This window comes from Desulfocurvibacter africanus subsp. africanus DSM 2603, from assembly GCF_000422545.1.
GTDB classification, from domain to species: Bacteria; Desulfobacterota; Desulfovibrionia; order Desulfovibrionales; family Desulfovibrionaceae; genus Desulfocurvibacter; species Desulfocurvibacter africanus.
In genome coordinates this window covers 1-55,568 of sequence record NZ_KE383874.1, presented here as the reverse complement: position 1 = coordinate 55,568, position 55,568 = coordinate 1, and the positions used below count along the sequence as shown (strand labels likewise).

Genomic DNA, 55,568 nt, shown 5'->3' with positions numbered 1-55,568 from the left:
CTCATCTAGGTCGCCCCTCATGCAGGGGCGTGGATTGAAACCAGACTCCGGCCACCGAAGTCCTGTATGGGGGCAGGTCGCCCCTCGTGCAGGGGCGTGAATTGAGACTCTCCCTACAGCGGCCGGCTTGCCGAATGCCTCGCGTGCCTCTCCTTTTCATGCCGGCCATCCGCTTCAGTTCCCGCTGGTTCGAGAAAGCCTGCGCAGATCCTGCCCCTGAACCGAACCCCTGGCTGTTGCCCCTCCTTTCCTATCTGGTATCCTGCTCCTGGACCCTCCAAATCAGCGGAGGTCGGTCATGAGGGATGAAGGGGATGCCAGCAAGGACAGACGCATCGAGGAACTCGAGGCAAAACTCACCGCATATGAGCGGTGCGAGGAGGAGCGCAGACAGTCTGGCCGGGGATGGTGGGGGGAAAGCTACGAGGAGGGTGTGCAGCTTCTCCAGGACATCATGGAGTTCATCCCGCAAGGCCTGATCATCGCCAAAGGCCCCGAGGCCAGTATCCGGAATATCAGCCGTTACGGCCAGGAGATCCTCGACCAGCCGCTGCGGGACGTGCAGGGCCGTCCCCGCGATGGAGGGCTGCAGACATGGAGGATGCTCCATGCGGATGGCGTCACGCCCGTGGCTGCGGAGGACCAGCCTCTCGCGCGCTCGATCGCCAGAGGAGAACTGGTCGCCGAGGAGGAGTATGTCATTCTGCGCCCGGACGGAGGGAAGGTGCCGATCGCCTGCAACTCCGGGCCGATCCGCGATGAAAGCGGCAGCATAACCGGAGGGGTGCTCTCCTGGATCAATGTGGCCAAGAGCCAGAAACTGCTGGAGGAGCTGCGGGAAAGTGAGGCGCGATTCAAGGCCACGTTCGACCAGGCCGCGGTCGGAATGGCGCAGACTTCCCCCGGCAATCGCTTCCTGCGGGCCAATGCGAAGTATTGTCAGATGCTCGGCTACACTTTCGACGAGCTTGCCAGGATCTCGCTCGAGGACATCGTCCTGCCTGAGGACCGGCCTAAGGCACGGCTGCTGGTCGGGCAGCTGCTTGCCGGGATCATTTCTTCAATCTCGCTGGAGTGGCGCTGCCTGCGCAAGGACGGATCGATCATCTGGACCGAGGTCACCTCCTCCCTGGTGCGGAAATACTCCGGAGAGCCCGATTACATTATCCACGCCAAGCTGGACATCTCGGTGCGCAAGAAGGCCGAGGCGGAGCTTTTCAAAAGCGTGCAGGAATACAGGGCCCTGGCGGAGAACTCGCCCGACCTCATCGTCAGGATCAACAGGTGGCTTCGCTACCTGTATGTCAATCCGGCCTTTGAAGCGTTCAGCGGCCATCCCGCTTCCGAGTGCATCGGCAAGTCCGTCGAAGCGTGCTGCCTGCCTGAACTAACCGAAAAGATCGAGGAAGTGGTTGCACGGGTATTTTCCACCCATCAGGCGGAGAGTCTGGATTTCGCGTTGCGCAAGCCCCCGGAGGATGCGCGGCATTTCCAGGCCAGCGTCGTACTGGAGAGCGGCCAGGAAGGGCTGGAGGAGTCTGTCCTGATTCTTTCCCGGGACATCACGGAACTCAAGCGGCTGGAGGCGGAATCGAAGCGGGCCATGGAAGCCGCCGAGCAGGCCAACCGGGCCAAGAGCGAGTTTCTGGCCAACATGAGCCACGAGATCAGGACGCCCTTGAACGGGGTCATGGGCATGCTCGATCTGGCGCTCATGAATAATCCGGATCCCCCTGTGCGCAACTATCTGGAAATGGGCAAGCAGTCGGCCGGCCATCTGCTGCATATCGTCAACGATATCCTTGACCTGGCCAGGATCGAGGCGGGCAGGATCGAGATAGAGACGCGTGAGTTCGATGTGCGCATGTCGCTCGAGGCGCTCTTCAGGACCATGGCACTGGAGGCGGAGAAAAAAGGCCTCCGGTTTTCGGCCGTCATCGCTCCGGACATCCCGTCCCGCCTGATTGGGGACGAGGGACGCCTGATCCAGGTCTTCACCAACCTCATCGGGAATGCGATCAAGTTCACCACCAGGGGCGAGATCAGCGTCAAGGTGACGCTGGCACGACCTGCGGATATCGGCATGCAGGAGGCTTGCCCGCATACCGATGCCATCTGCCTGTTCTCTTCCATCAGCGATACCGGCATCGGCATCCCGGCGGATCAGCTCGAAAAGGTCTTCGAGAGCTTCGCCCAGGTCAGGGGAGACTTGCATCTGCAGCATTTCGGCACAGGGCTGGGCCTGCCCATCAGCCGGCAGCTTGTGGAACTGATGGATGGAAAAATCTGGAGCGAGAGCGAACTCGGCAAGGGCAGCACGTTCTATTTCACGGTGACGCTGCAGGAAGCGCCGAATGCGCAACCGGAAACCAGGCCCCCCAGGCGGAAGTCGGAAAAGCCCAGGAAAGTTCCCCTGATGATCCTGCTGGCCGAGGATAACCCGATCAACAGGCTGCTGGCCGAGTCGCTTCTCACGCAGCGCGGCCACACGGTAAAGGCCGTCGAGAACGGACAGGAAGCGATCGAGGCGCTTGCACGGGAGCCCTTCGATGCGGTGTTCATGGACGTGCAGATGCCGGTGATGAGTGGTGAGGAGGCAACGCGCAGGATCAGGGACGGCGAACTGCCCGGTGTCGATGCCGCCATTCCCGTCATCGCCCTGACCGCCCATGCCTTGAAAGGCGATCGGGAGCGGTTTCTGGCTAAGGGCATGGACGACTACCTGGCCAAACCAATCGACCTGGAACAGCTGGATCAAGCTCTGGAACGGGTTGCGGCGAAGAGGGAGAGCCTGCAGGACAGGTAATCAGTGCTTTCAGCATCTGCTAGAGCAGATTGCTTTTAAGACGCCCGCTCCGGCGTTGACGGCGCAAGTGAATTGCGCCTACGCCGAAGCTAGCGGCAAGCCATGTCGGCGCATGGCTTGCAGAGCATTTTCAAAAGCAAAATGCTCTAGTGCTCGACTTCAGCATGATTCAAGCTCGTCCGGAGGGACGACATGGTTCGAGGCATACCATTCGCCCTGGTCGCTATCTTCACTGCCTGGCCGGTACCGGCTTGGGCTGTACAGCCCCATGGCGGAGCGGAGGGGCTTTACGTCCACCAGTTGGGCCACATTCTCTTCTTCGCGGCGGTAGTCAAGCTATGGCTGCTGCTGAGAGCCAGATTCCGAGCCGCGAGCCGGCCTTGGCGCAGGATGCGTTGGTCCGCGGCGCTCTTCGCGCTCTGGAACGTCGTGGCCTTCACTTCCCACTTCTTTGAGGTTCAAGTCGCCACGGCCGTGGACCGCGGCCAAGTCCCGCCGGTTTGGAGTGCGCCAGGTGACGCTTCACTTCTGAGTTATCTCATCTATATAAGCTCGCTGGACAATCTCATCCTTGTGCCGGCGATGCTCTACTTCTACCTGGGCTTGCGTGGCTTGCTTGGAGAACGCCCATGATCCTGGGGATGCCGTTGAACCTCGTGCTGGTGGTGGACTTCCTGGGTTCCGGGGTGCTGGTTATCCTGGGCGGAGCCTCGGTGGCAATAACCTTGCGCCTGGCTGCGCGAGAACCTGAAAACCCTCGCTGGTCGTACATGGGTGTCTTGGCTCTGGCCCTGGCTGCTTTCGCCCTGAGCCGGGCCCTGGGGCACATGGGCAAGGCCGTGCTTCTGGCCATGGGTCGGACCGATCTGTGGCAGGAGTTGACCCCGTACAGTGGGGCCCTGAACACCGCGACGTTTATCATCATCGCCGCAGTGTCGTTTCTCTATGGGAAAGTAGAGGAAAATGTGGATTTGCTTCGCAGCTATTCGCAACGCTTGGAACATTCCTACACCGCCCTCAAGGATACCTATCGCGACCTGCAGCTGCAGCATCAACGGATGCTGATCCTGGAGCGCAAGGCCGTGGTCAGCCGGATCGTTACCGCTCTGGCCCATGAGACCCGCAACCCGCTTTCCAGCATCGCCGGCTTCGCGCGCATCCTACGCCGGGAATGCGGAGACCAGGAGCGACCCTGCCAGCGGCTGGACATCATCCTGGACGAATGCTCCCGGCTGGAACGGTTGGTGGACGGCATCCTCAAAACCCGGCACGAGGCTCCACTACATTTTGCTCAAGTCCTGGCCTCGGATATCCTGGACGACACCCTGCGGCTCAGCCGGACCGCTGCCGGCTCTCGTGGGGTGACCTTGCGCCTCGAGCCTGGTCCTCCCGGACTGGACCTGCGCGCCGACCGTGAGAGCCTGGCCATGGCACTGACGGAACTGGCGCTCAACGCCATAGAGGCGAGTCCTCGGGGAGCGGAAGTGACGCTTGGGGCGGAAGACGCAGAGAGTATGGTTCGTTTCCAGGTACAAGACCGCGGGCCCGGCATTCCCCAAGAAGTCCTCCCCAAGTTGTTCGATGGGACGTATAGCACGAAGCCCTTGGCTTCGGGGCTGGGGCTATCCTTCGTGCGCGACATCGCCGGCCTGCATGGCGGAAGGGCCGCCTGCAGCTCCCCGCCCGGCCAGGGGACGACCTGCACCCTGAGCCTGCCCAAGGTCGACGCCGAACGCGCAGGGCGCCAGGCTGAACAGGCCCACGCAGATTGCTTTTGAAATGGGGGTCCAGGGGAATCATTTCCCTGGTGGGAGGGTCTGGGAGGGCAAAGCCCTGCCCAGTTTTGCCAACTCTTATGCAAAAAGCTCTTAGGGCAGCAGGCGCAGGCCGTATTTCTCGCTGAGCAGGCCCTGGAAGGAGGCCACGAGCTTCAGGCACTGGCGCAGGCGGTCGCGCTCCAGGGCCGACAGCCCGCGCGGGTCGATGGCGTTGTCGGGAGGCAGCCCGGCGCGCAGCCGCTCGATCTGGCCGCGCACGCGCAGGGCCTGGATATGCTCGTAGGCCTCGCACAGGTCGCGGCACAGGGTCTCGGGCAGCACTCCGGCCTCGGCCAGCCGGTCCAGACGGTCGAAGGTCGAGGTCTCGGCGATGCCGTGCTCCAGGGCCAGGGTCTTGGCGCCCTGCATGATGGGGAACAGGCCGCCCTTCTTCACGTCGAGCCGCCCGTGGGCCGAGCCGCCGCGCTCCACCTGCAGGCCGCCGAAGAAGCCGAGCGGCGGGTCGAAGCGCAGGGCCTCGCGCGCCAGATAGCGCAGCAGCACCGGGGCGTCCGCCAGCTTGCGCACGAGGTGCGCGCGCAACCCTTCGGTCAGGGCCGCGTCGCCCAGGATATGCCGGGCGTCGGCCAGCAGCGAGAGCTTGAGCACGGCCTCGGCGTCGGCCTTGAGCACCAGGCGGTCGATTTCGGCCCGCCAGCGGGACAGCGGCATCCTCCAGGCCGGGTTGTCGGCCATGATGCCCTTGCTGCAGCGCGGCAGCCCGGCTTCGGCCAGGATCGCCACGAGCCGCCCGGCGAATTCGCCGGCGGCCTTCACTCCCGCCTCGCCGGAGCCGTCCGGCACGATCATGGCGTTGTCCTGGTCCGTGGCCAGGAATTGCTCGCGGCGGCCTTCGCTGCCCAGCGCGCACAGGGCTGCCTGCTGCCCGGAGCCGTCTCCGGCCAGGACCGCGGCGCGCAGGAGCACGCGGTCCGCGATGAGCGCCGTGAGCCGGCCGACCTTCTCCATGGCCAAGCCTTCGGCCACGGCGCGTGCGACCATGGCCGTCAGCCGCTCCATGACCGCGGCCAGGGCCGCCGGGGTTTCGGCCTTATCTATGAGCCTGGCCGTGTGCACGGGGTTGTCGCCGCCCGAGGTGAGCAGGTCGCGCTCCTCCACGATGGCCCGGGGCCGCCCGTCCTCGCCCGTGAGCACGAGGCGGCGGATGTTCTTCTGCACCATGGCCGCGAAGGCTTCCACCAGAAGCCTGCTCCTGTCCATGGTGACCAGCGGGCTGCTCGCGAAATCCCGAGCCGGCCTGCTTCCGGCGTTCTGGGCCACCGCCCGCACCACGTCGCGCTCGGTGAGGATGCCCAGGCTTCCCTCGCCCAGGTCGAGCAGGCAGGACGCGGCACCGGCCTCGGCCAGGCGGCCGGCCGCCTCGGCCAGGCTCAGGCCGGGCCCGAGCGTGAGCGGGGCGCGCAGCTCCAGGTCGGCCAGGCGGCGACCCAAGAGTGGGTCCGCGGGCATGACCGCGCGGCGTTCGGCAAGCTCCAGGGCGAAGCGCAGCCGCGCCGCCCGCCAGGCGAAGTGCTCGGCGGCCTCGGGCAGGGCCAGCAGGCCGGCGAAGGTCTGCGCAGGCAGGGCCGCCACGCTGCCGTCCTCCAGGGCCTGGGCGGACAGGGGCGGCAGCTCCTCCCCGGACAGATGGGCCTCGAAGCCGAGCACGTCGCCGGGCACGGCCAGGTCCACGGCCTGGTCCTCGCACAGGATCTCGAACAGCCCGGACACGACCACGTGTACCTGTCGATCCTCGCGGGCCGGGGATGGCAGCCGCCCGCCAGCCGGGATGTGCCGGATGGCCGCCCGCGCTGCGGCCTCCCGCCGGATGTCCGGGGGGAGGTCGCTGAACGGGGAGACCCGTTCCAGGAAGGTGAGCAGGGCCTCGCTCATTCGGCGCCGACCGACAGGTAGTTGCGCACCTTGAGCATGGCGAACTTCTTCTCGGCTTCTTCCTCGGGCCGCAGCAGCGAGCCGAGCCAGCCGGCCAGGAAGGCCGCCGGCATGGAGATGAGCGCCGGGTTCTTCCAGGCGAAGATGGCGCTCGGGTTGCCGAGCACGTCCACCCAGACGGTGGGCGAGAGGATGATGAGCGTCGTGGCGGTCAGCGCGCCCGTGGCGATGGACAGGGTGGCCCCGAAGGTGCTGAAGCGCTGCCACAGGATGGACATGAGCAGGGCCGGGAAGTTGGCGCTGGCGGCGATGGCGAAGGCCAGACCGACCATGAAGGCCACGTTCTGGCCCTTGAAGGCTATGCCCAGGCCGATGGCCAGGACGCCCAGGGCCAGGGTGGCCCGCTTGGCGACCTTGATCTCCTGCGTCTCCGTGGCCCGGCCGGCGGCGAACACGTTCACGTAGAGGTCGTGGGCGAAGGTCGTGGCCCCGGCCAGGGTCAGCCCGGCGACCACGGCCAGGATGGTGGCGAAGGCCACGGCGGCGATGAAGCCCAGGAAGACCGTGCCGCCGGTGGCTTCGGCCAGGAGCAGGGCAGCCATGTTTCCGCCCTTGTCGATGCGGGTGATGATGTCCTGGCCCACGAGGACCATGGCCCCGAAGCCGATGATGAAGGTCAGTATGTAGAAGTAGCCGATGAGGCCCGTGGCGTAGAAGACCGACTTGCGCGCGGCCTTGGCGTCGGGGACGGTGTAGAAGCGCATGAGGATGTGCGGCAGCCCGGCGGTGCCGAACATGAGCGCGATGCCCAGGGACACGGCGTCCAGGGGATTGGCCACCAGGCCTCCGGGGGCCAGGACGCCGTCTCCGTAGCGCGCGGCGGCCGCGGAGAACATCCTGCCCGGGTTGAAGCCGAAGTGGGCCAGGACGAGGAAAACCATGACCGTGGCGCCGCTGAGCAGGAGCACGGCCTTGATGATCTGCACCCAGGTCGTGGCGAGCATGCCGCCGAAGAGCACGTAGGCGATCATGATGGCCCCGACGATGATCACGGCCAGCTCGTAGGGCAGCCCGAACATGAGCTTGACGAGCGATCCCGAGCCGACCATCTGGGCGATGAGGTAGAAGGCCACGGTGGTCAGGGAACCCACGGACGCGGCGATGCGCACCGGTTTCTGGCGCAGGCGGTAGGCCACCACGTCGGCGAAGGTGTACTTGCCCAGGTTGCGCAGGGGCTCGGCGATGAGGAAGAGCACGATGGGCCAGCCCACCAGGAAGCCGATGGAGTAGATGAGTCCGTCATAGCCCTTGAGCGACACGAGCCCGGCGATGCCCAGGAAGGACGCGGCGGACATGTAGTCGCCGGCCAGGGCCAGGCCGTTCTGGAAGCCGGTCACGCTGCGGCCCGCGGCGTAGAAATCCGAGGCGGTCTTGCTCCGTTTGGCAGCAAAGTAGGTGATGACCAGGGTCAAGGCCACGAAGGCGAAGAAAAGCGTGATGGACAGGGCGTTGGGCTGTCCGATGGTGGTGCTGAAAGGTTGCATGGCTACTCCTGTTCCTCGGCGAGTATTTCGCTGACGGCCTTGTCATAGGATGTGTTGGCCCAGACCACATAGATGCCGGTCAGGACCCAGGCGGCCAGGATGACCCCCAGGCCCACCAGGATGCCCAGGGTCATGTGCGCGCCGATTTTGGCCATGAGCAGCTGCTTGCCGAAGGCCAGGACAAGCACGAAGCCGAAGTAGATGGCCAGGATCGCGGCGGTCAGGATCAGGGAGATGGTCCACTTGCGCCGGACGAGTTCCAGGAATTTGGCCTTTTGGAGCACGTTGGTTACGGAGATCATGGCTGCCTCCTCGCGCGGTCGGTTGCGGTCGGCGATGCCCAGGCGGGCACCACGACACCTGTTTGCCATGTGAAATATTTTATGTGCAGCGTTTTTCGGTGGATGGCGCATGCGGGTGCATCAGCGGCAAATGGCGAGAGGGGAGGGCCGGTCGACCGTTTGGCGGCGAGTTTACGCCGTTCGGCGTGCAGCGGACGGTTCGTCTGGGGCAGATTGCATTTGAAATGGGGGGTCCAGGGGAATCATTTCCCTGGTGGGAGGGTCTGGGAGGGCAAAGCCCTGCCCAGTTTCTGCCAGCTCTTGCGCAAGATGCCCTAAAGCTCAGGCAGCCATGAATTTGGCCCAAAGCGTGCGTGATCTCGGCCCGTCGAATTCGCAGAAGTAAACCTTCTGCCAGGTTCCAAGCTGCACCTGGCCGCCTTCGATGATCAACGTCTGACTGCAGCCGAACAGGCTCGACTTGATATGCGCGTCGGAGTTGCCCTCGGAATGGCGGTAGTCGCCCTGATGGGGAACAATCTTACGCAAATTAACGATGATATCGCGAACCACATCCGGATCAGCTCCTTCGTTCACTGTCACTGCCCCAGTGGTATGCGGGCAGTAGAGCAGCAGCAGGCCGCTCGACCAGCGATTGGCCAGAATCAGGCTGCGGACCTCGCCGGTAATATCCAGCATCTCCTCTCGATTGCGGGTGCGGATCTGCAGAGTTTCCATGAGCGCCTCTTTTGCGGGTATTGCCTGCCGCCCCCGTTGGGATCGTCCCTCTTTGCTGACGCGCTCTACGCGGGCCGCTGACAGGTCTCGCTGAGTATCTGCCGCATGTCCTGGCGGAATTTGGCAGTGAACTGGGCCGCCGAGCGGCCGTCGGACATGACCATGTCCAGCTGGCGCGTGTGCATGATCACATAACCGAGCACCACGAGCCGTTCCTCCATGTCGCATTGGGACAGCCCCTCCACGCGCGCGAAGCAGTTATCCTCGCGTACTTCACAGCGGAATCCGTACTCTTCCAGGAAATTGGCGATGAAGCGCACGCGTTGCACCTTGCGCTCGAAGTTGGCTGCGCCGCCCTTGAAGGAGAAGCTCGCGTAGTTTTCCTGAGCCCGCTCGCTGGCCAGGGCTTCCACGGTGCAGAAGTGGAAGCCGAAGCGCGACTGGAGGTTGGTGAAGTGCTTGGAGACCATGAAGTAATTGCGCGCCGAGTAGGCCGATTCCGATGCAGGGTCCAGGTTGGGGTTGGCCGAGGCCTCCAGCAGCACGGACATGAAGCCGCGCGCGTTGATGGGTGGGGGGCCGGCCCACTCCTTGGCCACCATGCCCTTCCACAGGGCCAGCATGGGCACGGAGACTATCTCCGAAAGCTTGATGAGCTTGCCCGGCACATCGTGGGCAAAGCCGTCGTCCAGGTTGATGACCCAGAACTGCATGGGTACGCCGACCCAGAGCTGTTTGGCCGCGCGTTCGGAAAAATTGTGCTCGGTGCCGAAGCGAAACATCTCCACCACGGCTTTCTCGTGGCAGAAGCGTGTGATGTCGTGCAGGGTTTGACAGTTTTCGGCCCGGAAGGACGGCGCGTCGGGGTCCAGCAGCGTAAGCGGGACGATATGGCCGACTACCTCGCGCAGGATGTCGTGCACCGGCGTTCCGGCCATGAAGGCGCGAGCCGGCTCGGTCCTGGCCACGGAACGCTGGCGCTCGCCGGCAAAGACCTTGCGCGCCGTGGCGTCCACGGTGACCGTCATTCCATCCTGCAGCAGCTTGGTGGCCTCAGGCACATTGAACAGGGCAGGGACCCCGAATTCGCGGGCCACATTGGCCAGATGTCCGGCCAGGCTGCCGCTCTCGGTCACCACGGCCGCGGCTCTGGGCAACAGTGCGGCCCAGCGCGGCAGGGCCTGGGCCACGACGAGCACGGCGCGATCGGGAAAGCGCAGGGCGTCCATGCCGCCGCGCGCCACGAATACCGGTCCGATGCCTCCGCCAAGGCTTGCGGCCACCCCGCCGGCCAGGAGCACTTCGTGGCCCTCGTCATCCGCTTCCGCCATGGGCGCAGGTGCGGCTTCGGTCAGGCGCAGAGGCCGGCATTGCAGGAGCACCAGTCTGCCGTCGCGTTCCAGGGCCCATTCCATGTCCTGGGGACCGCCGTAAAATTCTTCAAGACGCACGGCCATGGCCGCCAGCTCCAGGAGCTTGTCGTCGGGGATGGACTGCAGCCCGGCCTCGCCGTCGGTGAGTTCTTCCCTGCACAGGCCTTCGTCCGGGAAACACACGTACTTTTGGCTCTTGCTGGGGATGTCGCGCGAGCGCACGCGCAGGGGATCGCGGGCCACGGTGAGTGTGTCCACCGGAGCCACACCGTCCACCACGGCTCTGGGCAGGCCCCAGACCGAGTTGACGTGCACGGCGTTGTCGGTCAGGTCCAGCGGGTTGCAGGAGTAGGCCACGCCGCCGGAGACGGCGTCTATCATGCGCATACAGCCCACGCACATGGCTACATCCTCGTCCGGGATGCCTTTGTTCAGCCGGTAGGCCATGGCCTGGGGCGTATACTTGCCGGCAATGACTTCCTTGTAGGCCGAAATGAGGTTGTTTTCGCCCACATTGAGCAGGGAACGGTATTGGCCCGCAAAGGACGCTCCAAGGGCATCCTCGCCCAAGGCGCTGGAGCGCATGGCGACGTGGCTTGGTCCGTGGCGTTGTTTGAGCTCCGCGAATGCGTCAAGGATGGCCTGTTCGACTATGGCCGGCACCGGGGCTTTCATTATGAGCTGCTGCACTTCGGCAGAAAGGGCAAAAATCTCGTCCAGACGGCTGGCGTGGGCCCGTTGGATGCGGCGGTCAATTTCGGCTTGCAGGTCGCTCTCGGCCATGAAAGCGGCATAGGCCGCGGCGGTGATGGCGAAGCCGTGCGGAATGGGCAGCTCGAGTTTGCGGCCGGCCTCGGCCAGGGAAGCCATCTTGGCGCCGATGAGGTCGGCGTGCTCGCGGCCGGCTTTGGACAGGGACAGCACCAGCTCGCCCTGGTCCGCCGGTTGCGCGGTCCGCCGAAGCTCCAAGGCTAGGTTCACAGCCACCTGGATACGCTGATAGCTCGCGTGCAGAGCATCATACTTGCCCGGCGCAAGGTTGTTCATGCTCTGGATCATGCGATAGACCTGGGCGGCCACGCGCGTGACGCGCGAGCGCACGAAGCGCATGCCGAAGGGACGCGTGCCCGAGAGCACGGATTCCAGCTCGGCCATGACTTCCAGGGCATTGTTGTTGGCCGTGAGCAGAAGCTTGAAATGATGATAGCGGGCCCGGAAGTCGTCGCGCAGTTCCTCGGCCGAAACCTGCGGCTCCTCGGGTTCCCTGCGGAGCAGGTCGCGGATGTAGGATATCAGGCCCATTCTATCCTGCCGGTCATGGGATAACTATAAGGCGGGGATGCCCGACGGGCTAGGCCTTGCCTTCTTGACCCAGGGCCTGAAGCTTCTCTTTTTCACGGGCGATGCGTCGCTCGGCCAGCCGTTTGCGATTAAGGGCGTCCTCTATCTTGTAGCGCAGATCGTCCATGTCGGCGGGCTTCATGAGGTAGTCGAAGGCCCCGAGTTCCATGCCGTTGATGGCCACGTCCAGGCTGGCGTGGCCCGTGAGCAGGACCACCTCCACCAGGGGATAGCGCTCCTTGATCTTGCGCAGGCAGTCGATACCGTCCATGCCCGGCATCTTGACGTCCAGCACCACCACATCGACGGGGTGGTCCTCCAGGTAGTCCAGGGCCGTGCCGCCGCTGTAGCGGGCAGCGGCATCCATGCCGCGCTTGCCAAGCCGCTTGACCAGCGTATCGGCGAAATCCGCCTCGTCGTCCACCAAGAGCACCTTGCACTGACCTTCCATGAACCGCCTCCTTGCTCGCAGGATTTGCCGGCCGCCCGAGGCGTACATCGGGCGGCCGGCAACGCTTTTCGGACTGCTAGGCTTCTTTCTTGGCGCCCTTCTTCATGACCAGGCCCATGCCTTCGCACAGGAAGAATATAGCGTATCCCCACCATAGCGTATAGGCCACGTAGAAGACCAGGGAGAAGGTCAGGATTCCCCAGTTGGAGGCGGCGCTGATGGGCTTGATGCCGTAGTAGTTGTAGGCCACCTCGATGCCCTTGTTCTTCACCTTGCCCAGCACGGCGGCGGGGGCGAAGTTCGATTGGAGCTTGAGGTCCTTGTCCATGGCTCCGTAGATAAGCCACCAAGTGTACATGGCCGAGCGTTCGGGAATGCCGTAGCGGGCCTGCACCTCATCGCCCTTGTTGAAGAACATGGCATCGGCGTCGCGCAGGGAGGAAGCCATCATCTGGCCCAGGTCACCCTGGACCTGCATCTTGCCGTCGAGATCCTGCACGCTCATGCCGGAGCTGGTCAGCAAGGTCTTGGCGTACTGGTTGAGGTTCTCGCCGCCCAGCGTGAAGCTCACGTCCACGTTCGTGCCCTGCTGGGACTCGGCGGCCTTGAGCATTTCGGGCATATAGTAGGACGAATCCTTGGAGATGCGGTTGAACAGCCGGTCCGAGGCCTGGAAGGCGTTCTCGCCATGCTCGAACAGCGGCATGAACATGGCGAACATGATGCCCGCGAAGACAATGGCCATGAACAGGCCCAGGGTGAAGTGCTTCTTGTCGGCTATAAGCATGACTGGCCTCCCGTATTAGGCGCCCTGTCTGAGGGTCTTGAGGTTGCCGAAGAACTTGCTGATGACGAAGAATCCGAAGATGGCCACCACCAGGAAGAAGCTCCAGTTGCCCACCATCTTGAGCATCGACACCGTGCCCTTGGACAGGTGGATGTATTCCATGTCCGTGAGCGTGCCGGGAAGGGCGAACAGGCGGTTGATGAAGCCGGCCAGGATGGCCGTGGCGTAGAACCCGCGGATGTAGATGCCCTTGACCACCTTGGTGGTCAGCGCGCCGAGCTGGATGCCAAGCAGCGAGCCGATGAGCATGCCCATGGCCAGGGTGTAGAAGATGAAGCCGTAAATTGCGTACTGCGTGATGGAGGCATAGCCGGCGGTGAAGATGATCTGCAGGATGTCCGTGCCCACGGTGGTGAAGGAGGACACGCCGAGCACGTACACGAATATGGGGAAGGTCAGGAAACCGCCGCCCACGCCCATGATGGCGGCCATGAAGCCCACGATGGCGCCGCAGATGGCCACGTACAGGGCCGGAATCCGCTTGCCGCCGGGAACCAGGTCCTCATCGAAGGTGATGTAAGGCGGGATCTTGGAGGCCTGCAGCGTCGCGGGCAGGCCTTTCTTGCCGGACGCGGCCTCTGTGCCGTGCTTGCTGGCGCCGTGGTGTGCGCCGACATCCTCTCCGCTCTTGCGCAGCTTGAGGAAGTCGAACAGGGAATAGAAGCCCAGGAAGCCCAGCAGCACGACGTAGACCACGCTGATGAAGGCATCGGAAAGAATAGGGTTGAACTCGTACAAGGCGCGGTTGATGAGGCCGCCGCCCGTGACGCCCACACCAGAACCCACCAGGAACCAGATGGCCAAGGCCACGGAGACGTTGCCGAGTTTCTTGTGCACGGCCGTGCCCATGATGGCCTTGGCGAAGATGTGGAACAAGTCCGTGCCCACGGCCAGGATTCCCTTGATGCCAGCGCTCATGAGCGCCGGAGTGATGATGAATCCGCCGCCGGCTCCGATACAGCCGGTGATGAGGCCGGCGCACAGGCCGATAACAATGGACACGGCAAAGGTCGTGCCGTCATAGAAAGCCGGCATGTAGGCATGCTTGCCGCCGACCATATCCGGCAGGCTGTCCGTGGCGAAGGCTACGGACAGAAGCACGGCCGGAATGGTCAGAATGGCCAGGATGAAAAGGCGCTTCTTGCTGCCCGTGATGATCCTTGCGTTTTCGATCTCCCAGCGGGCATGAGCCCTGGCTCCTTCGAGCAGGACCGCGTTCAGTGTCCTCAGTGCTTTCATTGCCAACCTCGCATTCGTTTTCGTTACAAAATACCTATCCGCTATGCGTTTCCGCTTTGTCCCCGTGTTCACGCTCATCTGCGCATCGCTCCAGCCTCGTTGGCCTTGCGGATGAGTTCGTCCAGATCGCAGGGCTTCATGAGGTAATCGAAAGCGCCGAGTTTCATGCCTTGAATGGCGCTTTCCACAGTGGCATGCCCCGTGAGCATGATGACCTCCACCAGCGGATGGCGATGCTTGATGAGTTCCAGGGCCTGCATGCCGTCCATGCCCGGCATCTTTACATCCAGGACGACCACCTCCGGGCTTTCGCCCGCAGCCAGGCGCTCCAGGGCCTCGTCCCCGCTCAAGGCTCTGCTGACCTTGATGCCGCGACGCGTGAGACGCTTGGCCAGGGCATCAATGAAAGGGGATTCGTCGTCCACGAGCATGATCCTGAGACCGTTTTCGGGCATACGGGCCGTGTCGCTCATGCCTTCCTCCTGCCACTGCCATGGGCAAGCACTCTGCGCACCGCGGCCTTGAGGTCCTCGGTACTGCCGCTTTTTTCCACCACGGCCGAGGCCAGCCGCAGGGTGCCTGCTTCCAGGGCTTCCTCGGACGAGAAAGCGTGCACCACCACGGGCACGTAAGGGGCGTTGCGCTTGAGCTGTTCCAGGAGCGCGGCCCCATCCTGGCCGGCCTGAGAGGGCAGGTTCAGATCCATGACCACGCAGTCCACTCCGTTGCCCACGGCCCGGGCTATTTCGCTCCAGCCCGAAGCTGACAGGACCCGGAAGCCCTCGCGTTCCAACTCGCGGCACAAGAGCCGCCGGACGCGGGGATTGCGGTCTGTGACAAGGATGCGCCATGGGATGCTCGGCTTCACGGTTTTGCTCCTACCCCCTTTGTGAAACTCCTAACGCAAGGGGGGTGCCACAATCCGGCAATCCACATGAGATAATTCTTCCAGTTCGGGAAAGGACTTATGATGGTGGGGCAGGCTAAGCAGGTGAACTCGGACCGCTTGAGGTGTCCGTTTTTTTTACATTCTGTAAAAAGACGCCGGGAGACTTTGGTGGAATAGACGGCTGGCGATGTCAGGCCTGTCCAATGCCAGATCAAGGCCTGATCGGGCTACCTGACGTGAAGGTTACGCAAGGGCCTGGATTAACTTCCCGTAATCCTTGGTCCATGTTCATTTAATCCGCGGATTCTAGGGTGCACATCAACGCAGATCGGGAAACCCCAGCGACCCGTTCCTCGACACCCCTCCTCAGCCTGGGCTGGCCTACCAGCCCAGGAAAACAACACCTCAGCCTCTCCCCTCCCCATATAGTGGTTCGGGCCTCGGCCCGGACCACTTTTTCATTGGCCTTGCTCCTGGAGGTGCGGAATGGCTGAGCCTGAGGGCTAGCGCCGTGCTGCCGCTGCCTTGCAGGTGATTCGGGACGAGTTGCTCGGGAAGGGCGGAAAGGGCGGACAGGGCCAGGAGGGAAGGGGGGAGAAGGGGTTGCCCATGAGAATGGGGCCGGGGAATTATTCCCTTGCGAATGTCCACGTGCCCTCCATTTGAGCAGACTTTTTTCAAGACGCCCGCGCAGGCATAGGCGCAAGTGAATTGCGCCTGCGTGACAGCAAGCCCTGTGCAGAGCATTTTCAAAAACAGAATGCTTTAAATGGGCCAGGCTTCGGCTGCCAGGGCATCGGAAAACGACCCGGCGATCCTGGGCCGGTTCGTGCCTGCATTTTGGGCATTGACGCTGCCAGCTTTTGCGGCTATCGATTTTCCAGAAATATTCTGTAACCTTTAGCTCGGAATCTCCATGCGGCTCAGCACTACGACCAACCACTTCGCCTCTCTCGGCCTAGCCGGCCTAGTAGTCGTAGTACGCGTAGTCGTAGGCGTCGTAGTAGACGCTAACGCGCCGTTTGCGGGAGAGCAGGGCTAGGCACAGAACCACCAGAGCATCCACAACCCCCGTCGGCGCAAGCGCCGGCGGGGGTTTTCCGTTTCAAGGGCTCCCCAGGCGCAAGCCGGAGGCAACGCAAAGGAGAGAGCCCATGTGCGCAATGATCAGGATGACCGGCGCGGAGATCATCGTCCGACTGTTGGAGCGCCAGGGCGTGGCCGTCGTGGCCGGCATCCCCGGCGGAGCGAATCTGCCTTTGTACGACGCCCTGTCGCGCAGCCCCATCCGCCACGTGCTGGCCCGCCATGAACAGGGCGCGGGCTTCATCGCCCAAGGCATGGCCCGAACAACGGGCCGCCCGGCCGTGTGTCTGGCCACTTCCGGCCCCGGCGCCACCAACCTGCTCACGGCCATTGCCGACGCCAAGCTCGATTCCGTGCCGCTGGTGTGCATCACCGGCCAGGTGCCGCGCGGACTCCTGGGCACCGACGCCTTCCAGGAAGTGGACACCTACGGCCTGGCCATGCCCATCACCAAGCACGCCTGGCTGGCGCGCTCGGCCTCCGAGTTGCTCACGATCATTCCCGAGGCCTTCCGGCTGGCCTCATCCGGGCGAGCTGGCCCGGTGCTCGTCGACGTGCCCAAGGATGTGCAGCAGGAGTACGCCGAGTTCGACCAGTGGCCTGAGCCCGGACTGCCCGAGCTGGTCGCGGGTCCCGACATCCAGGTCCTGGAGCGCGCCGCCGCGCTGCTGGACAGCGCACGCAGGCCGGCCATGATCCTGGGCGGCGGGGTTATCGCCTCGGGCGCTTCGGAGCTGGCCGTGCGGCTCGCCGAGCGCTGCGCCATGCCCACGGCCATGACGCTCATGGGTCTGGGGGCCATGCCAGCCGGCCATCCTCAGTACCTGGGCATGCTGGGCATGCATGGCATGCGCTGCACCAACACGATCCTGCACGAGTGCGACCTGCTGCTGGCCGTGGGCATGCGCTTCGACGACCGGGCCACGGGTGTGGCCAGCCGCTTCTGTCCCGAAGCCGAGATCATCCACATCGACATCGACGCAAGCGAAATCGGCAAGATCAAGTCGGCCAGCGTGGGCCTTGCCACGGATGCGGCCCAGGCTCTGGAAGCCCTGCTGGGCATGACGCGGAAGCGGCCGCGCGTGGGCTGGCAGCACCGTGTGCGCCAGATTCGCCAGGCTGACGCCGCCTTGGATGAACTCAACACGGACTTGCGCACTCCGCGCGGCATCCTGGCTAACCTGGCTGCGCAGCTTCCCGAGGATGCCATCATCGTCACCGACGTTGGCCAGCACCAGATGTGGACGGCCATGCACTATCCCTTCCGCCGGCCGCGCACCCTGTTGACCTCGGGCGGCCTGGGCACCATGGGCTTCGGCCTGCCCACGGCCATCGGCGCTGCCCTGGCCAAACCCGACGCCAGGATCGTGCTCGTGACCGGCGACGGCAGTCTGCAGATGAACCTGCAGGAGCTGGCCACGGCGGCCGAAGAGGGCGCGAACATCACCATCGTGCTCATGGATAACGGCAGCCTGGGCCTGGTGCACCAGCAGCAGGACCTTTTCTTCGGCCGCAGGCACTACGCCTCCACCTTCCGCCACGGCGTGGATTTCTGTCAGGTGGCTCGGGGCTTCGGCATGCGCGCGGCCAACCTGCACGAGGCCCGCGATCCGCATGCGGCCATGTCCCGCGCCCTGTGCGGCTCGGGGCCATGCCTCATACGCGCGCGCGTGGACGCGTCCGACCACGTGCTGCCCATGGTGCCGCCAGGAGCGTCCAACACCGAAACCATCGTGCCGCAACCCCGCATGAAGGAGGAAGCCCATGTCCGCGCCTGCGCATGATGCCCCAGATACCCCTGATACCCATAATGCCAAGAACGCTGGGGATTCGATGACTGTGGATTCTTACAGGGCTGCGAACCGGCAGAGCGGACAGGAAGGGGAGGGGACTGAGCCCAGCGGTCAGGCCGGAGCAGCGGGGATATCACCGGCGCTGTCGGAACCGATCGGCCAGGGTAAGGCCGTGCTGGAGTTGCGCGTGGCCGGCCACTCCGGCTCGTTGCCCCAGGTCTGCGGCCTGTTGGCGCGCAGGGCCTTCCCGGTGGAGGCCATGCTGTGTCTGCCTGCCTCCGGCGGCTGGCAGAGCATCTGGCTGCTGGTGCCCGAGGACGGACGGCTCGGGCAGCTCATGCGTCAGGTCGGCAAACTCGGGGATGTGCTGGACGTGAACAGGCGGGACGGCCTGGGGCCGTTCGAAACACTCATGGCGCCATAGGCCTTGTTCAGGCGGCCCAGCGCCTTGCCCTTGCGCGCAGGCGCCGGAGCTGCATGAGATTGGAGCCCACGACGGCAAGGTAGGCCAGTACGAGCAGGGCCAGGGCCACGCGGGCATCCGTATCTTGCGAGGAGCCGAGGATTCCGGCCCCGCCCATGGCGATTGCCATTTTGGGCATCCACCAGGGCAGCCAGGACAACCGCCAGGATGAACTCAGGCGCATGCACAGGCGCATGATCGGGTTCAGCTCGCGGCCGCCGGCGGCCAGTATGGCGTTGGTGGTCAGGATGTCCGGAACCTGCAGGAGTACGAGCAGTGCGGCGAGTGTCCAGTTGAGCATGGAGCCTCATACCTCGCGTCCCGGCACATGGAAAGCACTCCGGAGCGGGTTTAAGCCGCGCCTTGCCCGCCGCGCAACCTAGAGCATTTTGCTTTTGAAAATGCTCTGCAAGCCATGCGTCGGCATGGCTTGCCGCTAGCTTCGGCGTAGGCGCAATTCACTTGCGCCGCGGGCGCCGGAGCGGGCGTCTTAAAAGCAATCTGCTCTAATCTGAAACTGTCCGATAAGGACAATCGCGACAGAAGCGCGTCTATCCCTGTCGCGATTGGTTCGGGGCGTGCGGAGCTCTCTTCAATTTACCTTGAAACAAGTTTTTTGGCCTCTTGCACATGAGCCGGAAAGGCTTTGTCTTCACCGGATTCCCATGGCGCCCTTGATGGAAAGTCGCCGGAACCACCAAGTTCGCTCGCAAATTGCCCTAAAGTTTCGCCTCGATCCAGCCGATCTCATGGCTAGAGGGTCGAGGAATGCGTATCGAGTTTTCCTGTTCGCCTTACGCCATGGGCAGCCTCCGGGGCTTGGATGAGCGAGCCGTCGTGGGCCGTTGCGGGAGGATTGCCGCCGCCGGGAACGCCGAAGCGGGCGAACCCGAGGCGGAGGGCCCCGGAGGCCATGCCCGGCGCGTGGAGGATCTTGCTCTGGATCAATACCGCCCCGGCCGCATGGCTTTGACCTTGGAGCTGTTGGAGCAGGCCTCGGCGGCCGTATTCATGGAACTAGTCGCCCCAAGCAGGCCGCAGCCCGGCGATAATCTGGACCGGCGGGTCTGAGCAGCCGCCTGGACCCGTGGCTCTGGGCAGCCGGTTAACGGCGTACGGAGGCCAAGGCTGTTTGCGTAAGACCTGGGCTGGGCATGGCCCTAAATGACCCCGCCCACCAGGGCTATTTCATATGGAGAGCGGCCCCTGGTTTCACGGACCCGAATAGTTTATGCGCAGTGTTATTATAGCCCGGTACAAAACGGGCTGCGCGGGCCAAGATGGCTCGGCGGATGCAGAGCATCCAATTCAAAAAGGCCCGGAGAGATCCGGGCCTTTGTCATGCTTGCCGGGCAAGGCTCGCCATATCCGGCCTACTTGATGCCGAGAGTCTTCGAATTTTCCCACAGGCCGTGGATGTTGCAGTAGGAGGTTGCCAGCAGGGTGCCGGGCTTGCTCGTCTTGAAAGAGCAGGTCACGCCGTGGTGCGTGTACACACTGCTGGTGTCCGGGCCCTCGGTGGATGCTCCATGGGCCGAGAAGAAGAATCCGCCGATCTCGTAAGGGAACTTGCCCCCTTCAGGCTTGAAGTACAGCTTGATCCAAGCGATGTGGTGAGCCGTGGTGTTGGGATGGGAGATCTCCTTGCCGATGGTCACCTTCACGTCGAACATCTGGTCGGCGGCCACGCTGTCGGGGCATTCGATCACGGGCACATGCTTCTCGTTCTTCCAATCAGCAGTCTGGTACAGTTCTCCGGCCTTCATTTTGTCCTCCTTGGGGAAGGTTTTCGTTAGCTGAAACAGGGTGATCCTCGCCTGAGTGTGTGCCCATTTTTCAGCACAGGGTCAATAGCCTTATCCAGCCGTCCCCAGGGCTTGCCGTGCGTTCATGTCGGACTGTCACCGACATGAAAATCAGACAAAAGCTGAATGCCCAACATTAGAAAAGAGATAGATTGGTGTATGCAGAGCGGCTTCGGCCGTCCAGGTTCGGCGGATCCTGGGATTCAATCAAATATGGAGGAGGAGTCAACAGCGGTGGCGGGAACATGCACCTATCTACGCACATGCCCTTTCTATAAGTCCTTTGGCTCGGACAAGAGCCGTTCCGTCCAGGCCATGGTCAAGGCCTACTGCCTTAACGGGGAGCGCACGAGCGAATGCTGGCGCCTCAAGTATTGCAGCAGGTTCGGGGATCAGCCTTCCCTGTTCATCACACCTCTGGGGAACGCCTTCCCGGCCCTCTCATCCGGCATTGAATGGCTTCGGGCGGGATCATAACCCTCACACCGACGGCGTTAAGGAGTGAGTCATGGCAGTAGTCAAGACCATCGAGATCATCGCCCAATCGGAGAAGGGCTTTGAGGATGCGGTGCGCACGGCCGTGTCCGAAGTGGCCAAGTCGGTCCGCAACATCGTGTCTGTATGGATAAAGGAATTCGAGGCCAAGGTGGAGAATAACCAGGTGACCGTGTTCCGGGTCACGACCAAGATCTCCTTCATGGTCGAGAAGTAGCGCTCCGCTCACGCTTCCCTCCAGCCAGGCCTTTCCGTTAAGAAACGGCCGGAGATGGAAACTCCGGTCGCTTCCCGCCCAGCCTGACGGTCTCGGCCGTCAGGCTTGTTCGTCCTGGGCTTCATTCTCCAGGCTGCGCAGGTAACGGAAGATCTGCCGCGCGGATTTGGCAGGCCGGTCCAGCTCCTTTTCGGAGATGGCCTTGTTGGCTGTTTCACGAAGGCCCGGAATGTCGGCCTGGGGAAAGGCTTGGCGGATTTCGTCGAGCACGCTCTCGTCGCCTTCCAGCAGCGCGTCGCGCCAGCGCTCCAGGCGTTTGAATACCTGGATTTCACCTTCCTGGTCGGCGTCAGTCGCGGCGAAGTGCTCCTGCAGCGGAGCTGTATCGATTTCGCGCATGAGCCGGCCGATGTACTGGAGCTGGCGGCGGTAGGAGTCGTTCTTCGCACCGCGCAGCTTGCGGGCCATGACGGCGGCCTGCACGATCACGCTGTCGAGTCCGAGGGACTCCAGTTTTGTCTGCGGCAGGTCCACCAGGCGCTCGCCCAGATCCTGGAGCGCGTTCATTTCACGCTTCTTCTGGGAACGCGACTTGAGTTCCTGCAGATAGTTGCCATGCCGTTTCATTGTCATGCGGTCTCCTTTGCGACGTTGCGGACAAGGCCGTGACCTTGCTTGCACCGATCGCAATCGGGGGAATAAGGGTCCGCCGGGGCCTGGTCAAGCTCGGCGGCGCAAAAGGCCAATATATGCCTGCCGCCTGTGCATCGGGCAACGCTTGGATTGTGTTGTCCCGGCAACTGTGCGGAGCCCAGCATGAAGCTTGGCCTGAAGCCTGGCTGATCGCTTAGAGCATTTTGCTTTTGAAAATGCTCTGCAAGCCATGCGTCGGCATGGCTTTCCGCTAGCTTCGGCGTAGGCGCAATTCACTTGCGCCGTCAACGCCGGAGCGGGCGTCTTAAAAGCAATCTGCTCTAGTATGACCGGCAACGGCATGGCCGCGGCTTTTCTTTCCGTGGCCCATGCGGTAGGCAGAGGGCCTGAGCCGGGCACTTCTCACCGGGCGGGTGCGGCGCCATATTCCGTCAGCTAAAATATCGAGGAGCGCAGTATGAGCGTCATTGTCGATCTGTCTCTTTTTCCCGTAGGCAAGGGCGAGAGCGTGGCCGAATACGTGGCCCGCGCGGTGAAGATCATCCGCGACAGCGGCCTGCCCCATCGCTTAGGCCCAATGGGCACGGCCATCGAGGGCGAGTACGACGAGATCATGGCCGTGGTGGGCCGCTGCTTCAAGGCTTTGCAGGCTGACTGCGACAGGGTCTACATGACCCTCAAGGTGGACGGCCGCGCGGGGCGTTCCGGTGGGCTGGAGCAGAAGGTCGGCGATGTGGAGAAAAGGTTAGTCGGCTAGCCGCCGTTCATTTTCGCCTCCGGCAAGCCTGCTTGCATACATATTGCTAATGTAATTCGAGGAAGACCGCATGAGCCGCTCTTTCGATCTGAGCGTATACCTTGTCACGGATCGGCCCCTGTGCCAGGGCCGCGACCTGTTGGATATCGTGGGCCAAGCCGTGCGCGGCGGGGTCAGCATGGTCCAGTTGCGCGAGAAGATGGCCGATACCCGCGAGTTCGTGGAGCTGGCCCGGGCCCTCAAGGCCATGCTGGCGCCACAAGGCGTTCCGCTGCTCATTAACGACCGGGTCGATGTAGCTCTGGCTGCGGGTGCGGACGGTGTGCACGTAGGGCAGGGCGACATGCATGTGCTGGATGTGCGGCGCATTCTTGGGCCACGGGCCATCCTGGGGCTGTCCACGGATACACTGGAGCAGATTCTTGAGGCCGAGGGGCTGCCGGTGGACTACTACGGAGTCGGCCCTGTGTTCCCGACCTCGACCAAGACGGACTTCTGTCACCAGCCGTGGGGCATCGAGGGACTGCGCCGTTTACGCCCGCGCATCAGTCGGCCCATGGTAGGCATCGGCGGGGTGGACGTCGGCAATGCTGCTCGGATCGTATCTGCCGGAGCCGAAGGGGTGGCCGTGGTTTCGGCCATCTGTTCCGCTCCCTCGCCGAAAGATGCCGCTCGTGCCTTGGCCAAGGCCGTGGCGGTTGGCCGTGGGTCATGAGATGGCTTCTAGTCCAAAAATCCCTGCATGAACTCCAAGACCCTCCCCATCTCCTCGGCCAGTCGCGCGTATTGGCAGCTTGCCTCCTGGGGGTCCGCCGCTTTGGCGGCCTTTTCCAAGGCCGCGGCGTGATCCCTGGCCCCATACGCGCCCATGGTTGCCGTGGCGCCCTTGATGGAGTGGGCCAGAAAGCGCAGGATTTCCATATCTCCCGCCTCCAGGGCCTTCTTGGTTTTCTCCAGACGCAAGGGCTCTTCACGTACGAAAACTTCGAACATGCGCCTGAGAAAGTCCTTTCGGGAAGACAGCATCTTGCCGAACCACTCAAGGTCGATGGCAGGACCGTTTTGTTCCTGAGTCGACGATACGGTCACAGGAGGAGGGGGAGAGCCAGCGACAATCTTCTTGCTCGGAAACAGGGTGGTCATGATCCCGAAGAGTTTACGGAAATCTACGGGCTTAGTAAGGTAATCGGTCATGCCCGCCTGTATGAAGCGTTCCCTGTCGCCCTTGATGGCATGGGCTGTGAGGGCAATGATGGGAACGTCGTGATCCAGAACTGCGGAACTCGGGTCACGAATAGTCCGAGTGGCCTCAACTCCGTCCATGACAGGCATCTGGATATCCATGAGCACGATATCGAAGCGCTGTCGCGCGAGGATATCCACGGCCTCCTGGCCGTTTTCCGCCACTATGACGCTGTGTCCCTCGGCCAAAAGCATCTCCCTGGTAAAAAGCTGGTTTACCTTGTTATCCTCTACGAGCAGGACGCTTAGGGCTTCAGGTCCAGAATCGGGTGAATCAAGTTGCGTGGCTTTTTTCTGTCTAGCGCGTGGCACGCTGGCGCGGGTAAAGGGCAGGGTAATCCGAAAGATGCTGCCGACGTTCTTCTGACTCTCCAAATCGAGGCTGCCGCCCATGAGTTGGACCAAGTTGTGAACGAGGCCCAGGGTCAGGCTGGCGCCGGTGTTCGGAATGATTTGACAGTCATGCTCCGGAGATAAGCCTGCTAGGAATTGCCCCTGGAACTCCTTAGACAGACCGATTCCCGTGTCCTGCACGCAGAACCGCACACGCACCATGCCGTTTGCGGCAGATTGGCCCTGCGTGTCCATCGCTTCTGCCTTGACTGAGATTTCGCCCTGCTGGGTAAATGTTACCGCGTTCATGAGCAGGTTATTAAATATCTGGATCAGGCGGCCTGGATCGCCTTCCAGGTATTCCGGAATATGAGGATCGAAGCGGCAGGAGAAGGCCAGACCCTTTTCCCGGCACAAATTCGCGATGACCTCCATTGAAGGAGCAAGCGTTTCACGCAACTGCAGAGGCCTGTTGTCCAGTTTCAGATTGCCGGCTTCGCTGTGTGAAAGGTCGACAATGTCGTTGAGAGTGGACAGAAGTGATTGCGCGGACTGCTTTATTGTCTCAATGTGCCGGCGTACAGCTGGAGAATCCGTCTTTGTCAGAGCAAGATCGGCCATGCCGATGATGCCGCTCATGGGCGTACGTATATCGTGGCTCACCATAGTAAGAAAATTCCTCTGAGTCTGGACGGAAATCTTCCCCTGGGTCAACGTTTCCGATGGGGTATTTCCCGTGCTCTTATGCGCGGAGGCAGTTGCGCGTAGCCTTTTTTCCATCTTACAGAGCATTTCAATATCGCTATGCAAACGGTCCATATCCAACCGATCTAAAGAATAGCTGGCAACGAAGGGCCAAGCCGTGGCGGGCGCTTCCGAGTTGCCGCTGTGCAGCAGAATGGTCGGCACTTCCAGCTTTTTAGCTAAATAGTCTTGGATGCATTCGGTCATGGCGTTGTGGCCCTCACCAAGGTGGAGCAAAACGCAGCTAACATTTTGAGTGCTATCGAGCGATAGCCCATCAAGGTTGTTGACGACGAATACGTCCAATAAATTATTCGCCAGGTAAATCCTGATATCCTCGATGGCAGGATGGCCACCAAGGAGCAGGACCCTGGTCTGGGCCGCGGTAGTAATAGTTAATCCCCTTCTTGCGGGAGGCCGGGGGGGCGACCTCCAGATTGGCAAAATCGCCCCCTTATAGTTCGCCACGGCCACAGGGGCAAGGCCGATGTGCGCCGTGGTTGGAAATCGGTCACCCATTGAAGGCTTGTTCTTCGATCCTGGTGGAACTTCAACTTAAAAACACTGATTTTTTTAGTCGAGCATTCGGAAAAACGTGGCTAGCCTTTGACGTTGATCACGGGCCTGACCTTGGCCACCGGCCGGGCCAAGCCTGCATGCTGAGTGACCTCGATAACCATGTGCACGTCCTTGTAAGCCCCGGGAGCCTCCTCGGCGACTCCCTTGAAGGACGGAGTGCGTACGAGGATTCCCTGGCGTTTGAGGCTGCCGACCACTTCACGGCCCTGGAAGCGGCGTTTGGCCTCGCCGCGGCTCATAAGTCTGCCGGCTCCGTGGCAGGCCGAGGACAAGGACTTGCCCTCGCTGCCGGCCATACCGGCCAGGATGTACGATGCAGTACCCATGCTGCCGCCCACGAGCACTGGCTGGCCGACCTTGGAAAATTCCGCCGGCAGCGCAGGGTGCCCCGGCGGCAAAGCCCGCGTGGCGCCCTTGCGGTGCACATACAGCCGGCGAGACACGGGACCCACGCGATGCTCTTCTTCCCTGCATGTGTTGTGGGCAACGTCATACAGCAAAGGCAGGGCCACGGACTTCCGGAAAACCCGCTCAAAGGCCTCGCGGACAAGATGCGTCAGGATCTGGCGGTTGGCCAGGGCGCAGTTGATGCCCGCGCGCATTGCGCCCAGATAGCGACGGCCCAACTCCGAACGAATAGGTGCGCAGGCCAGATCACGGTGCGGCAGGGTGATCTTATGCTTAGGCGCCTCGGCGAGCATGAGCTTTGAGTAATCAGTGGCAACCTGATGCCCCAAACCGCGCGAGCCGCAGTGAATGGCCACGAGCACGTCGCCCAAGCGCAGGCCGAAGGCGTCAGCCGCAGCGGCATCGATAATGTCCTCCACGACCTGGATTTCCAGATAATGGTTGCCTGAACCCAAGGTTCCCATCTCGTCGCGCTGGCGCTTGCGAGCCTCGGCTGAAACCAGCTCCGGCTCGGCTCCTGGCGCAGTGCCGTGGTCTTCGATGTGCGCCAGGTCATCACCGCGCCCCCAGCCACGCCCCACAGCCCAAGCAGCGCCACGGGCCAGCATGGCGTCCGTCTCGTCGTCGTTCAGGCGGATGGCTCCCGTGCTGCCCACGCCTGCAGGGATGGTCGCGAACAAGGCATCGGCCAAAGTTTCCTGATGGGGCAGCAGATCGTCTATGTGCATGCCCGAGAGCAGTACACGCACTCCACAGGCAATGTCGTAACCCACACCACCGGCCGAGATCACCCCGCCACGATCAGGGTCCATGGCCGCAACGCCGCCGATCGGAAAGCCGAAGCCCGTGTGGGCGTCGGGCATGGCATAGACCGTGCCCGTCACGCCGGGCAGCGAGGCCACTCCGGCAAGCTGTATGAGCACGTCTTCTTCCATGTCCCGCAGCAAGGGCTCGGAGGCGTAGATCACACCGGGCACGCGCATGGAGCCGGTAGGCTGTAGTCGCCATTCCCAAGGTGAAATACGTTCGAGAGTGTCCGGGCGCATAAGTCCTCCGCAATAAGCTCACAAGATAAGCTCTGGCGTGAGGAAAGGGAAGGCTGGGCGTGGAGAGTGGAGAAAGGAATAATGCCAAGAAGTCAGGCGGGCGGCCGGGCCACCCGCCTGAAAAATCTAGCTTTACATGCTGTAGAGCTTCTGGCTGGGAATGATGGTGATGTTGTTGGCCTGCAGGAGTTCGATGGCCTGCTCGGTGCGGTCAAAGCGGAAGATAATAGTGGCGTTGGTGCCGCTTTGCTGCACGAAGGCGTACATGTATTCGACATTGATCCCGTTTTTGCCGAAAAGCTCCAGCAGCTCATGCAATCCGCCCGGTCTGTCCGGCACCGCCACGGCCACGACCGAGGTGCGGCCCACGGTGAAGCCTTTTTCCTTGAGCACTTGGCGGGCTTTCTCGAAGTCCGAGACGATGAGCCGCAGAATGCCGAAGTCGGAAGTATCGGCCAGGGACAGAGCTCTGATATTGATGCCCGCATCGGAAAGGCTCTTGGTCACCTCGGCCAATCGGCCGGCCCGATTCTCCAGGAAGATGGACAACTGGTCCGCTTTCATGGTCAGCCTCGCTTGTGTCGCGTATCGCGGCTAGATGTTCCGCTGGTCGATGATGCGTTTAGCCTTGCCTTCGGAGCGTTGGATGGATTTTGGCTCCACGAGCTTGATCTTGGCCGTGACGCCTAGGAACTCTTTGATGTTTTTTTGTATCTTGGCTTCCAGCCTTTGTAAATTCTTGATCTCATCCGAGAAGAGCTTCTCGTTGACCTCCACGTTGATCTCCAGCATGTCCAATGCGCCTTCGCGGCGTATTACGAGCTGATAGTGCGGCGCCAAGCCTTCTGTTTCCAGCAGGATTGACTCGATCTGGGAGGGGAAGACGTTCACTCCGCGGATGATGAGCATGTCGTCGGAGCGGCCCTTGACGCGGCGCATGCGCGCGAAGGTCCTGCCGCAGCGGCAGGGCACGCAGTCGAGGGAGGTGATGTCGCGCGTGCGGTAGCGCAGCAGCGGCTGGGCCTCCTTGGTCAACGTGGTCAGCACGAGCTCGCCAGTGGAGCCGGGAGGAAGCTGCTCACCCGTGTCCGGATCGATGATCTCGGCCAGGAAATGATCTTCTTGGATATGTAGGCCGCTCTGGGCTTCCACGCATTCGATGGCCACGCCGGGACCCATGATCTCGGACAAGCCATAGATGTCGATGGCCTTGATCTGCAGCTTGGATTCGATCTCTTTGCGCATTTCCTCGGTCCAAGGCTCGGCGCCGAAGATGCCAACCTTGAGCGGCAGGCTCGCGAAATCAATGCCGGCCTCCTGCGCAGCCTCAAAGAGATACAGGGCATAAGAGGGCGTGCAGCAGATCACGGTGGCGCCGAAATCCTTGAGCAACATGACTTGGCGCTTGGTGCTGCCACCCGAGATGGGCACGATGGTCGCGCCCAGGCGTTCCGCTCCGTAATGTGCGCCCAGACCTCCGGTGAACAGGCCGTAGCCGTAAGCATTATGCACGATGTCTTGGCTGGTTGCTCCGGCGGCCATGAACGAGCGGGCCATGAGCTGAGCCCAGTTGTCCACGTCCCTGGCAGTGTAGCCGACCACGGTGGCCCTGCCCGTGGTGCCCGAGGAAGCATGGATGCGCACCACGTTTTCCTTGGGCACGGCGAACAGCCCGAAGGGATAGTTGTTGCGCAGATCTTGCTTCTCGGTAAAGGGCAGCAGGCGTACGTCCGAAAGCTTGCGGATGTCGGCGGGCTTGACGCCGGATTCGTCGAGTTTGTTCCGGTAGAAGGGCACGTTGGCGTAGGTGCGCTCCACAAGGTATTTGAGACGCCTAAGCTGCAAGGCTTCCAAATCCTCGCGCGGGAGGGTCTCCTTGTCGACGTCGAAGATCATTCGACTCCTCCTGACAAAGGCTGGTGATTCGTGTTTGGCAAAATGGCCTACAGGGAACGCTCGACAGGCCGGCGATTCACGGCAGCACGGTAACGTGCCGGAGCAATTTTTTGTGCCCGAGAGGCTGAGGGACAGTCAAGTTTTTTCCCGAAATCCAGACAGCTTGGCGCGATATTGCAGTTGCGGGCAACTATCAGTTATGGCGCGGCCATTGCGAGGTGGCGGGGAATGCATTATTGTTTTGCGTTCGATACTTATGATCCCACGCGAGGCGCCCAATCGTCCGGCGGCAGCCGGATCGCCGGAGGCGAAAACCGGATTGGCGACGCGCCCACAAGGAGTTCCATGCAGAAGGTTAAGGAATTACACAGGACTATTTCCACCACAGACAAGGCCAAAACCGTGGCCACGTGGCTGCGCGACAAGAAGGCCATCGATATAATCGCCCTCGATGTTCGCGGCATAAGCCCCATCACCGAAAGCTTGGTAGTGGCCACGGCCTCCAGCGTGCGCCATGCTCAAGGTTTGGCTAACCACATCCTGGACAAGGTGAGCGAGGAAAAGCTCGAATACCTGGGCATGGAGGGTTCCCAGCAAGGAAGCTGGATCCTCATCGACCTGAATGATGTGCTTGTGCACATCTTTCAGACAGACAACCGCCAGTTCTATAACATCGAGGGCCTCTGGTCCGAAGGCACTCCCATAGAGCTTCCCTTCCATGCAGACGATTAAGCCAACCATTTTGCTCATCCTGGATGGCTGGGGTTGCGCCGAAAAGGGACCGGGCAATGCCGTGTGCATGGCCGGAACCCCAACGCTGGATAGGCTGCGCGCAACATACCCGTCCACGCTGCTGGCCTGCTCGGGTCGGGCAGTTGGCCTGCCTGACGGGTTCATGGGCAATTCCGAGGTCGGGCACATGAATATCGGTGCGGGACGCGTGATATATCAGGACATGACCCGCATCGACGTGGCCATCGAGGATGGCAGCTTCTTCGAGAACCCGGCGTTGACGCAGGCCGCGCATTTGGCCAAGACGAGCGGAGGCCGGCTGCACCTGATGGGTCTGGTCTCGGACGGCGGCGTACACAGTCACGAGAAGCACATCTTCGCCTTGCTTGAGCTGGCCAAGCGTCAGGGGCTGGACAATGTGCTCGTGCATGCGTTCCTGGACGGCCGCGACACGCCGCCGACCAGTGGCGCGGGCTATCTTCGCCATCTCATGGCGAAGATGAAAGAAATCGGTATTGGGCGCGTCGCTTCAGTCATCGGCCGCTATTGGGCCATGGACCGCGACAAGCGCTGGGAACGCAACGAACTGGCCTATGATGCCCTGACCTTGGGGCAAGGCCAGAAGATTGTGGACCCGGTTGCGGCCATCGAGGAAGCCTATGCCGCGGGGGAAAACGACGAGTTCGTGAAGCCGCGCGTGGTGGTTGATGCCAATGGCGCGCCTCTTGGAACTTTGCAGGACGGCGATGTCGTCATCTTTTTCAACTTCCGTGCCGATCGTGCCCGGCAGATCACGCGAGCTCTCCATGACGCGGAGTTCAAGGGGTTTGCGCGCAAGAGTTGGCCCAAGCTGGCCATGCTGGCGACCATGACCGAGTATGACTCGGATTTCCCTCTGCCCGCGGCTTACCCTCCCCAATCAGTGGACAAGTCCCTGGGCCAAATAGTCTCCGAGGCGGACTTGAAGCAACTCCGGCTAGCCGAAACCGAAAAATACGCCCATGTGACCTATTTTTTGAGTTGCGGCCGGGAAGAGCCTTTTCCTGGCGAAGATCGCGTCCTGGTGCCATCTCCACGAGACGTGGCCACTTATGACCTGAAGCCGGAGATGAGCGTGCGTCAGGTCACGGATATTCTGCTGGCCAAATGGCGCGACTACGATCTTACTGTCTGCAACTTGGCCAACTTGGATATGGTGGGCCATACAGGCATTATCCCGGCGGCCATGGAAGCGGCCAAAGCCGTGGACGAGTGCGTGGCGCGCATAGTCGAAGCGGTTCTGGCCTCTGGCGGCCGCATCTGCATAACCGCGGACCATGGCAATGCCGAGGAGATGCTTGACGAGAAGGGCGGCAAGCAGACTGCGCACAGCAAGAACCCGGTACCATTCGTTTACATCGAGCAGGGCGTGGAGCTTGCATTGGACAATGTTGCCCTGCGCCAGGGCGGCATCCTTGGCGACATCGCGCCCACGCTGCTCATGCTAATGGGCTTGCCCATCCCGGTGCAGATGACCGGCGCACCGCTCATAATTGTCAACGAAGGTGCAGGTCATGCAAAGTAGCAACCGCCCGCTTAACCCGGTCAAGCCAGTGAACATGGAGATTATCTTTCTTTATCCATGCCCCTACTGTGGCCGGGAAGTTCCGCTTATCTCGCCCACTTCCCCGGCCATGGCTCAATGCGACGTTTGCCGCAAGACCTTCCCCATTGTGCCCGTGGACGCGCGCACCATTCAGTACCTCAAGCTCGTAACCGCCAACGGCCAAGCGAGCATTGATCCGGACTTCCTGTAAGATCATCTTATCTGTCATCCCGAAGTAGTTGATGCTACTTCGGGATGATTCGGCTGGAGGGAGCGCTATTCCCTCCGGCCCCTCACCCTTGGCGGCGTGGGTGTTGACAATCCACCGTTTGCCCAGCGCACCATACGCTATAGAGCATTTTGCTTTTGAAAATGCTCTGCAAGCCATGCGTCGGCATGGCTTGCCGCCCCGCAGGCGTAGGCGGAATGTAATTCCGCCGTCAACGCCGAAGGGAGCGTCTGAAATGCAAAATGCTTTATGAAGTAGAAGCGAGGGCATGCATGGAGTCAGTCAGTTTTTCCGCCAAGCCATTGAGGTGCTCCACGTGCGCCACAGCCCTGCGCATTGCCGCAAGCGTATCTTCGGTCGCATGGTCTATCCCCACCATGGCCCTGTTGATCTGTTCGCTTGCGGACGACTGTTCTTCGGCTGCCGTGGCGATGGATTGAACCTGGATCGAAGAGGTTTCCGTGTAGTCGACGATGGCCTGCAAAGAGATGCCTGACTCTTTTGCATGGACCGTGGTTTCCTCGATGGCTTGAACTGCCTTGTCCACACTGTGCATGTTCTCGCGGGTGCCTTGCTGAATTCCGCTGATGGCTTGGCCCACCTCTTTGGTGGCGTTCATGGTCTTCTCCGCGAGTTTTCTCACCTCATCAGCCACGACAGCGAAGCCGCGCCCGGCATCGCCGGCCCTGGCAGCCTCGATGGCGGCGTTCAAGGCCAACAGATTGGTCTGATCGGCGATATCGGAGATGACTTCCAGGATTGCGCCAATGGACTCCGACTGCTTGCCGAGGGCCGACATGCTTTCCTTCAGGTTCATTGCTTGGGCCTGAACCGCCTGTATCGATGCAACAACCTGCTTGACGACTTCCTCACCTTCAAAGGCCTGATCCTTGGCCTTGGCTGAATTCCCAGCCGCCTCGGAGGCGTTCCTGGCTACTTCCAGAACCGTGGCGTTCATTTGCTCCATGGCCGTAACTGTTTCGTTAACGCGATCCTTCTGTTCGTCCATGCCTTTGTTTACGCCCGCGATGTCTTCGCCAAGGCTAACACCGGTCAATGACAGTTCTTTCGAGATTTCTTCGAATGTCCGGACAGCCTCCATTATCTGTTGGTTCATCCGGGTCATTCCCTGTTCTTTTTCAACTACGCGAGTGAAGTCGAAGACCGAGGTGAAGCCGCCGATGAGCACGCCGTTCGGATCGAATATCGGCGAAGAGGCCACGGAGATCCATTTTTTAATCCCTTTGCGAGAGGTCACCTCACCCTTGGCGCTATGGCGCTCCCGCGTGCGGATGGCCTTTTCCGTGACTGTTTCCCTGCGCTCCCCATAGAAGAAGACCGAGAAATCCTCACCGTAGTGGCTTTCGGGGGAGCCGCCGGCGTCAATCAGATCAACCATCGGTTTGTTCAGCCAGGTAATCTTACCGTTGGGACTAATGAAAGCCATAGGTGTAGGGATGTTATCAAGCATACTCGTCATGAAGGCGAGCTTGTTGCTGAGGGTGTTGGCCACTTTTTGTAGAGCGAAAGCAAGTTCGTTCAGCTCCAAAATAAATTTGCCTTCAATGGAGCCCGTGAGATTTCCGTCTGCAATCTGGCGAGCATATGCGACTATTATTTGCAGAGGCCGCACAAATTGACGGAACGCACAGATAGCACAACTCGAAGCCACTCCAATAATGAAGAGACTGAGTATGAGCATTGGCGTTTGCCCAATGGAAAGGAAAGCAAGTATTATTGATGAGATAATGATAAGTGCAAACATTGCCGCAAATCTGATCTTCATATCTCCCTCGCCTTAAGGAAAGTCCCAAGTACTTTGTCTAAGTGCTTACTAGAGTAGTTTGTTTGCACTCATAATACCAAAAAATATTTTTTGATAGATGGAAATATTGACACACAGTAAACTAGAAAATGGGTCAATGTGACTCAGTGCTGTTTTTTTTCCTGGTTTAGAATTGTGATAACGCGTTATTGGATTGTTTAGGATTTGCATTAAGTCTTTAAAGTTAAAATCTTATGCATTTCTACTTAGCGTGGCAAAAAGTCGCCTGGGGTTTCAGAACTTGACACCCCACTCGCATGGACTTGTGGCGCGCCGTGCCTATGGAGAAGGGGGGCGGGGTTGTCGGAAGGTTTTACGTGTTTTGGTATCGGCTGATTTCGGCTACACGCGCAATTCCCCATCAAGGCCATCTTCCCGGGAAATCAGGCTTATGTCTCAAGCAAAGTTGAGGCTCCGAGCAGCGCTTGCCATCACGGCGCATTCGGGTAGAGTGCCCCGGCCGAACACGGGCCATATCTTTCTTGACCATCTTTAGAGCAAATTGCTTTTAAGACGCCCGCTCCGGCGTTGACGGCGCAAGTGAATTGCGCCTACGCCTACGCGGTGGCAAGCCATGTCGACGCATGGCTTGCAGAGCATTTTCAAAAGTAAAATGCTCTAAATACTGATTATTCCATGTCGTTACGGATACTTCCGTGCGCATGCATGAACAGGAGGATACATATGAGTGACGCATGTAAAAGCTGCGGCAAGAGCGGAAGTTGCTCCTCCCAGAAGGAGGGCAAGGACTGCGGAGAGAAGGCGAAAAGCCCCGAGGATCTTAAGCTGGCCGAGAATCTCGGCCGGATCAAGAACAAGATTGTGGTCATGTCAGGCAAGGGCGGCGTAGGCAAATCCACGGTAGCCGTGAACATTGCTCTCGCCTTGGCCCTGGCCGGCAAGAAAGTCGGCTTGTTGGATGTGGACGTACACGGACCTAGCATTCCCCGGCTCTTGAGCCTTTCCGGCCAGCAGGCCCATATCGAGAAGGATTATATCGAGCCTATACCCTGGAGCAAGAATCTGTGGGTCATGTCTCTCGGTTTCCTTCTGCCTGACCCCAATGAGGCGGTCATCTGGCGCGGTCCAGTAAAAATGGGCCTCATCCGTCAGTTTCTGCAGAACGTTGCCTGGGGTGAATTGGATTTCCTGATCGTGGATTGCCCTCCGGGCACGGGCGACGAACCGCTCACGGTCATGCAGCTCCTGGGCAAGGAAGCCAAGTCGGTCATCGTCACCACCCCGCAGATGCTGGCCATCGACGATGTGCGTCGGTCCATCACCTTCTGCAAGCGCACCGGCAACCAGCTCCTGGGTGTGGTGGAGAACATGAGCGGTTTTGTTTGCCCGGATTGCGGCAAGCGTCACGAGATCTTCAAATCCGGTGCCGGCGAGCAGATGGCCATGGACATGGGTGTGCCGTTCCTCGGCCGCATTCCGGTGGACCCGGAATTGGCCCGCGCCGGTGACGAAGGCTTCGCCTACATCAAGGTCTATCCCGACAGCGAAACTTCCAAGATCATGCGCGAGATCGTCCAGCCCATGCTCGACATGCTGCCCGTGACTGCCTAAGTCTTGGTACTGGCGCCACACAGGCGTCAGCAATAACACTTTGGATAATAGCGTAAGTGCCGCAAGAAGGCCCTCCAGATTCCTGGAGGGCCTTCTTGCTTATGGTGGCTTATGAGACGAAGCGAGCATCCTCGCCATCGACCACGTCCACAGGGTGCCCTTGGCAACCCTCCGGAAATACCAATAGTTTATAATACTGTCGTTTCAGCTCTGCTTGAGTTGCTCTAAAAGTTCAAATCCCATATTGTGTAAGTTGGGAAGCTCGATGGAGGGAATAGTCCAAAATCAACGGATTAGGAGACATGCCATGGCGGAAGCATCTCGTGAGAAAGTCCATTCCATTCAGGATTTCACACGGTCTGAAAAACCACGTCAGGACGACATGGAGGATATCAAGCGCAAAAGCGAAAAGGACATGGGCAAAGTAGCTATCTTTATTTCTATCCTGTCAGTCCTATTGCTCGTAATTTTCTTTTTTGGTCTTAACCAAAATATCACTGGTCTGAATCAGGAAGTTCAAAACCTTGGTGCATTACGTCAAGATGTTGCGACGCTTGCTACGCAGTTTGGCGATATTCAACAGACTGTTGGGAGTGTCCAGGAGAACGTCGGCTCTTTGGAGAACAGATTTGTTGAGTTGGAGAAACTGCCAGCTCAGACCAGAAACATGATTCTTATGAACGATCTGAATGCCATGAACCAGCGCCTTGGACACATCGGCTCGCAATTAAGCGGCCAGCAGGCCACGAGACTGCAAGAAGCACAGCAACTCTTACAGCAGCTTCAGACAGAGCTGGCTCAGTAGCATTTGCCTTATTTGAGCCGTGCGAAGCCTGTGGCTTGTTGTGATACCAAGTTTTTGGCTTCGCACGGCTCATGAAGACTATTCGCTGTAGCCTGCCACGCCTGTCGGCAGTGCTGCTTTAAGCTTGTTCGACTCCATCTCCATTGGATAGATCGCGCAGTCGATCGGCAAGGGCGACAAGTTCCGATATCGCCTGTACCGATTCGCTCATGCCTTGAGCCGTGTCGCCGGCTATGCGGTTGACCTCCACAATGGCTTGACCGATTTGTTCACTGGTAGAGGATTGCTCCTCTGCCGCCGTGGCGATGGAGCGTACTTGGTCCGTCGTGGTGTTGACGAGCTTGACGATCTCCTGCAGAGCCGTGCCCGAATTGTTGGCCAGTACCACTGCGGATTCCACTGCTGTGACGGCGCGGTCCATCTCCTTGATATTGCTTTCGGTGCCCCTCTGGATTGCGGAAATGGCCTCGCCGACTTCCTTGGTGGCGGTCATGGTCTTTTCGGCAAGCTTGCGCACCTCGTCCGCCACTACGGCAAATCCGCGTCCAGCGTCGCCAGCACGCGCAGCCTCGATAGCTGCGTTGAGAGCCAAGAGGTTGGTCTGGTCGGCGATATCGTTGATGACGCTCATGATGCGTCCAATAGATTCCGCTTGGCCGCCTAATTCTCCGAGTGTGGCCTTCATCCCCATGGAGCGATCCCGAACCTGGGAAATAGCCTCGACCGCCTTGGAAACGACTTCTGCGCCCTCCAAGGCCTTCGTGCGCGTTGCATCAGCCTGCTTGGAGGCTTCGGACGCATTACGCGCCACCTCAAGTACCGTGGCGTTCATCTGCTCCATGGCCGTGGCTGTTTCAGTCGCCCTGTCGCGCTGTTTCGAGGCACCTTCGTTCACGTCCTCAAGGCGGGTCATGATTTGATCCGAAGCTGCGGCAATCTGAGACGCCGCATCACGCGTCTCGTTGTTGACCTTTTTGATAAGGCCTAGATTATTATGTATTTCTCGTTCCTTGAGCACGAGTTCCGTCACGTTGCGAGCCACCTCTACATAACCGACCCGATTGCCGTCACAGTCGCGCAGGATGTCGCCGGCAGGTTGAATAAACATGACCTTGCCGTCGCGGCTGAGATCAATGATATCGCTCTTGAAAGCTCCCTGGAGTTTCTTGGCCATGGCAATAGGGCACTTGTCCGTCTTGCAGACGGAAGTCTTGAAAAACTCGTGGCAGCAGTTGCCCTTGAGTTCTTTTTCTGCCTTGCCCAGAAATGTCTGCGTGGCCGTATTGGCTTGCAGTATCCGGAAGTTATCGTCCACCGAGAAGATGGGATCGGGCACGGCATTGACCATATTCACATAACCTTGGACATCACACAGAATGGTGTCGATTTTGCCCATGAGCCGATTAAACCAGGTCGCCAACTCGCCTATCTCGTCACGCTGGGAATCGTCCAGGCGATCCTTGAGATTTGCACGGTCTTCGGCGATGTCTTTGATCTTGGAAATCATGCCCCTCGTGGGTGTAACTACAAAGCGCGAGACAAACAGCCCACCGATGAGCGTCGGCACTATAAGCAGCGCGGCCATGACGCCCACGAAAATCAACTGTATATTGCGAATGATTCCGACTTGGCGGGCCGTGTCCATGGCGTAGATCACGACCCCGGTCTGCTTGCCCTGGTAATCCTTGATGGGGAAACCCGCGAGCATTGTGCTGCCATGCTCTATCGTGGACAGACCCTGTCTGGCGCGATCTAGCAAATCCATATTCACCAGCTTCTCAACTTCGCCAGTGGAGGAGCCGGACAAAAGCACATACTTGGAGCCTACACGAGGATTCTTGCTTTCATCACTTAGTCCAGTGGCGATTTCGAGGCCCTCGGCGTTCATGTATACCACAAGACTCTGGCCCTTGCCCTTGGAGGCGCGCTCCATAATCGGGTTAAAGGGAAAGAGTATCTCCACGGAACCAAGCTGTCGGCCCTGGGCATTGAACACAGGAAGGACCCCGCGCACTTCGAAACCGCCTCTGCCCAGCTCAATACCTTTAAGGTTTTGACCTGAGCGGTTCACATCGAGAACGGTCTGACGGAAACCGGAGATATCGTCGGAGATGTCCAGCCATTGCCCCTTCCGTTGCACGTTCTGCTTCCACCAGGCGCGCAGTAGGCTGCGACCGTTTGGCAGATGGAAGTGCAGCTTGAGGTCACTACCCATGGCCGCCTTGTAGCCTGCAAGGGTAGGCGCGAGTACACGTCGCAGCATCTCGCGGGCCTGCTGCGACTGCGGACTTTTTTCGTCGTTTATATTGCCCGAGAAGGCCACTTCATAGGCCTCTGCCACTTCGGGAAGTTTGCTGAAGAGCGAAGCGAGCCCCAGGGCCTCCAAAGAAGCCTGCTCGATACCCTGCTCTACTTCGTGAGCTTTGTTATCGACCATTATGGCCAAAGTGCTGTCTTTGAGCTCCACCAAACTGCTGTTAGTAACGAAGTAGCTTATTGTGCCAAGGACAATGACTGCCACAATAAGTGGAATTGAGATTTTATAGCGCAGGCTCACGCGCGATCCTCCTGTGACTTGAAGTCGCAGATGCTTAGGTTAGTTGAATATTGCCTGTCTTATAAAGAAAAGGTAGTCGATCATGCACGGCAGCCTCGCTCAAGAACAAGAAAGCCGCTTTCTTCAATAATTAGTAACCACCTAGCAAGGTGCATACCAACAAGGTGTACTGGCACGGGGGATAGGTAACGTTATAATAGATCGGCGAGCAGCGGATAAACTTGAGGGAATAACGAGAGAAAAGGTGAATTTGGCATCATCCAAATGCTAAATGAGTTGGCAGACTAATCCAACAGTTGATCTTTAGAATTTCGGAAGAAAATTGTGTTATGCTATGTATAGTTTTGTCATGCCTATACCAAGCTGGCACATATGGATAATTCCATGTACAAAATGTATAAAAACCCAGCAAATATAGCCAGGCATGCAAGGACCGTGCATTTATGGTTTGCAGCGCCTGCTTGCCGTATCCTTTTCCCGGCCACGGAAACGGCAAAGCCTCTTAGGGCGAACTTGATGAGGTCCAAGCTGCGTTGCTAGCAGCAATTATAGGACCTTGTTCCTTTGCCCATCTATAAAGCACTCGCCAAAGAGCCGCTTTCTAAGATGTTTGTGCTGGCTTCCAAAGCCTCTTCAGCAAAGATTTTGAGGTCTCATTCACTTCGGATCGATCCGGAGCATCTGGGTGCCTCTTTTAGAGCAGATTGCTTTTAAGACGCCCGCTCCGGCGTTGACGGTGCAAGTGAATTGCGCCTACGCCTACGCGGCGGCAAGCCATGCCGACGCATGGCTTGCAGAGCATTTTCAAAAGCAAAATGCTCTAAAAGGGATTTTACTCGGTATATCTCTTAGAGGCTGCCATCCAAGCCTTGAGAGAGAGGCCAATGAGGGACTAAACTGAAGGAAAAGAGAAAGGGACTTACCGGCAGATGTGTAAGTCCCTTTAATTTCTGGAGCCAGCGCGGAGATTTGAACTCCGGACCTGCTGATTACGAATTCAAAGGCTCTCCGCGAAAAAATTCAATCTAATATTTTGAAATATTATAATTTTTTCAGATAAAAAATCAATAAAAAATTCAGGTCTGGAACTCACCTCTTGCTCACCTGGGAGACCTTGATTTACAAAGGGTTCCAGGACAGTTTTGTCGAAAATTTTGCTCACTTTTTGCTCACCCGGAGACACCATGTCACAAGTCACCCTGCGCAAGTTGGAAGACTACCCAATCACCCTCTTTCGTCGTGGCGACGGGAAAAGTGATAAAATCTACTACTATTTCACGGATCATAAAGGCAAGGCTCACAAGGGTTCATGCAAAACTTCGGATGAAAAGCAAGCAGCACGATTTGTAACCAAAGTATATAATGATATTATTTCAGGAAAGAGGATTGCAAAGCCGCTTGATTTTACAACATGCGTCAAGAAATTTTTGGACTTCAAGAAAGATAGGGTCAAAGCAAAGACATATGCAATGTATAAACATCATTCAACATACCTGATTGAGAGGTATAAAACCAAGGATGTCAATGACTTTATTCAAAAAGACGTGAACGATTACATAAAATGGAGGCGTGGTTACTACAAGACGCACAAGACAAAGCAGGTTCAGCAATATAAACGTAATGGCAAGGTCATCACTGGTAGAAAATTTACAGAAGTTTCAAATTGTTTATTGAACAGAGAAGCACAATTACTTGTCGCAATCTTGCGTTATGCACAAGTCCATGAGCACCAATTGGTTGATAAACCATGCCCAAAAGTTGCTTACCTTGAAGAAAACATTCGATCCGAACCAATGTCGGATAGTGAAAGAGATCAGATACTTGCATATTTTGACGAAGAAAATTTATACTATGCTCAAATGATAAGGTTTTTGTTGCTCACTGGATTGAGGTATCCACAAGAATTGAACAACTTGATTTGGTCTGATGTGGACTGGAATAAACAAACCATCCTCATTCGGGCGATGAAATCCAAAAAAAAGACACCACAACATAGAAACGTTCCACTTGTGGACAGGGCAGTAAAAATCCTGGAAGCACTCCATCAAAGGGACAAGATCAAAAAGAGACAAAATGATTATATATTTGTTGATGATAATGGGAATAGGATATTGAACATAAGAAAATCTTTCAAGGCATGCTTGAAAGTATGTAAGATAAAAAATGATTATACATTGTACCACTGTCGTCATAAATTTGCACAAGACATGGCAAAACGACCTGATATTCCTCTCCCCTTCATCGCTCGGGCAATGGGTCACGTGGACACCAAGATGATTGAATTGCGATATGGGCATTTTCGTGACCATGACGCGGTCAAGGCTTTCAATGCCTCCGAGAAAAAGAGAGAAGAAATCATCCTGCAACGAAAAATGGAAGCCAACGTGGAAGAGATTGACCGAGAAATCAATGAGTTGAGAATAAAACTCAACGTTTTGGAGTTGCTGAAAGAGACGAAGTAGTCATTTTTCTTTTTTGAGAGCCCAAAAGAGAGCGGACCAGGGAATGTATCTTGGTCCGTTCTTTGTTTTTTGATGATGCAATTTCATCAAAAATGAATATTGTTGACAAATGAATGAATTTATGATCTATACTTTCAAAGTATAAAAACAATCTTGGAGGATTATATGATTGAATATGATATGGAAGATGAAGAGATTGAAGTTACTCTGAAATTTACTATCCCAAAGTCAGAGTATTGGCTTTATGCCGCCACGATTCGACACAATGTTCATTCAGATGGGGAAAATAACGACATCGAGTACAAGGATACTGGACGTGGGACGGATGTTCACACCGATGAGAACATGATTGAAATCATAAAGCAGGAAGTCTACGAATACGGGTCGGAGTACGGACCGGATGAATATGAGGTTCCTGACTTCGCGGAATAAGCAGTGTAATCAACCAATCACAGAGGGGTATGACCAGCAATGGTTGTACCCCTTTCTCATTTCCAATGATGCACAAAAGAGAAATGAGGAAGGTTTACATCGTAGTATGATTTATATAAATATATGTATGATTGAAATATTTATGCACATGGAGGTCCATCAATGCAAGTAAAAGAAAGATTCAGCGTAATGAAAAATGTTATGCTCACCACAAGTCAGGCAAAAGAAATTGACTCAGTCTTGAAGAAGTACAATCTTCCTTTTTCTGAATTTGTAAGAGATTACGTAGCAAAAACGATCAAAGAACATCAATAGGGACAATAAAAAATGGCGCTCCCCCTACCAAAAAGGAACGCCATCAAAAAGGAGACTTCGCTGTTCTCAAATCTATTTATAAGGTAACAGCGAGTCTCCTTTATGTAAACGAAACAAAAAGGAGATTTCAAATGAAGAGATGGAACAGCAGACTCACGCCAGATCAGAAAATGGACTTATTGAAGTTGAGAATGAAGTTATACGGCGATTTATACGCAATGTTCAGCATGACCAAAGAACAGACAAACGAACGGGTAGAAAGAGAGATGAAAGTTATTCGTGAAGAGTTGGATAAAGAAAAGGCACTACTTTTCGAGTAGTGCCTTTTGAGAGGATAACTGATGTAGCACCAAAGATGTTGTAATGTGATACTACATCAGACATCCTCCAAGGTAAAGTAAAAATTATGGAGGATTTTTGAAAATGAATTATGTTATTGAAAATAAAGTGAGGGTTTACAACAGTCTGTCGAGAGCAGCGAATCCGAACAAGATGCAAAAACAAAAAATAGAAAGTCTTTATCAGGAATTACAGGGGTATGGGCTTGAATACAGGAATGGACAGTTTATAGATCAGGAATTGCAAGCGTCTTTGAACAGCCTGGACGGTGAAGGAGAGCAGGAGCCCAGCCAGGAGCCCAAGAGAGAAACCAAGCAAGAGAGCCCGAGACAGGAGCCCAGGCAAGCCAAGGCGGTTCAAGTTGAGCCTGAACCCAAGCCAGATGGAGAGCCCGAGGAGAACCAAGAAGAAAATCAGGAAGATCAGGAAGAGCCAGATACCATACCTATGGACTTCAAATCACAGTGCTATAAGCATTACCGCCAAATGCCGATTGAAATGTACGTGGTTTTGATGAGGGCTGAGCTTGGTTCAGCGGAAAGACCGCTATTTGAGTATTTCTACAACTTTCAGATGGGATATAATTCTTTTCGGCAGTTCTACCCAAGAAAGAATAAAGAAATTTCAGAATACACAGGTATCACAAACAGGAATATCAAAAGAACATTGAAAAATTTATGCGAAAAGAACATGCTCATTGAATATAATGATGAATATGCGATCAATATACATTGGGACACATGGAAAGTGAACCAACATGCAATTGAGCTTGGAGTGAAAGAGAGACTTACAAGACTCCGAATTGCCGAGGAAAAGAAAAAGAAGCAGTAGAATGTTTCACGCTAATACACCCTCACGATGAGTACGTTATATCCCTTTTGTTACGCCAACATTTTTATGAAACCCCTCACCGTGAGGGGTTTTTCATTTTTTGATGTTCAACGAATGGCAGATAATTTTCCTTTATCCATCAATGCTTTTCATTCTGGACATGGTTTATGTTGAAATTGTGCTTCATGACCCCCTCACGGTGAGGGGTTTTATACTCACCATGAGTACATTTGCCCTCATCATGAGGGGGATGCCCTCATGATGAGGGGGGATGCCCTCACCGTGAGGGGTCAGCCGCCGAATTTTCGTTGGTACTGCTGGGATAACTCGACCTGATAGATAGTTATAGATAGTTCTTATAGATAAGAAAAATTAAAAATAGCGCTTTTCGCTTCGCTCAGGTTTCAGGAGAGATTGAATTACTATCATTCAATCATCTTTGATTTCAAAAAAGGTCTTATATCCACCTGGAATCACAGATGCATTGATGTCGCGTGATAATTTTTTGAAATCACTCCTGAAAGTTCCATTGGTTACCTTGTCTCTTGATCACCATCCCTTTGATACTCGCGCATGGCGCGAACCTCATAACTTGGGGCTCTCAGATGGCTCACAATGTCGTTTGAGACACTGACCCTGCCCAACTCCCGTTGATTCCCCATAGGGGGTAAAAACGGCGTTAGGTGACTCGTGGACGTGATCCGTTTGATATTCCCCTGGACATGTTCACGCGCTATGCGCGTAGATCATTTCAAGGGACTGTAATTTCTTCATGTTGAACCTTTACCCACTGTTATTCATATGTCAGACTATCTCTTACCTACCAGGGGAAAATATATTGTAAACATTGATGAAAATTACCATTGATTGAAAGTTGATGATTCTTGTTTACATACTATACCATTGATTATGTTGTTATATTTCCAAGATTGGTATTGAGAAATCCAGATGCAATAATGACCAATATTGAATTTACATTCATTTACATTCTTTCACAGTCATTTGATAAATATGCGTAGTAATGACGATTGGAGGAATATGATGAAAAAGTTATCTGTTTTTGATATTGAGGTTGAGTTGATGCTGAAAGATCAAAACAAGTCCACACCTGAAAGACACAAGTGGTCACTCATCGCCATTGACCGCGAAGATATCAATGAGAAACTTGAAAAGGTTCTCTCTCTTGAAGCCAAAGTTGAAACGTATCACATTATCAGCATTTACCACAGGGGATTTGTTGATATGATATCAACAAGAGTTCAAATGACAATTGGTGAACAATGGATGAGAGAGAAGATTGCTGAAACAGCTCTTCAACGAAAAGAAGATTTTGGAAATAATAAGACTTCACTTGATTGGATATAACAATGACGAAAAGAACAGTTTTCAAAGAGAAAGCAGAAACCTACCTTACTCCTGAAATCAAAACACGTTTGATGGTCATGGCAAGTGACCGTGGAATGACAATCAGCCAATTGTTGCGTCGGATGATTATTGACTATTGTTCGCGGTATGAGACTGAAAAAATTAAAATGCTTCGAGGCTGAACTTATACTCAAAAGATATAAAACTCTTCAATGGTCTCATATTCACAGAACAAAGTCACCGGAGCAAAGAATGTTGGAACCAAATTTTTTGGTATAAAGACCTTATGCTGACTGACATCAAAACATGGCTTTGGATTACTTACATGCACACTATAACACATAATCAGCACCAAAAGACCTGCGGCACATTCAAGAGCGTTTTTCAGACATGCAGCCTCAAAGTTATTGCTACGATGATGCTTTATCTGGTTGTAGCCATACTTCCACCAGAAAGGACTTTGAATTTTATCTTCAACCTGTTTCCATTCTTTCCAAGGAGTGAACACCATACCATTTGAGGGCATGTGAATTTCAAGATCAAAAAAATGTGATAAATGTCCCTTGATTGGGGCATGCCATGTTTTGATATTATCATAATCTTTTCTTTCAACCTGAGGTTCCAAGCAACAGCATAAATCTTTCATCAATGTGTCGATATATGAGCCACAATCTATGATGAGCCTTGATAACTCAATTGAGTAGGTTTGTAGATTTCTCTCATCAAATGCTATGTAGCGTGAGCACTTCTTGAAATCCTCCTCTATCGCCTTGAAGAATTCCCAGTGGATGTAGTGGGACTCCATTGCTTATATCTCCCTGAGCAATACATTTTCCACATCCCTACTCGTAATTCCGAGATAAGTCATTGTGATACGGGGGCTCGAATGGTTATAGCGTCTGCAAATGATTTCCGATGAAGTACCAAACTGCGAGTGCTGAACCCATCCCCACGTTTTGCGCAAGGTGTGTGTCCCAAAATTCCCTTTGAGCCCAACAGCCTTACACCAGGACTTGACCATCCGGTTACACGCCTCGACGCTCAAAGGTTGATTCTTTCCCTTCCTGGACTGGAACAAGAAATCTCCCGGAAGGGGATTGCAGGCTTCCTTGTACTCTTTGAAAACCTTGAAAACCGTCTTGTTGACCATAAGGACATTGGGCTTTCCGGTCTTCTCTTCCACCAGGGACACGCACTCGCCAACTTTCTTGCCGTCCAGGTCATCCACTTTGAGTCGGAGCAAGTCACCGATCCGGAGCCCGTTGTTGATTCCCACGACGAACAGCAACTTATCCCGAGGACTCAACATCTTCTTGATTGTCTCGATTGCGTCAAGGCTGGTGATTGGTTCCACTATCATTTCTTTATTCTCCTGGTCTCCCGTACGGGATGAATGTCAAGTTTGCTGACTCTATTTATACATACTTGATATTCAAAAATCAAGTCAATTCAACATGCTGGCTAAGCATTTGAAATCATGACGTAAAATTATGAATGTCAATTTCTCTGTATAAATTGACATTCAGGAAAAGATAAGGGCGAGCCTCCCAACAGGAGAGCCCGCCCTTACCCATACATGACCATAGTGACTTATTTATACCTTCTTGGTCTCCACGCGAGCCAGCAAGCGCCGTATATGGGCGCTCATGCTGATCTTTTCGCGGCTCGACTGCTCTTTGAGGACTTCAATGTGCCATTTGGGTAGGTAGACCGTAACTCGCTCCTGCTGTCTACGCATTTTCAATCCCCAACTTTTCCAGCAGCATGGACTTTTCACCTTTTTCAAGCCCACGGGAGCCATGCATATCTCTGTATTGATGGAGCGCCTTGGCTTTTACTGATTGGTAGTTATCAATCACAACTCTACTGATAACCCCATAACCGAGTGCGTCAACGCTGTTTATAACACGAGCATCAATAATTTTGAAAAGCCTATTGCCATAGTATTCAGCAACAACGTTCATCGCGTCCTCTGCGCTGATTGCAACTATGTTCGCAGTCATCATCTCAAATTTGTCAGGATTTGCAAACTGACCTGGATATAGTGAACGAAGTTGAAATTCTACAAGATATATGTGTAAATTTTGCATAGTTCTACTTCCTCTCAGCCAACATATTTTGAATCATTTCGATAATTTTCTTATACTCAGATTTCTCTACTTTGCACCGTGACTTTTTCAAAAGTGAATTGAAGTTATCATTATGCTTATTGAGTTGTTCAGTAGTTTCAGTCTTATAAATGTATTTCAGAAATTTCATTTGTTGTTCAACTCCCTTGTCTTCTGTATCCAAATTTTCATCATTTTCTCAAAACTATCATCTCTTCGAATGCTTTCATGAACGCAACTGACCATTTCAGTTGTGGAAGGGTCAGCAACCAAATCAAATGTAATCAATTGATAGTTGTCTCTGACAATTCCATCAGCACCAACAGTTCCAATGCCACGAGAAGAGATGCCAATTTGTCCTTCTCTTACCAGAGTTTTTGCAATCTCACCCATTGGCGTATCCAGCACTTTTGCTTTTCCAAATAATTCATTCTTGACCCAAAATAGTTCATCAATTCGGATTGCGACCCTTGAAAGGTCAATTTGGGGTTCTTCCGGATGATTCAGCTGTCCAAATAACTGTTTATTTTCAATTTTCGGAAGTAGTTTACTCACTTCACGTTCAAGTAGCGCAATTGGGTAAACTCTGCTGTTCTCATTCTTGACCATCGCTTTTGCGAAAACTCCCTCAATAAAGAGGTTATCCCCTTTGACGGTCACTCCGTAGTCAGTGCTATATTCCAAAAGTAACGCCATTATTACTTTTCTCCTTTTATATTTCTGATTGCTTGCTCTGCCGCCATCAATGAGATTTTTTTGAATGTCCGTGTAATATATTCACGTGTTTTATTTTTTGCATCTTCATCAACTGCTATATTTGTAAGAACATTTCTCAGATACTTGAACTCAACATCATTCAATATATGAGTATAAATTTTTTCAGCGATAACATCTTGTAACATTTACGTCCTCCATTCCAGTCTGTACTATTTATAAAAGTGTGCTCAAACGACACACATTTTTATAATTTTGTTGATTACTATTGAATAAATACAGGAGTGAAATTCAGATTTGATGGAGAAAAAAAATGCTACCAACAGAATATGGAAACGGAAAATGGTCAGAATGGGATGATGAGCTGTATGAACAGCAGAAAGACTATTATGAGCAGCGTTTTACATCAAGAGGATGGAAACCAACAGCATCAAGCAAAGTCAACAAATGCTGCATATGTAATGCGCCTGGAAGTGATGATGTAAAATCAAAGAACCAATTACATTCCCTATGTGATAAATGCTCACCTTTGAAACATCATCTTGAAACCTCATTATCCAAGGGTATTTCACTTATGGGCTCAAAGGAAAATCGTATCCTCGCCGTCTTGGGAAACGTTGCGAGAGAACTTGCTGTTCATCATCCAAATGATATTGCAGACATCCTCAATTCAAGGAACATCCCCGCTCCGCTTGGTGGAAAATGGATGGTCTACAAGGTAAAGTTTCTCCTGGATTTCCATGGGCTTCTTGACCCAAATGACCTTGTTGCAAAGAAGACACACCGAAGACTTATCATGCTGGAAATAGAGCCACTGCTACCAATGGAGCCAGACAAAATAGCAAGTGTGTTGAATGAAAAAGGCTTCTATGCTGAGAACGGCAAGCCTATCACTGTTCAATATGTGGAAAAGTTGCTTGCTGAAATCCTCTCATGCGGAGATGGAAAAGCAGGATAGTCAATGATAGCGGGCTGCTGATAGTAAATATTTGAAAATATAAAGGAGATTTTTATGATAAAAAAGACAGATAAAGAAGTAATCGAATTTACACTTACCCAAGGTGCTGATATTCTACACGGAATAAAGCAATTTCCAAATGGAACCATCACCGTTTTGATAAGTGATAAACTTCAAGAAGTCATAACCAACTATGCTGAATTCTATGGGGTTTCTCCTGAACATGTTGCGGGGGGAATGCTTGCCGTTGGGCTTATAAAAGAGTTGGAGCAAGGGTTGGTAGATTATCAGGAATTGAAGCTCGCCGAGGATTTTATGAAACTCATGGATGAAGAAGGCGGACGCCTGCACCAGTTCATGAGGTTTGGCGACGTGATGGATGATGAACAGCAGGAAGAGAGCCAGAAGCAGTGCCAGGAGCAGGAATAGGTTTCAAAGGGGCTCCTGGCTATTTCAGGAGCCCTATTCTCCAAAGGATATGAGTGCCCTGAGTGTTAACTTTCAGTATCTACTTGTCTGAAACAAATTTTGTTCCATCCAGAAGCCGACAAAGCACTGGAATTATATCTTTCCTGTTTCTGATGCCATATCGATGCAGATGTTTTGAAAAATCATTAAGTTCCTCGTTGTCGCCCTCCAATGAGGGAAGAACACAGAACTTCCACCAGTCAACAGCAAATTTTATGCTGTGTTCATCTGTTCTCCACAAGTTAAATTTGAAGTAATCGTCCAATTCTTCAAAGCTGATAAGCTTCTTTTGCGCACGCTCATACAAACTGGGCTGCTCCACCTTTAATGCGCAGAGGCAAGTCATTATGGTGGAAATCCTAAGTGTGTTATGATTAGTTTTCAACAGTAGCAACGCGACATGGGAAGAAATTTTCTCCACTGTCCTAAGTGTAAACCCTTTCTGCAACGAAATTGCTTCAAGAGTCTCTATAATTTGATTTTTATATTCACCATCCTGGGAATCATCTGGCAAGCCCTCATAAACGTTAGTTAAGAAGGTTCTTACGTCACTTTGCCTACGTTCATCCTTTGAGGGAAATCTTTCGACAAGATTGTAGAATTTTTGAAGATATCTCTTTGAATCTATTGAAGATCCATAGCTGTACATCACCGAGTTTTCAAGTTGTCTCATATCTGCGACAAGCAGGAAATGAATGCCTTTGATAGAATAAAAATGCTTTATCCTTTCCAGGAGACTTAATGCAAAAGGCGGTTTACATCTATCCAGCTCATCAATGATGAAAACAAGAGGCTTCTCAGAAGCCTTTGACTCTCTTAGCATCATTGCTAAACTTGTAAGAGAGTTTTTAAACTCGCTCACCAACTCTTTGTTTTTTCCATACTGGGCTATAAACGAGCGTAACTCAGTTTCTGCAAGGTTTGCAAAGGAATCTGACATAGCTTTTGATACATCTTCAAAATTCTTGTCGGTAATTATATTACATGTAGCAGCTTTTACAGCAGCTTTACCAAGTATAGGCAAGACCTTCTTGGCAAGAGATGTTGCGGCATCCAAAAACCTTTCCTTTCGACTATCCAGCTCCGTCTTCAATTTGTCAGCCAACGACATTACTTCACCGGTTATACTGATAAAAGCGTCATCATTGTAGTCATTAGCGAAAGCATCATAGTAGATCACAGGAAAGCTCTCATTCCGGAGATGTCCCGCTAGCATCTTTACGAACGTTGTCTTACCGCTTCCCCAAGGCTCATCCAAAACAACGACCATCGGGTCTTCGACCACTGAAAAAAGGCGAGCTAGATATTCACCATATTCTTTGCGCTTGAAAATATCTTTGGAGGGCTCAAAGCCTTCATCTTCACCCACTTCAATTTCAGGGGGAAATAGCTTCATATTGAATACCTCCAATTAGTCGCTGATGCCGCTTGGTGGACCGATAGTTTCATCCTGGAAAAAGTCCAAGCATGAGCTAAGACGCTTGACGGATTCGTACTCTCGCAGCAAATATATCTAGATGTGCCTGATTTACTTTAAAAGACAAGCAAAACTATTGATTGTTGTCAATCGTAAGTCTCAGTGGACACATACAGAATGACGATTAGCAAGCTACAACTAGAAAAACCCTGGGCTATCCTTGGGTACTCGCGAAAACGCTACGAGGCTTTGCGCCTGTGGAAGAGGGCGGGGGTAAGCCGGGAGAAGTTTGAAGACTTTCTTCGTCTGATGCCGCATGAAGCTCTCAAACTCATAAAGGACAATGCGGACGCGGAAAAACTTACGGCAGCTATTTTTGGTATAATTTAACGCAAGCTGAGGGTGGCATCGTGAATGGGCACCAAAAGAAGCTGATGGAACTTTGTTATTCCTGTTCTGAAACGCTAATGGAAATCGAGAAACTACAAAGGGAAGCTGGTTTCAATCCGCCGGTTTCTCAAATGATTCTCTCCAAGAAGGATAGAATACGTTTGCCTACTGGTTATATACGTACCACTGACTACTTCAATGCAGCTTATAGCATATACCCTCTTGTAAAGGACAAACTGCTGAAACAGAATATAACTTATGCTTTTCAATATGGTGACTTTTTAAACTTCATTGCCAATAGATTTGATATCGGTCTTTCAGTTCAAAGCATTTTTTACAAGTACCAAATCATCAACCTATATACTATCATTGAGGCACTGATAAGAGGGTGCATGAAGAATTTGAATGATTATTGTGATGGAGATGGGAAATGTCCAATTACCGAATGCAAGTACCGCTCAATAAAGTTCGATGCAAAAGACTTACTTAAAGTTATAAATGAGTTTCGAAGGCTTGAAGTTTTGCATTGGGACAGAGATGACGTCAAGATGATTGATAAATGCAGAAGACTACGTAATAATATTCATATCCACATTACTGATGAAAGTGAGTTGAATTCAGACGAATACACAATGAAGAATTTCAACGATTTTGTTGTAAGAATTCTCCATAATATTCGCGACAACTTTTACCCAAATTTCAAAGAGCATTTTCAAGAAATGATGAAAAACTGTCAAAGAAAAAAGACTGATAAGTAAATCAAAGAATTGTAGCGGAATTGACGACTACAAGACTCTTGAAAAAGACCAGTTTACCGGGTTTTTCTCACCCTCATATATTTCAACATCACTTGGTATCAGGTGACCATTTCTTTCAATATAGAGAGCGGATAACGCCTTGCCTGAACCCTCTTGTAAGCACCTCATCACACAAAAGACTTTGCGGAAACCCTCAGGAAGGCAGTTGAAAAGGTGCATAGCCTCATTCCAGTTGGAGAATTTCGCCGGGGGCAACGCCTTACCCCTTACCCACTGATGACATTTGCACTCAATCGCTATCTGATGCTCATGTGAACCCGCATCAAACCTGTGGATTTGGGGAGTTCGACCAGGGACATTGATCAGAATGGGAAACGGGCTTTGAAGATCAATACCAAGGTTGTTCTCGAAGTAGTCCTTTGCTGCCTTCTCCAACGCAATCCATTCACTCATAAGCATCTTCCCGAGGTTCAGGGATGGGTCAGGACTTCTCACGTTACCAAAATTTTACAGTTCAGTGATCCAAAAACAAAAGGGCTGGGACAATCTCCCAACCCTCTATTCCAGCGAGGCTTTTTGCCCCACTTTGCTCACTTTTTGCTCACCCATGAAAAAAGGGACTTACCGGCAGATGTGTAAGTCCCTGTTTTTTTTGGAGCCAGCGCGGAGATTTGAACTCCGGACCTGCTGATTACGAATCAGCTGCTCTACCAACTGAGCTACGCTGGCGAACTCGCGAAGGGCCTTTTATATCAGGCGGTGACGGGTGGTCAAGGGTAAAACCTGACTGCCTGAAAATAACTGAATTTAGCGTGACTTGTCCGCATCCTTGCGGACAAAATGCGGACAAAAAACAGCCCCTGATAAGAGCGACTAGCAAAGCCTCATCACGCTCAGATACGTAAGAGGTTTTGTTAATTGCTCTAAGTGCCTGGCGTGCAAAAGCCTCGCCCCCTCAATCTTGATTCTACATCAGAGATGCTTAGTGTCACTAATTGCATCACCCTAAGCTACCGCGGATTGTTTTGCCGCATTCAAATATAATTGACAAAACCCGTGTAATGCGCTGACTCCGCAAGATCACTTGTTCCTACTCATCAGGATCATCGCAACCCTCTTGGATCATGGGGGCTGACTAATACCGCCTATGATAAGAATAAAGGAGTCGGTCAACATGCAAGCCGCCCCTGGGGCGAGAATTTCCAGGCGCTTGGCCCTACTCGCTGCGATCGCGATGCCAGTCCTCATGGCCTTGCTAACGCTACAAGATTCTCGGCGTATTATTGAGCCGCCTTACCTCCTACCGGCAGCCACCCTCCTGTTCATCATTGTGCCATGCGCGCTCGTGGCCATCCTTTCCGCCAGGATTTACCTGATTCAGAGATTGGCAAGCGCCCTTGCGCTTGGCAGCGGCATGGTCGCCTTCGGCATGGCCAGCCTGCTGACGGGTTTCCATTCGATCTTTGGGCTTGGAGCCGATGACATCGTAAAGATAAACAACGTGAGCACGCTTGCCTTTGCCGCTAGCTGCGCCATGAGCACACACCTAAGCCTGCGGACCGCCGGTCGCAATACTCGGGGAAAAGCAAAACGCTTTTTACTGGTATTGGTCTACGCAAGCATGTTTCTGCTTCCCTTGCTCGTCTACGGGGCAAGTCTAAGCGGCAACCTGCCAACCTTCTTTATCCAGGGAGAGGGGCCAACGGGCATCCGCCGACTTGTACTTTCGACCGCCCTGATCCTTTTTGTCGTCGCGGTGAAAGACCAATACTCCGTGTACAAGCGCAATCGCTCGGCTTTCGGCTACTGGTTCCTGCTTGGACTCGTGCTCATCATGACCGGCATGATTTGCTACAGCCTTATGCATGCTGTGGGCACTCCTCTTAGCTGGCTTGGTAGAATCAGCCAAATCCTCGGATTCGGTTACATACTCGCAGGCGTGGTCGCAGCTTACCGGGAGTCCGGGCAGGGCCATCGGAGCGTCGCGGACGCCATACGATCTTTTTTACAAGCCGATGCCGGGTACAGACTGCTTGTAGAGAATTCCCCTGACGTCATCGTCCGCTTCGATCAAGACCTACGCTGCACCTACGCCAATCCGGCCATCGAATCCGCGTTCGGCCAGCCCGCAAGATCCTACATTGGCCGTTCCCTACCCGAGGCTGGAATTGATGATGCCGGTTTTGCCGGTCTGGAAACCATCCTGCACAAGACCTTGAGCGAAGGCGTGGAGAAGACGGCGGAGTTCGTGCGGCAGACGGAGAGCGGCAGACAGGTCTTTCACTGCCGCTGCATGCCTGAACGTAGCTCCAATGGCCAGATCGACAGCGTGCTTGTGTCGTGTCGCGACATTACCGTGCTGCGTGAGCAGGAGGCCAGATACCAATCCGTTTTCGAGCAGGCGGCCGTGGGACTGGCTAGGGCAAAACTGGACAATCGCCTGCTTCAGGTGAATCAGAAGCTTTGCGACATCCTGGGCTACTCCAGGGACGAGCTTCTCAATCTACGGTATGAGGATCTCACCCATCCTGATGATCTGGAGAGGGAACTGCCCCTCATACGGCAGCTCCTGGCAGGCAAAACCAACTCGTATTCTCTGGAAAAACGCTATATCCGCAAGGATAATTCCCTTGTCTGGGCTACCCTGGCCGTCTCACTGGATTACAATTCGGCTGGCCAGCCCGTCGGCCTCATCGGCGCGGTCGAGGATATCTCTGATCGCAAGCAGGCCGAGGACGCCTTGGTAGACCGTGAGGAGCGCCTGCGGGCCTTCTTCGAGGCAAGCATGGACGCCGTGCTCCTGACTGCTCCTGACGGGTCCATCCTGGCTGCCAATCGGGCAGCTCAGGACATGTTTGGTCTAACTGAACAGGAAATCATCGCTGCTGGCCGCGAAGGCCTTGTCGACACTTCTGATCCTCGCCTGCCCATTCTCTTGGAGGAGCGCGTCCGCACCGGACGTACGCGTGGCGAACTGCGGTATCGACGAAGTGATGGAAGCCACTTCGAAGCCGAGATGTCCTCTGGGCTTTACCAAGGTGCCCAAGACAGGACCCTGACCAGCATGGTCATCCGCGACATCACCGAACGCAAGCAGGCCGAGAAAGCCCGCCTACGCTCACTCAACCTTCAGAACAAGCTTATAATCGCGACCAAGGATATCCTGGCCGAACAGACTATAGAAGGACTCCTCACGACCGTGGCCAAGGCGGCCCAGATAGTTACGAACGCTCGGGTGGCGGCAAGCGGCTACCAGGTGGCCGATAAGCGCTTCGATTTCGCAGTGCATTCCCCGCATGCAATAGCACGATTCCCAAACTCCGAGCACCTGAGCGGGCATTGTGGCGGCATTTTCAAAAAGCTGTTTGATAGCCGCAACCCAGGCATAATACGCCTAAGCGAAATGGAGCTGCCGGAGACTCCTCGCGAATGGAACCTGGCTAGTGATCATCCGCCCCTGCGCGGTTTGCTCATCGCCGCTCTGACCAATACACAAGGAAAGCCTGAGGGACTCATCAGCGTTTCCACCAAGACAGACGGTACATTTACAGCCGAAGATGAGACTTTGCTGGGACAGCTCGCGGGCGTGGCCTCCCTTGGGCTGCAGCACCTTTCAGCCAGAATTGAAGCTGAACAGGCCAACCGTGCCAAGTCCGAGTTCCTGGCCAACATGAGCCACGAGATCAGAACTCCGATGAACGGGGTCATCGGCCTGACCGAGTTGGCGCTCATTACCGTGGAAGAACCGAAGGCCCGTGAATACCTGCAGATGGTCAAGAGGTCCGGTCTTACCTTGCTCGACATCATCAACGACATCCTCGACCTCTCCAAGATCGAGGCTGGCAAGGTCATGCTGGAGAAAAAGCCCTTCAGCCTGCGTGAGAGTCTTGAGGCGACCCTGAAGCCTTTGGACGTCGTCGCCCAAGGAAAGGGTTTGAAAGTGTCCCTCCAAGTCGCTCCAGATGTCCCTGATGCCCTCATGGGCGACAGGGGGCGGCTCAGGCAAGTGCTCACCAACCTTGTAGGCAACGCGGTCAAGTTCTCGCACAAGGGTTGGGTGCGCGTTTCTGTCGGTTTGGATGGCGGGACGCTTTCATCCGAGCAGGCCACCATCAGCTTTGAGGTCGCGGATGAAGGCATCGGTATACCAGCTGACAAGCTCAGTACCATTTTCGATAGCTTCGCCCAGGTCGACAGTTCGGCGCACGTCAAATACGGGGGGACGGGACTTGGGCTGTCCATCTCCAAGCATCTCGTGGAGCTGATGGGAGGCACGATTCAGGCCCGTAGCGAGATGGGCATCGGTTCGACCTTCTCGTTTACAGCGAACTTTGGCCTGACCAAAGAGCAGATCACAGAGGCTCCGGGCCTGATCACGCCAGCCCTTGCCTTGCCAAGACAAGGCTTGCGAGTCCTCTTGGCCGAGGACAATGCGATAAATATGCACCTAGCCAAGGAACTGCTCAAGAAAAGGGGAAACTCCGTCACAGGGGTCTCGACAGGAAAGGAGGCTTTGGAGGCACTCGCCAAGGAGCCTTTCGACCTCGTGCTCATGGATGTCCAAATGCCCGAGATGGGCGGCGAGGAAGCCACTCGGCGCATCCGTGCGGGCGAGGCTGGTGATCCCAGGGTGCCCATCGTGGCCCTGACGGCCTACGCCCTTGAAGGCGACAGGGAACGCTTTCTGGTTGCAGGCATGGACGACTACCTATCCAAGCCCATCGACATGGAGGAACTGGATCGCGTGCTGGCTCGGATGGATCAGGCACGTGAGAGCGGATAACGTTCACCTGCCCTTAGACTTCGGTCTCTTGGAGAATAGGGTATCAAGGTAGACAAGAATTGGAAAATTTTGGTCTTAGAGCATATTGCTTTTAAAGCAACTTGCAATTCTAGTGAGCGTTGTTAGCTGGTCTGCATGCCAATAGCATCGGAAGAAAAAAGACGGCTGGCCCTGGATGCCCTGAAT

Annotated in this window: 52 protein-coding genes and 1 tRNA gene; 25 read left to right on the top strand and 28 right to left on the bottom strand. The window is 55.6% G+C overall.

Going from position 1 to position 55,568, the window contains the following annotated elements; genetic code table 11:
• Window positions 1–298: 298 nt before the first annotated feature.
• The 3 genes from H585_RS0119615 (at window position 299) to H585_RS0119605 (ending at window position 4,584) form a co-directional block, all read left to right on the top strand.
• On the top strand, window positions 299–2,806 hold the full coding sequence (locus H585_RS0119615; protein ID WP_027369082.1) for a PAS domain-containing hybrid sensor histidine kinase/response regulator: 2,508 nt from the start codon (window positions 299–301) through the stop codon (window positions 2,804–2,806).
• 192 nt (window positions 2,807–2,998) lie between these two features.
• Complete coding sequence (locus tag H585_RS0119610) at window positions 2,999–3,439, top strand: hypothetical protein (protein ID WP_027369081.1); 441 nt, start codon at window positions 2,999–3,001, stop codon at window positions 3,437–3,439.
• A complete protein-coding gene (locus H585_RS0119605; RefSeq protein WP_027369080.1) occupies window positions 3,436–4,584 on the top strand; it encodes a sensor histidine kinase in 1,149 nt (382 codons plus the stop codon). The genes H585_RS0119610 and H585_RS0119605 overlap by 4 nt, the downstream gene beginning before the upstream one ends.
• Before the next feature lie 90 nt (window positions 4,585–4,674).
• Here the strand turns inward: H585_RS0119605 and H585_RS21870 are convergent, their stop codons facing one another.
• From H585_RS21870 to H585_RS0119555, 10 genes are all read right to left on the bottom strand, one after another.
• On the bottom strand, window positions 4,675–6,516 hold the full coding sequence (locus H585_RS21870; protein WP_034628601.1) for a putative nucleotidyltransferase substrate binding domain-containing protein: 1,842 nt from the start codon (window positions 6,514–6,516) through the stop codon (window positions 4,675–4,677).
• Window positions 6,513–8,060 (bottom strand): sodium:solute symporter family transporter, encoded by a 1,548-nt coding sequence (locus H585_RS0119595; RefSeq protein WP_027369079.1) that lies wholly within the window; start codon window positions 8,058–8,060, stop codon window positions 6,513–6,515. The genes H585_RS21870 and H585_RS0119595 overlap by 4 nt, the downstream gene beginning before the upstream one ends.
• A 2-nt stretch (window positions 8,061–8,062) precedes the next feature.
• Window positions 8,063–8,362 carry a DUF485 domain-containing protein gene (locus H585_RS0119590; protein WP_027369078.1) on the bottom strand — a complete coding sequence of 100 codons (300 nt, stop codon included), beginning with the start codon at window positions 8,360–8,362 and terminating at the stop codon, window positions 8,063–8,065.
• 321 nt (window positions 8,363–8,683) lie between these two features.
• Window positions 8,684–9,079, bottom strand: a complete 396-nt coding sequence (locus H585_RS0119585) for a secondary thiamine-phosphate synthase enzyme YjbQ (RefSeq protein WP_027369077.1) — start codon at window positions 9,077–9,079, stop codon at window positions 8,684–8,686.
• Between the two features lie 65 nt (window positions 9,080–9,144).
• Window positions 9,145–11,754 (bottom strand): PEP/pyruvate-binding domain-containing protein, encoded by a 2,610-nt coding sequence (locus H585_RS0119580; protein ID WP_027369076.1) that lies wholly within the window; start codon window positions 11,752–11,754, stop codon window positions 9,145–9,147.
• 49 nt (window positions 11,755–11,803) lie between these two features.
• Window positions 11,804–12,244, bottom strand: a complete 441-nt coding sequence (locus H585_RS0119575; RefSeq protein WP_027369075.1) for a response regulator — start codon at window positions 12,242–12,244, stop codon at window positions 11,804–11,806.
• Window positions 12,245–12,320: 76 nt separating this feature from the next.
• Window positions 12,321–13,031 carry a hypothetical protein gene (locus tag H585_RS0119570; RefSeq protein WP_027369074.1) on the bottom strand — a complete coding sequence of 237 codons (711 nt, stop codon included), beginning with the start codon at window positions 13,029–13,031 and terminating at the stop codon, window positions 12,321–12,323.
• A gap of 15 nt (window positions 13,032–13,046) precedes the next feature.
• Window positions 13,047–14,330, bottom strand: coding sequence for a sulfite exporter TauE/SafE family protein (locus H585_RS0119565; RefSeq protein ID WP_027369073.1), 1,284 nt, complete (start codon window positions 14,328–14,330; stop codon window positions 13,047–13,049).
• Window positions 14,331–14,404: 74 nt separating this feature from the next.
• Window positions 14,405–14,803: a response regulator gene (locus H585_RS0119560; RefSeq protein WP_027369072.1), complete on the bottom strand. Its 399-nt coding sequence runs from the start codon at window positions 14,801–14,803 to the stop codon at window positions 14,405–14,407.
• The gene (locus tag H585_RS0119555; RefSeq protein ID WP_027369071.1) at window positions 14,800–15,198 is read right to left on the bottom strand and encodes a response regulator; all 399 of its coding nucleotides are present in this window, start codon (window positions 15,196–15,198) and stop codon (window positions 14,800–14,802) included. Before H585_RS0119555 ends, H585_RS0119560 begins: the two co-directional genes overlap by 4 nt.
• A gap of 1,175 nt (window positions 15,199–16,373) precedes the next feature.
• Between H585_RS0119555 and ilvB the strand changes: the two genes are divergently transcribed.
• Complete coding sequence (gene ilvB, locus H585_RS0119550) at window positions 16,374–18,089, top strand: biosynthetic-type acetolactate synthase large subunit (protein ID WP_027369070.1); 1,716 nt, start codon at window positions 16,374–16,376, stop codon at window positions 18,087–18,089.
• Window positions 18,090–18,138: 49 nt separating this feature from the next.
• Entirely contained in the window at window positions 18,139–18,522 is a 384-nt protein-coding gene (locus H585_RS0119545; RefSeq protein ID WP_211221638.1) for an ACT domain-containing protein, read from the top strand.
• A 7-nt stretch (window positions 18,523–18,529) separates the two neighbouring features.
• Here the strand turns inward: H585_RS0119545 and H585_RS0119540 are convergent, their stop codons facing one another.
• Entirely contained in the window at window positions 18,530–18,862 is a 333-nt protein-coding gene (locus tag H585_RS0119540; RefSeq protein WP_027369068.1) for a DUF5658 family protein, read from the bottom strand.
• Between the two features lie 467 nt (window positions 18,863–19,329).
• Between H585_RS0119540 and H585_RS0119535 the strand changes: the two genes are divergently transcribed.
• Window positions 19,330–19,632, top strand: coding sequence for a hypothetical protein (locus H585_RS0119535; protein ID WP_027369067.1), 303 nt, complete (start codon window positions 19,330–19,332; stop codon window positions 19,630–19,632).
• Between the two features lie 302 nt (window positions 19,633–19,934).
• Here H585_RS0119535 and H585_RS0119530 read toward each other — a convergent pair whose 3' ends face one another.
• Window positions 19,935–20,327, bottom strand: a complete 393-nt coding sequence (locus tag H585_RS0119530) for a class II SORL domain-containing protein (RefSeq protein ID WP_014261230.1) — start codon at window positions 20,325–20,327, stop codon at window positions 19,935–19,937.
• A gap of 547 nt (window positions 20,328–20,874) precedes the next feature.
• On the opposite strand from H585_RS0119530, the gene H585_RS0119520 reads away from it, so the two are divergent.
• Window positions 20,875–21,078, top strand: a complete 204-nt coding sequence (locus H585_RS0119520; RefSeq protein ID WP_005985743.1) for a dodecin family protein — start codon at window positions 20,875–20,877, stop codon at window positions 21,076–21,078.
• 99 nt (window positions 21,079–21,177) lie between these two features.
• Here H585_RS0119520 and yjgA read toward each other — a convergent pair whose 3' ends face one another.
• Window positions 21,178–21,711 (bottom strand): ribosome biogenesis factor YjgA, encoded by a 534-nt coding sequence (gene yjgA / locus H585_RS0119515; protein WP_027369066.1) that lies wholly within the window; start codon window positions 21,709–21,711, stop codon window positions 21,178–21,180.
• A gap of 478 nt (window positions 21,712–22,189) precedes the next feature.
• On the opposite strand from yjgA, the gene H585_RS0119510 reads away from it, so the two are divergent.
• Together H585_RS0119510 and thiE are read left to right on the top strand one after the other, a co-directional pair.
• Complete coding sequence (locus H585_RS0119510) at window positions 22,190–22,489, top strand: MTH1187 family thiamine-binding protein (RefSeq protein WP_027369065.1); 300 nt, start codon at window positions 22,190–22,192, stop codon at window positions 22,487–22,489.
• Window positions 22,490–22,559: 70 nt separating this feature from the next.
• Window positions 22,560–23,204 (top strand): thiamine phosphate synthase, encoded by a 645-nt coding sequence (thiE, locus tag H585_RS0119505; protein WP_027369064.1) that lies wholly within the window; start codon window positions 22,560–22,562, stop codon window positions 23,202–23,204.
• Window positions 23,205–23,212: 8 nt separating this feature from the next.
• On the opposite strand, the gene H585_RS0119500 is transcribed toward thiE, so the two are convergent.
• The 4 genes from H585_RS0119500 to H585_RS0119485 form a co-directional block, all read right to left on the bottom strand.
• On the bottom strand, window positions 23,213–25,114 hold the full coding sequence (locus tag H585_RS0119500; RefSeq protein WP_244432665.1) for a sensor histidine kinase: 1,902 nt from the start codon (window positions 25,112–25,114) through the stop codon (window positions 23,213–23,215).
• Between the two features lie 293 nt (window positions 25,115–25,407).
• A complete protein-coding gene (locus H585_RS0119495) occupies window positions 25,408–26,841 on the bottom strand; it encodes an RtcB family protein (protein WP_027369062.1) in 1,434 nt (477 codons plus the stop codon).
• A gap of 132 nt (window positions 26,842–26,973) precedes the next feature.
• Entirely contained in the window at window positions 26,974–27,405 is a 432-nt protein-coding gene (locus tag H585_RS0119490; RefSeq protein ID WP_005985758.1) for an ACT domain-containing protein, read from the bottom strand.
• A gap of 30 nt (window positions 27,406–27,435) precedes the next feature.
• Window positions 27,436–28,737 carry a phenylacetate--CoA ligase family protein gene (locus tag H585_RS0119485; RefSeq protein WP_005985760.1) on the bottom strand — a complete coding sequence of 434 codons (1,302 nt, stop codon included), beginning with the start codon at window positions 28,735–28,737 and terminating at the stop codon, window positions 27,436–27,438.
• A 345-nt stretch (window positions 28,738–29,082) separates the two neighbouring features.
• Here H585_RS0119485 and rsfS point away from each other — a divergent pair, with 345 nt between their 5' ends.
• Genes rsfS through H585_RS0119470 form a run of 3 tightly spaced genes read left to right on the top strand, consistent with a single transcriptional unit; the run spans window position 29,083 to window position 31,265 of the window.
• The gene (rsfS, locus tag H585_RS21865) at window positions 29,083–29,469 is read left to right on the top strand and encodes a ribosome silencing factor (protein WP_034628595.1); all 387 of its coding nucleotides are present in this window, start codon (window positions 29,083–29,085) and stop codon (window positions 29,467–29,469) included.
• Window positions 29,456–31,033 (top strand): 2,3-bisphosphoglycerate-independent phosphoglycerate mutase, encoded by a 1,578-nt coding sequence (gpmI, locus tag H585_RS0119475; RefSeq protein WP_027369060.1) that lies wholly within the window; start codon window positions 29,456–29,458, stop codon window positions 31,031–31,033. The genes rsfS and gpmI overlap by 14 nt, the downstream gene beginning before the upstream one ends.
• A complete protein-coding gene (locus H585_RS0119470) occupies window positions 31,023–31,265 on the top strand; it encodes a hypothetical protein (RefSeq protein ID WP_005985765.1) in 243 nt (80 codons plus the stop codon). Before gpmI ends, H585_RS0119470 begins: the two co-directional genes overlap by 11 nt.
• Before the next feature lie 265 nt (window positions 31,266–31,530).
• On the opposite strand, the gene H585_RS0119465 is transcribed toward H585_RS0119470, so the two are convergent.
• Window positions 31,531–33,069 (bottom strand): methyl-accepting chemotaxis protein, encoded by a 1,539-nt coding sequence (locus H585_RS0119465; RefSeq protein ID WP_027369059.1) that lies wholly within the window; start codon window positions 33,067–33,069, stop codon window positions 31,531–31,533.
• 723 nt (window positions 33,070–33,792) lie between these two features.
• Between H585_RS0119465 and H585_RS0119460 the strand changes: the two genes are divergently transcribed.
• A complete protein-coding gene (locus tag H585_RS0119460; protein ID WP_014261218.1) occupies window positions 33,793–34,680 on the top strand; it encodes an Mrp/NBP35 family ATP-binding protein in 888 nt (295 codons plus the stop codon).
• 307 nt (window positions 34,681–34,987) lie between these two features.
• Window positions 34,988–35,485, top strand: coding sequence for a hypothetical protein (locus H585_RS0119455; protein ID WP_014261217.1), 498 nt, complete (start codon window positions 34,988–34,990; stop codon window positions 35,483–35,485).
• Between the two features lie 118 nt (window positions 35,486–35,603).
• On the opposite strand, the gene H585_RS0119450 is transcribed toward H585_RS0119455, so the two are convergent.
• Window positions 35,604–38,042, bottom strand: coding sequence for a methyl-accepting chemotaxis protein (locus H585_RS0119450; protein WP_014261216.1), 2,439 nt, complete (start codon window positions 38,040–38,042; stop codon window positions 35,604–35,606).
• Between the two features lie 1,184 nt (window positions 38,043–39,226).
• Between H585_RS0119450 and H585_RS0119445 the strand changes: the two genes are divergently transcribed.
• From H585_RS0119445 to H585_RS23180, 7 genes are all read left to right on the top strand, one after another.
• Window positions 39,227–40,504, top strand: coding sequence for a tyrosine-type recombinase/integrase (locus H585_RS0119445; protein WP_027369058.1), 1,278 nt, complete (start codon window positions 39,227–39,229; stop codon window positions 40,502–40,504).
• A gap of 165 nt (window positions 40,505–40,669) precedes the next feature.
• Window positions 40,670–40,936 (top strand): hypothetical protein, encoded by a 267-nt coding sequence (locus tag H585_RS0119440; protein WP_027369057.1) that lies wholly within the window; start codon window positions 40,670–40,672, stop codon window positions 40,934–40,936.
• Between the two features lie 162 nt (window positions 40,937–41,098).
• Window positions 41,099–41,251, top strand: coding sequence for a hypothetical protein (locus H585_RS23335; RefSeq protein WP_154658865.1), 153 nt, complete (start codon window positions 41,099–41,101; stop codon window positions 41,249–41,251).
• Window positions 41,252–41,382: 131 nt separating this feature from the next.
• Window positions 41,383–41,571 carry a hypothetical protein gene (locus H585_RS0119435; protein WP_027369056.1) on the top strand — a complete coding sequence of 63 codons (189 nt, stop codon included), beginning with the start codon at window positions 41,383–41,385 and terminating at the stop codon, window positions 41,569–41,571.
• Window positions 41,572–41,668: 97 nt separating this feature from the next.
• Window positions 41,669–42,421 (top strand): hypothetical protein, encoded by a 753-nt coding sequence (locus H585_RS0119430; RefSeq protein ID WP_138708223.1) that lies wholly within the window; start codon window positions 41,669–41,671, stop codon window positions 42,419–42,421.
• Between the two features lie 1,038 nt (window positions 42,422–43,459).
• Window positions 43,460–43,786 (top strand): hypothetical protein, encoded by a 327-nt coding sequence (locus H585_RS0119420; protein ID WP_034628590.1) that lies wholly within the window; start codon window positions 43,460–43,462, stop codon window positions 43,784–43,786.
• Window positions 43,787–43,788: 2 nt separating this feature from the next.
• Window positions 43,789–43,968: a ribbon-helix-helix domain-containing protein gene (locus H585_RS23180; RefSeq protein ID WP_138708222.1), complete on the top strand. Its 180-nt coding sequence runs from the start codon at window positions 43,789–43,791 to the stop codon at window positions 43,966–43,968.
• Between the two features lie 8 nt (window positions 43,969–43,976).
• Here the strand turns inward: H585_RS23180 and H585_RS0119415 are convergent, their stop codons facing one another.
• From H585_RS0119415 to H585_RS0119385, 6 genes are all read right to left on the bottom strand, one after another.
• Complete coding sequence (locus H585_RS0119415; RefSeq protein ID WP_027369053.1) at window positions 43,977–44,591, bottom strand: hypothetical protein; 615 nt, start codon at window positions 44,589–44,591, stop codon at window positions 43,977–43,979.
• A gap of 3 nt (window positions 44,592–44,594) precedes the next feature.
• On the bottom strand, window positions 44,595–45,146 hold the full coding sequence (locus H585_RS0119410) for a site-specific integrase (protein ID WP_027369052.1): 552 nt from the start codon (window positions 45,144–45,146) through the stop codon (window positions 44,595–44,597).
• Between the two features lie 234 nt (window positions 45,147–45,380).
• Window positions 45,381–45,524, bottom strand: a complete 144-nt coding sequence (locus tag H585_RS23330; protein ID WP_154658864.1) for a ribbon-helix-helix protein, CopG family — start codon at window positions 45,522–45,524, stop codon at window positions 45,381–45,383.
• Window positions 45,517–45,876: a hypothetical protein gene (locus tag H585_RS0119400; protein ID WP_027369051.1), complete on the bottom strand. Its 360-nt coding sequence runs from the start codon at window positions 45,874–45,876 to the stop codon at window positions 45,517–45,519. The genes H585_RS23330 and H585_RS0119400 overlap by 8 nt, the downstream gene beginning before the upstream one ends.
• Window positions 45,877–46,041: 165 nt before the next feature.
• Window positions 46,042–46,590 carry a hypothetical protein gene (locus H585_RS21860; protein ID WP_051183235.1) on the bottom strand — a complete coding sequence of 183 codons (549 nt, stop codon included), beginning with the start codon at window positions 46,588–46,590 and terminating at the stop codon, window positions 46,042–46,044.
• A gap of 2 nt (window positions 46,591–46,592) precedes the next feature.
• A complete protein-coding gene (locus H585_RS0119385; RefSeq protein ID WP_027369050.1) occupies window positions 46,593–46,796 on the bottom strand; it encodes a hypothetical protein in 204 nt (67 codons plus the stop codon).
• 125 nt (window positions 46,797–46,921) lie between these two features.
• Here H585_RS0119385 and H585_RS23175 point away from each other — a divergent pair, with 125 nt between their 5' ends.
• Together H585_RS23175 and H585_RS0119375 are read left to right on the top strand one after the other, a co-directional pair.
• Window positions 46,922–47,566: a hypothetical protein gene (locus tag H585_RS23175; RefSeq protein WP_138708221.1), complete on the top strand. Its 645-nt coding sequence runs from the start codon at window positions 46,922–46,924 to the stop codon at window positions 47,564–47,566.
• 54 nt (window positions 47,567–47,620) lie between these two features.
• On the top strand, window positions 47,621–47,995 hold the full coding sequence (locus H585_RS0119375; protein ID WP_027369048.1) for a hypothetical protein: 375 nt from the start codon (window positions 47,621–47,623) through the stop codon (window positions 47,993–47,995).
• Between the two features lie 79 nt (window positions 47,996–48,074).
• Here the strand turns inward: H585_RS0119375 and H585_RS0119370 are convergent, their stop codons facing one another.
• The gene (locus H585_RS0119370) at window positions 48,075–49,430 is read right to left on the bottom strand and encodes a KAP family P-loop NTPase fold protein (protein ID WP_027369047.1); all 1,356 of its coding nucleotides are present in this window, start codon (window positions 49,428–49,430) and stop codon (window positions 48,075–48,077) included.
• 488 nt (window positions 49,431–49,918) lie between these two features.
• On the opposite strand from H585_RS0119370, the gene H585_RS0119360 reads away from it, so the two are divergent.
• Window positions 49,919–50,599, top strand: coding sequence for a hypothetical protein (locus tag H585_RS0119360; protein WP_027369045.1), 681 nt, complete (start codon window positions 49,919–49,921; stop codon window positions 50,597–50,599).
• A gap of 27 nt (window positions 50,600–50,626) precedes the next feature.
• On the opposite strand, the gene H585_RS21855 is transcribed toward H585_RS0119360, so the two are convergent.
• Complete coding sequence (locus H585_RS21855; RefSeq protein WP_051183233.1) at window positions 50,627–51,052, bottom strand: hypothetical protein; 426 nt, start codon at window positions 51,050–51,052, stop codon at window positions 50,627–50,629.
• A gap of 200 nt (window positions 51,053–51,252) precedes the next feature.
• A tRNA-Thr gene (locus tag H585_RS0119350) sits at window positions 51,253–51,328 on the bottom strand.
• Window positions 51,329–51,944: 616 nt separating this feature from the next.
• On the opposite strand from H585_RS0119350, the gene H585_RS22300 reads away from it, so the two are divergent.
• Window positions 51,945–55,382: a PAS domain S-box protein gene (locus H585_RS22300; RefSeq protein WP_161628438.1), complete on the top strand. Its 3,438-nt coding sequence runs from the start codon at window positions 51,945–51,947 to the stop codon at window positions 55,380–55,382.
• The last annotated feature ends 186 nt before the right edge of the window (window positions 55,383–55,568 follow it).

Coding starts and splice junctions, on each gene's coding strand:
- H585_RS0119615 (WP_027369082.1), top strand. CDS start 299: ATGAGGGATGAAGGGGATGCCAGCAAGGACAGACGCATCGAGGAACTC.
- H585_RS0119610 (WP_027369081.1), top strand. CDS start 2,999: ATGGTTCGAGGCATACCATTCGCCCTGGTCGCTATCTTCACTGCCTGG.
- H585_RS0119605 (WP_027369080.1), top strand. CDS start 3,436: ATGATCCTGGGGATGCCGTTGAACCTCGTGCTGGTGGTGGACTTCCTG.
- H585_RS21870 (WP_034628601.1), bottom strand. CDS start 6,516: ATGAGCGAGGCCCTGCTCACCTTCCTGGAACGGGTCTCCCCGTTCAGC.
- H585_RS0119595 (WP_027369079.1), bottom strand. CDS start 8,060: ATGCAACCTTTCAGCACCACCATCGGACAGCCCAACGCCCTGTCCATC.
- H585_RS0119590 (WP_027369078.1), bottom strand. CDS start 8,362: ATGATCTCCGTAACCAACGTGCTCCAAAAGGCCAAATTCCTGGAACTC.
- H585_RS0119585 (WP_027369077.1), bottom strand. CDS start 9,079: ATGGAAACTCTGCAGATCCGCACCCGCAATCGAGAGGAGATGCTGGAT.
- H585_RS0119580 (WP_027369076.1), bottom strand. CDS start 11,754: ATGGGCCTGATATCCTACATCCGCGACCTGCTCCGCAGGGAACCCGAG.
- H585_RS0119575 (WP_027369075.1), bottom strand. CDS start 12,244: ATGGAAGGTCAGTGCAAGGTGCTCTTGGTGGACGACGAGGCGGATTTC.
- H585_RS0119570 (WP_027369074.1), bottom strand. CDS start 13,031: ATGCTTATAGCCGACAAGAAGCACTTCACCCTGGGCCTGTTCATGGCC.
- H585_RS0119565 (WP_027369073.1), bottom strand. CDS start 14,330: ATGAAAGCACTGAGGACACTGAACGCGGTCCTGCTCGAAGGAGCCAGG.
- H585_RS0119560 (WP_027369072.1), bottom strand. CDS start 14,803: ATGAGCGACACGGCCCGTATGCCCGAAAACGGTCTCAGGATCATGCTC.
- ilvB (WP_027369070.1), top strand. CDS start 16,374: ATGTGCGCAATGATCAGGATGACCGGCGCGGAGATCATCGTCCGACTG.
- H585_RS0119545 (WP_211221638.1), top strand. CDS start 18,139: ATGACTGTGGATTCTTACAGGGCTGCGAACCGGCAGAGCGGACAGGAA.
- H585_RS0119540 (WP_027369068.1), bottom strand. CDS start 18,862: ATGCTCAACTGGACACTCGCCGCACTGCTCGTACTCCTGCAGGTTCCG.
- H585_RS0119535 (WP_027369067.1), top strand. CDS start 19,330: ATGCGTATCGAGTTTTCCTGTTCGCCTTACGCCATGGGCAGCCTCCGG.
- H585_RS0119530 (WP_014261230.1), bottom strand. CDS start 20,327: ATGAAGGCCGGAGAACTGTACCAGACTGCTGATTGGAAGAACGAGAAG.
- H585_RS0119520 (WP_005985743.1), top strand. CDS start 20,875: ATGGCAGTAGTCAAGACCATCGAGATCATCGCCCAATCGGAGAAGGGC.
- yjgA (WP_027369066.1), bottom strand. CDS start 21,711: ATGACAATGAAACGGCATGGCAACTATCTGCAGGAACTCAAGTCGCGT.
- H585_RS0119510 (WP_027369065.1), top strand. CDS start 22,190: ATGAGCGTCATTGTCGATCTGTCTCTTTTTCCCGTAGGCAAGGGCGAG.
- thiE (WP_027369064.1), top strand. CDS start 22,560: ATGAGCCGCTCTTTCGATCTGAGCGTATACCTTGTCACGGATCGGCCC.
- H585_RS0119495 (WP_027369062.1), bottom strand. CDS start 26,841: ATGCGCCCGGACACTCTCGAACGTATTTCACCTTGGGAATGGCGACTA.
- H585_RS0119490 (WP_005985758.1), bottom strand. CDS start 27,405: ATGAAAGCGGACCAGTTGTCCATCTTCCTGGAGAATCGGGCCGGCCGA.
- H585_RS0119485 (WP_005985760.1), bottom strand. CDS start 28,737: ATGATCTTCGACGTCGACAAGGAGACCCTCCCGCGCGAGGATTTGGAA.
- rsfS (WP_034628595.1), top strand. CDS start 29,083: ATGCAGAAGGTTAAGGAATTACACAGGACTATTTCCACCACAGACAAG.
- gpmI (WP_027369060.1), top strand. CDS start 29,456: ATGCAGACGATTAAGCCAACCATTTTGCTCATCCTGGATGGCTGGGGT.
- H585_RS0119470 (WP_005985765.1), top strand. CDS start 31,023: ATGCAAAGTAGCAACCGCCCGCTTAACCCGGTCAAGCCAGTGAACATG.
- H585_RS0119465 (WP_027369059.1), bottom strand. CDS start 33,069: ATGAAGATCAGATTTGCGGCAATGTTTGCACTTATCATTATCTCATCA.
- H585_RS0119460 (WP_014261218.1), top strand. CDS start 33,793: ATGAGTGACGCATGTAAAAGCTGCGGCAAGAGCGGAAGTTGCTCCTCC.
- H585_RS0119455 (WP_014261217.1), top strand. CDS start 34,988: ATGGCGGAAGCATCTCGTGAGAAAGTCCATTCCATTCAGGATTTCACA.
- H585_RS0119445 (WP_027369058.1), top strand. CDS start 39,227: ATGTCACAAGTCACCCTGCGCAAGTTGGAAGACTACCCAATCACCCTC.
- H585_RS0119440 (WP_027369057.1), top strand. CDS start 40,670: ATGATTGAATATGATATGGAAGATGAAGAGATTGAAGTTACTCTGAAA.
- H585_RS23335 (WP_154658865.1), top strand. CDS start 41,099: ATGCAAGTAAAAGAAAGATTCAGCGTAATGAAAAATGTTATGCTCACC.
- H585_RS0119435 (WP_027369056.1), top strand. CDS start 41,383: ATGAAGAGATGGAACAGCAGACTCACGCCAGATCAGAAAATGGACTTA.
- H585_RS0119420 (WP_034628590.1), top strand. CDS start 43,460: ATGATGAAAAAGTTATCTGTTTTTGATATTGAGGTTGAGTTGATGCTG.
- H585_RS23180 (WP_138708222.1), top strand. CDS start 43,789: ATGACGAAAAGAACAGTTTTCAAAGAGAAAGCAGAAACCTACCTTACT.
- H585_RS0119415 (WP_027369053.1), bottom strand. CDS start 44,591: ATGGAGTCCCACTACATCCACTGGGAATTCTTCAAGGCGATAGAGGAG.
- H585_RS0119410 (WP_027369052.1), bottom strand. CDS start 45,146: ATGATAGTGGAACCAATCACCAGCCTTGACGCAATCGAGACAATCAAG.
- H585_RS23330 (WP_154658864.1), bottom strand. CDS start 45,524: ATGCGTAGACAGCAGGAGCGAGTTACGGTCTACCTACCCAAATGGCAC.
- H585_RS0119400 (WP_027369051.1), bottom strand. CDS start 45,876: ATGCAAAATTTACACATATATCTTGTAGAATTTCAACTTCGTTCACTA.
- H585_RS21860 (WP_051183235.1), bottom strand. CDS start 46,590: ATGGCGTTACTTTTGGAATATAGCACTGACTACGGAGTGACCGTCAAA.
- H585_RS0119385 (WP_027369050.1), bottom strand. CDS start 46,796: ATGTTACAAGATGTTATCGCTGAAAAAATTTATACTCATATATTGAAT.
- H585_RS23175 (WP_138708221.1), top strand. CDS start 46,922: ATGCTACCAACAGAATATGGAAACGGAAAATGGTCAGAATGGGATGAT.
- H585_RS0119375 (WP_027369048.1), top strand. CDS start 47,621: ATGATAAAAAAGACAGATAAAGAAGTAATCGAATTTACACTTACCCAA.
- H585_RS0119370 (WP_027369047.1), bottom strand. CDS start 49,430: ATGAAGCTATTTCCCCCTGAAATTGAAGTGGGTGAAGATGAAGGCTTT.
- H585_RS0119360 (WP_027369045.1), top strand. CDS start 49,919: ATGGAAATCGAGAAACTACAAAGGGAAGCTGGTTTCAATCCGCCGGTT.
- H585_RS21855 (WP_051183233.1), bottom strand. CDS start 51,052: ATGAGTGAATGGATTGCGTTGGAGAAGGCAGCAAAGGACTACTTCGAG.